The organism is Rhabdochromatium marinum, assembly GCF_016583795.1.
GTDB lineage: Bacteria > Pseudomonadota > Gammaproteobacteria > Chromatiales > Chromatiaceae > Rhabdochromatium > Rhabdochromatium marinum.
Window position 1 is genome coordinate 55,578 of the sequence record NZ_NRRS01000011.1, and the last position, 57,671, is coordinate 113,248.

General features: G+C 58.3%; 38 protein-coding genes and 1 pseudogene (2 of these 39 cut by a window edge). 16 read left to right on the forward strand and 23 right to left on the reverse strand.

Annotated features, from left to right (window positions below; all coding sequences use genetic code 11):
* Positions 1-209, reverse strand: partial view of a ShlB/FhaC/HecB family hemolysin secretion/activation protein gene (locus CKO36_RS05220; RefSeq protein WP_200281503.1) — the 5' end (the start) only. Its footprint begins 1,399 nt before the window's first position; 209 of the gene's 1,608 nt are visible here — the first part of the coding sequence; it begins with the start codon at positions 207-209; its stop codon lies off the left edge, out of view.
* A 97-nt stretch (positions 210-306) separates the two neighbouring features.
* Entirely contained in the window at positions 307-2,370 is a 2,064-nt protein-coding gene (locus CKO36_RS05225; protein WP_200281506.1) for a tetratricopeptide repeat protein, read from the reverse strand.
* A 449-nt stretch (positions 2,371-2,819) separates the two neighbouring features.
* On the opposite strand from CKO36_RS05225, the gene CKO36_RS05230 reads away from it, so the two are divergent.
* Positions 2,820-4,823, forward strand: a complete 2,004-nt coding sequence (locus tag CKO36_RS05230) for a TonB-dependent receptor plug domain-containing protein (RefSeq protein ID WP_200281509.1) — start codon at positions 2,820-2,822, stop codon at positions 4,821-4,823.
* Positions 4,824-4,872: 49 nt separating this feature from the next.
* Here the strand turns inward: CKO36_RS05230 and CKO36_RS05235 are convergent, their stop codons facing one another.
* The gene (locus tag CKO36_RS05235; protein WP_200281511.1) at positions 4,873-5,361 is read right to left on the reverse strand and encodes a hypothetical protein; all 489 of its coding nucleotides are present in this window, start codon (positions 5,359-5,361) and stop codon (positions 4,873-4,875) included.
* A gap of 201 nt (positions 5,362-5,562) precedes the next feature.
* Here CKO36_RS05235 and CKO36_RS05240 point away from each other — a divergent pair, with 201 nt between their 5' ends.
* From CKO36_RS05240 to CKO36_RS19570, 8 genes and pseudogenes are all read left to right on the forward strand, one after another.
* Positions 5,563-6,504 carry a sirohydrochlorin chelatase gene (locus tag CKO36_RS05240; RefSeq protein ID WP_242469400.1) on the forward strand — a complete coding sequence of 314 codons (942 nt, stop codon included), beginning with the start codon at positions 5,563-5,565 and terminating at the stop codon, positions 6,502-6,504.
* A gap of 39 nt (positions 6,505-6,543) precedes the next feature.
* A complete protein-coding gene (locus CKO36_RS05245; protein WP_200281514.1) occupies positions 6,544-7,974 on the forward strand; it encodes an FMN-binding protein in 1,431 nt (476 codons plus the stop codon).
* Positions 7,975-8,144: 170 nt separating this feature from the next.
* On the forward strand, positions 8,145-10,181 hold the full coding sequence (locus CKO36_RS05250) for a TonB-dependent hemoglobin/transferrin/lactoferrin family receptor (protein ID WP_200281516.1): 2,037 nt from the start codon (positions 8,145-8,147) through the stop codon (positions 10,179-10,181).
* A gap of 43 nt (positions 10,182-10,224) precedes the next feature.
* A complete protein-coding gene (locus tag CKO36_RS05255; protein WP_200281518.1) occupies positions 10,225-11,127 on the forward strand; it encodes an ABC transporter ATP-binding protein in 903 nt (300 codons plus the stop codon).
* A complete protein-coding gene (locus CKO36_RS05260; protein ID WP_200281520.1) occupies positions 11,124-14,420 on the forward strand; it encodes an ABC transporter permease in 3,297 nt (1,098 codons plus the stop codon). Before CKO36_RS05255 ends, CKO36_RS05260 begins: the two co-directional genes overlap by 4 nt.
* Positions 14,417-15,418 carry a helix-turn-helix transcriptional regulator gene (locus CKO36_RS05265; RefSeq protein WP_242469401.1) on the forward strand — a complete coding sequence of 334 codons (1,002 nt, stop codon included), beginning with the start codon at positions 14,417-14,419 and terminating at the stop codon, positions 15,416-15,418. Before CKO36_RS05260 ends, CKO36_RS05265 begins: the two co-directional genes overlap by 4 nt.
* A gap of 177 nt (positions 15,419-15,595) precedes the next feature.
* Complete coding sequence (locus tag CKO36_RS05270) at positions 15,596-16,405, forward strand: class I SAM-dependent methyltransferase (RefSeq protein ID WP_200281522.1); 810 nt, start codon at positions 15,596-15,598, stop codon at positions 16,403-16,405.
* A gap of 138 nt (positions 16,406-16,543) precedes the next feature.
* A pseudogene (locus CKO36_RS19570) lies at positions 16,544-16,758 on the forward strand (IS91 family transposase); the annotation flags it as partial.
* A gap of 5 nt (positions 16,759-16,763) precedes the next feature.
* Here CKO36_RS19570 and CKO36_RS05275 read toward each other — a convergent pair.
* Positions 16,764-17,228, reverse strand: coding sequence for a RidA family protein (locus CKO36_RS05275; RefSeq protein WP_200281524.1), 465 nt, complete (start codon positions 17,226-17,228; stop codon positions 16,764-16,766).
* A gap of 362 nt (positions 17,229-17,590) precedes the next feature.
* Between CKO36_RS05275 and CKO36_RS05280 the strand changes: the two genes are divergently transcribed.
* A complete protein-coding gene (locus CKO36_RS05280; RefSeq protein WP_200281527.1) occupies positions 17,591-18,832 on the forward strand; it encodes an ISAzo13 family transposase in 1,242 nt (413 codons plus the stop codon).
* Here CKO36_RS05280 and CKO36_RS05285 read toward each other — a convergent pair.
* The 9 genes from CKO36_RS05285 to CKO36_RS05325 form a co-directional block, all read right to left on the reverse strand.
* Positions 18,790-19,476: a hypothetical protein gene (locus tag CKO36_RS05285; protein WP_200281529.1), complete on the reverse strand. Its 687-nt coding sequence runs from the start codon at positions 19,474-19,476 to the stop codon at positions 18,790-18,792. The two genes, CKO36_RS05280 and CKO36_RS05285, sit on opposite strands and share 43 nt — an antisense overlap.
* Positions 19,477-19,506: 30 nt before the next feature.
* Positions 19,507-20,673, reverse strand: a complete 1,167-nt coding sequence (locus CKO36_RS05290) for a DUF1501 domain-containing protein (protein ID WP_200281532.1) — start codon at positions 20,671-20,673, stop codon at positions 19,507-19,509.
* Between the two features lie 28 nt (positions 20,674-20,701).
* Positions 20,702-22,150 (reverse strand): DUF1800 domain-containing protein, encoded by a 1,449-nt coding sequence (locus tag CKO36_RS05295; RefSeq protein WP_200281535.1) that lies wholly within the window; start codon positions 22,148-22,150, stop codon positions 20,702-20,704.
* Positions 22,147-22,698, reverse strand: coding sequence for a DUF4214 domain-containing protein (locus CKO36_RS05300; protein WP_200281538.1), 552 nt, complete (start codon positions 22,696-22,698; stop codon positions 22,147-22,149). The genes CKO36_RS05295 and CKO36_RS05300 overlap by 4 nt, the downstream gene beginning before the upstream one ends.
* A 28-nt stretch (positions 22,699-22,726) precedes the next feature.
* A complete protein-coding gene (locus CKO36_RS05305) occupies positions 22,727-23,809 on the reverse strand; it encodes a hypothetical protein (protein ID WP_200281541.1) in 1,083 nt (360 codons plus the stop codon).
* A 64-nt stretch (positions 23,810-23,873) separates the two neighbouring features.
* Positions 23,874-28,952: a DUF6473 family protein gene (locus tag CKO36_RS05310; protein WP_200281544.1), complete on the reverse strand. Its 5,079-nt coding sequence runs from the start codon at positions 28,950-28,952 to the stop codon at positions 23,874-23,876.
* Between the two features lie 30 nt (positions 28,953-28,982).
* Positions 28,983-32,180, reverse strand: coding sequence for a glycosyltransferase (locus CKO36_RS20240; RefSeq protein ID WP_200281547.1), 3,198 nt, complete (start codon positions 32,178-32,180; stop codon positions 28,983-28,985).
* Positions 32,181-32,445: 265 nt separating this feature from the next.
* On the reverse strand, positions 32,446-33,705 hold the full coding sequence (locus CKO36_RS05320) for a glycosyltransferase family 4 protein (RefSeq protein WP_200281550.1): 1,260 nt from the start codon (positions 33,703-33,705) through the stop codon (positions 32,446-32,448).
* An 18-nt stretch (positions 33,706-33,723) separates the two neighbouring features.
* Positions 33,724-34,704 (reverse strand): calcium-binding protein, encoded by a 981-nt coding sequence (locus CKO36_RS05325; protein ID WP_200281553.1) that lies wholly within the window; start codon positions 34,702-34,704, stop codon positions 33,724-33,726.
* 125 nt (positions 34,705-34,829) lie between these two features.
* Here CKO36_RS05325 and CKO36_RS05330 point away from each other — a divergent pair, with 125 nt between their 5' ends.
* From CKO36_RS05330 to CKO36_RS05340, 3 genes are read left to right on the forward strand one after another with little or no spacing between them, the layout of a single operon-like run.
* Positions 34,830-36,185 carry a glycosyltransferase gene (locus CKO36_RS05330; protein ID WP_200281556.1) on the forward strand — a complete coding sequence of 452 codons (1,356 nt, stop codon included), beginning with the start codon at positions 34,830-34,832 and terminating at the stop codon, positions 36,183-36,185.
* Positions 36,178-37,935 (forward strand): type I secretion system permease/ATPase, encoded by a 1,758-nt coding sequence (locus CKO36_RS05335; protein ID WP_200281559.1) that lies wholly within the window; start codon positions 36,178-36,180, stop codon positions 37,933-37,935. The genes CKO36_RS05330 and CKO36_RS05335 overlap by 8 nt, the downstream gene beginning before the upstream one ends.
* Complete coding sequence (locus CKO36_RS05340) at positions 37,932-39,245, forward strand: HlyD family type I secretion periplasmic adaptor subunit (protein WP_200281560.1); 1,314 nt, start codon at positions 37,932-37,934, stop codon at positions 39,243-39,245. The genes CKO36_RS05335 and CKO36_RS05340 overlap by 4 nt, the downstream gene beginning before the upstream one ends.
* A gap of 16 nt (positions 39,246-39,261) precedes the next feature.
* On the opposite strand, the gene CKO36_RS05345 is transcribed toward CKO36_RS05340, so the two are convergent.
* From CKO36_RS05345 to CKO36_RS05370, 6 genes are all read right to left on the reverse strand, one after another.
* The gene (locus CKO36_RS05345) at positions 39,262-39,642 is read right to left on the reverse strand and encodes a hypothetical protein (RefSeq protein ID WP_200281561.1); all 381 of its coding nucleotides are present in this window, start codon (positions 39,640-39,642) and stop codon (positions 39,262-39,264) included.
* Positions 39,643-39,724: 82 nt separating this feature from the next.
* The gene (locus tag CKO36_RS05350) at positions 39,725-40,816 is read right to left on the reverse strand and encodes a polysaccharide pyruvyl transferase family protein (protein WP_200281562.1); all 1,092 of its coding nucleotides are present in this window, start codon (positions 40,814-40,816) and stop codon (positions 39,725-39,727) included.
* Between the two features lie 45 nt (positions 40,817-40,861).
* Entirely contained in the window at positions 40,862-43,348 is a 2,487-nt protein-coding gene (locus CKO36_RS05355; protein WP_200281563.1) for a glycosyltransferase family 2 protein, read from the reverse strand.
* 545 nt (positions 43,349-43,893) lie between these two features.
* Positions 43,894-45,294 (reverse strand): TRAP transporter large permease, encoded by a 1,401-nt coding sequence (locus tag CKO36_RS05360; protein ID WP_200281564.1) that lies wholly within the window; start codon positions 45,292-45,294, stop codon positions 43,894-43,896.
* Complete coding sequence (locus CKO36_RS05365) at positions 45,291-45,914, reverse strand: TRAP transporter small permease (RefSeq protein ID WP_200281565.1); 624 nt, start codon at positions 45,912-45,914, stop codon at positions 45,291-45,293. The genes CKO36_RS05360 and CKO36_RS05365 overlap by 4 nt, the downstream gene beginning before the upstream one ends.
* Positions 45,915-46,006: 92 nt before the next feature.
* On the reverse strand, positions 46,007-46,966 hold the full coding sequence (locus CKO36_RS05370; RefSeq protein WP_242469410.1) for a TRAP transporter substrate-binding protein: 960 nt from the start codon (positions 46,964-46,966) through the stop codon (positions 46,007-46,009).
* A 236-nt stretch (positions 46,967-47,202) separates the two neighbouring features.
* Between CKO36_RS05370 and CKO36_RS05375 the strand changes: the two genes are divergently transcribed.
* Positions 47,203-48,777: an AAA-like domain-containing protein gene (locus CKO36_RS05375; protein ID WP_200281568.1), complete on the forward strand. Its 1,575-nt coding sequence runs from the start codon at positions 47,203-47,205 to the stop codon at positions 48,775-48,777.
* A gap of 17 nt (positions 48,778-48,794) precedes the next feature.
* On the opposite strand, the gene CKO36_RS05380 is transcribed toward CKO36_RS05375, so the two are convergent.
* Positions 48,795-52,253, reverse strand: coding sequence for an acyl-[ACP]--phospholipid O-acyltransferase (locus tag CKO36_RS05380; RefSeq protein ID WP_200281571.1), 3,459 nt, complete (start codon positions 52,251-52,253; stop codon positions 48,795-48,797).
* Between the two features lie 569 nt (positions 52,254-52,822).
* On the opposite strand from CKO36_RS05380, the gene CKO36_RS05385 reads away from it, so the two are divergent.
* The gene (locus tag CKO36_RS05385) at positions 52,823-53,266 is read left to right on the forward strand and encodes a hypothetical protein (protein ID WP_242469402.1); all 444 of its coding nucleotides are present in this window, start codon (positions 52,823-52,825) and stop codon (positions 53,264-53,266) included.
* A 498-nt stretch (positions 53,267-53,764) separates the two neighbouring features.
* Here CKO36_RS05385 and CKO36_RS05390 read toward each other — a convergent pair whose 3' ends face one another.
* Both CKO36_RS05390 and CKO36_RS05395 read right to left on the reverse strand, forming a co-directional pair.
* Positions 53,765-54,556, reverse strand: a complete 792-nt coding sequence (locus CKO36_RS05390; RefSeq protein WP_200281573.1) for a secretin N-terminal domain-containing protein — start codon at positions 54,554-54,556, stop codon at positions 53,765-53,767.
* Positions 54,553-55,101: an NUDIX hydrolase gene (locus CKO36_RS05395; protein WP_200281576.1), complete on the reverse strand. Its 549-nt coding sequence runs from the start codon at positions 55,099-55,101 to the stop codon at positions 54,553-54,555. Before CKO36_RS05395 ends, CKO36_RS05390 begins: the two co-directional genes overlap by 4 nt.
* Positions 55,102-55,230: 129 nt before the next feature.
* On the opposite strand from CKO36_RS05395, the gene CKO36_RS05400 reads away from it, so the two are divergent.
* Positions 55,231-56,736 carry a DUF2867 domain-containing protein gene (locus tag CKO36_RS05400; RefSeq protein ID WP_420826315.1) on the forward strand — a complete coding sequence of 502 codons (1,506 nt, stop codon included), beginning with the start codon at positions 55,231-55,233 and terminating at the stop codon, positions 56,734-56,736.
* Between the two features lie 9 nt (positions 56,737-56,745).
* On the opposite strand, the gene CKO36_RS05405 is transcribed toward CKO36_RS05400, so the two are convergent.
* Positions 56,746-57,671: the 3' portion of a U32 family peptidase C-terminal domain-containing protein gene (locus CKO36_RS05405; protein ID WP_200281634.1), read on the reverse strand. It continues 289 nt past the right edge of the window; 926 of the gene's 1,215 nt are visible here — the last part of the coding sequence; the start codon falls outside the window, past its right edge — the gene reads right to left on this strand; the stop codon is at positions 56,746-56,748.

The window sequence follows — 57,671 nt, forward strand, 5'->3', positions numbered from 1 at the left end:
GTCCATTGGCCCAGAAAGGGCTCGATGAGCACATCAACGCCGTCCTCCGGCAGCGGATTGCCGCCGTCGAATTGGATGGCAGTGAGGACAAAGCCGGGTTCCCGAGGGGCGGGAGCAGCTGGATTTCCGACCGCGACGGCCAGCGCTGGTAGCAGCACTACAGCGGCCCCGGAGATACGGCCAAAGAGTCTCGAAACAGAGATGAACATGGGATTTTTCGCTCCTCAATCTTCCAGTGGCAACAACCGCTGAAGGCCGGCGCAGCAGATGGACAGGCCGTTTCTGTCCGGGCGTTGCGCGATCGGATCAATTCCCTCCTTCGGACGCCGCAGGGTCGTCCTGCGCGGGCGTTGCGGCTGAGACCGCCTCCACCCGCGCGCGGATGGCCAGCAATCCCGCGCGGTCAGATGCAGTGATGTACAGCCCGGCCCGATCGAGGGCATCGAAGAGCGCCAACATGGCGCCCCAATGCCGGACCAGCGCCGGCTCGTCGTCGCGAGCATCAGCAACCCGTCCGAGCTTGAAATGGGAGACGGCGAGATCGCGCTGCCAGCCGGCATGGCCGGGCTCGGCGGCGGCCAGGCGCTCGGCGATGGCCAGATCGCGCTCGAAGTCCTGCTGCGCCCCGTCGAGGTCGCCGCGCGTGACCTTGAGGTCGCCGAGCTTGTCCAGGCTCACCGACAGATCGCGCTGCCAGCCGGCATTGCCAGGCTCGGCGGCGGCCAGGCGCTCGCGGATGGCCAGCGAGCGCTCGAAGTCCTGCTGCGCCCCGTCGAGGTCGCCGCGCGTGACCTTGAGGTCACCGAGCTTGTCCAGGCTCACCGACAGCTCCCGCTGCCACTCGGCATGGCCGGGCTCGGCCGCAGCCAGGCGCTCAAGGATGGCCAGCGCGCGCTCGAAGTCCTGCTGCGCCCCGTCGAGGTCGCCGCGCGTGACCTTGAGCTCGCCGAGCTTGATCAGGCTCACCGACAGATCGCGCTGCCAGCCGGCATTGCCGGGCTCGGCGGCGGCCAGGCGTTCGCGGATGGCCAGCGCGCGCTCGAAGTCCTGCTGCGCCCCGTCGAGGTCGCCGCGCGTGACCTTGAGCTCACCGAGCTTGATCAGGCTCACCGACAGATCGCGCTGCCAGCCGGTATTGCCGGGCTCGGCGGCGGCCAGGCGCTCGGCGATGGCCAGCGAGCGCTCGAAGTCCTGCTGCGCCCCGTCGAGGTCGCCGCGCGTGACCTTGAGGTCGCCGAGCTTGTTCAGGCTCACCGACAGATCGCGCTGCCAGCCGGCATTGCCAGGCTCGGCGGCGGCCAGGCGCTCGGCGATGGCCAGCGAGCGCTCGAAGTCCTGCTGCGCCCCGTCGAGGTCGCCGCGCGTGACCTTGAGGTCGCCGGTGCGATTGAGACAGAGCCCGAGGTTGCGTTGCCAGCGCGGCTCGTCGGGCTCAAGCGCGATCAACGCATCCACGCGCCGCCGGGCCAAGGCGAAATCCCGCTCGGCGGGATCGAGCGTGCCGCGGATCACGGCGAGGTCGCCCTGATCAATCAGAAACCAGCGGTGGGCGTCCAGTGCCTCGGGCCAGTCCGGCGCGAGCGCGACGACTTCGGCGTAGAGCGCGCGGGCCGGCTGCGCCTCGGCCTCGGCGGCATAGAGTCCGGCACTGGCGAGCAGCGGCTCCAGCTCTTCGCGGTCGCGGGTGCGGTTGGCCGCTCGCCGCTTGCGGATGCGCGCGACGATGCCGCCGCGCTTGGTCTCGATATAGTCCAGGGCCGCGCCCGGGCCTTGCTCTTGCAGGATGCGGGCAAGGGACTTGGCGATGCTCTCGGCCTCGGGGCCGGTGGCAATGCGCTGGAATTCCTCGGCCAGGTCGTCGATGCGCGCAAGCTGGGCATCGCGCTGGGCTTTCGCGGCCTCGAGCCGGCGCTCGCGCACCTGCCAGTCGCCCGTGACCGCCTCGGCGGCGGCCTTCTGGGCGTCGTAGGTGTCATCGACCGATGCCAACAACTGGGCGCGAATCTGGGACGTGTCGATGGCACCGTCGTCGAGCTTGATCTCGACATAGGCGACGATGGTAAGCACGCTGGCGACCAGGGCGATGAGGTAGACCAGTCTGGCCCAGCCCGAGCTCAGCCGTGCGCCCCAAGCGGATCGATCGACCGGCGGGTCGGGGTCGGGTGCCGGTACCGGTGTCGATGCGTTGCTGTCGGCTGGCAACTGCGCAGCCGGCACCGGAGGCTCGGCGGGGGCCTCCGGCGCCGGAGGTTCGGGCTCAATAGGCTGCGGTTGCGCCGGGTTGTCGTTGCCGCCGTCGGGCACCGCCGGCTGTGCGAATGCCGGTTTTCGGTCGAGGTCTTCTGGATGTGCTGCATGCGAATCGGTCATCTCGGATTCCTCGTCGAGCAGAAAAACGAAGGTGTTCCTTGCTGATTCCGCCAGCAGACTCTACGTTGCTTCGGGGCACAAGAAAACCCGATGAAGAAATCATCGCAAAGTTGTTGCCGCGAATCCATCTTTTCTTGCGACGGTGGGGTGTTGCCGCACGAGTTTGGCGCGTGGCAAACGGTCTATGCACGAGCGTCAGGATGCGCTTTGAATTGACAATCCTCATTTATATATAAGAATCATTCGCGTTAGCTTTAGCATCTGGATGTGATCATATAGGATGTCGCTTGATGCTTTCCGTTTACCAATTTGTTTCGCGAATGAATCCAGAATTGACCCCGAGACACCGAGTCGAACGGCACCAACTGACAAACCGAGATACCAGGCATCGGTCAAATTCATCGGCGGACATGCTGGCGGCGGTCGCGTCCCTCGCGGCGACCCTCTTGATGACAGCGGGGGCGGCGGCAGTCGCCGACACCCATGTCGCAGGATCCGATCCAACCCAGTTACCTGGCGTCGGTTCGCTGGGTAGCGCGGAAGCGGAAGTAGTTCTTGCACCGATCAGTGTCACTGCCACCCGTGTCGAAACTGAATTGGAGCGCATCCCTGGCGCGGTGCAGGTGATGGGTCGCGACATCATTGAGCGCACGGACGCTCAGCGCCTCGGGGACTTGCTGGAGCTGGCGCAGGGCGTCAATCTGAGCAAACGCGGAACCCGCGATACTGTGTCCATTCGCGGCTTCAGCAATGAGCAGTCGCTGATCCTCATTGATGGACGGCGGCTTGCCGATGAGCCATCGCAGAAGTTCGCGCTGGATCGAGTGACCCTGGCGAATGTGGAACGGGTTGAAATTCTACGCGGTCCCGGTAGTACCCTTTACGGCGCCGATGCCCTAGGCGGTGTGATCAACATCGTCACCCGCCGTCCAGAGCGTAACCAGCTTGAGGTGCGCACCCGGTGCGATCGCATTGAACTCGACGGCAGTCATGGATGCGAAGGAGATGTCTACGGCGCCTGGGCGGTAAACGATCAACTCGCGCTGTCGCTGTCGGGAACCCTCATCGATCAGCCGACGGTGGAGCTGGACTCCGGAGCCTCGGCCAGGGACGCCGAGCGCTTTCAGGACGGCAGACTGAGCCTCGACTGGTCGATCACCGATGACTGGCGTGTGCTGGCCTCAGTTTCGCAGTTCGATGCCGACAGCTATTTCTATGCCCTTGGCGGCGGTTCGGGTCAGGGCTCGGGTCAGGGCTCGGGCGGGCAAGGAAGTGGGTCGTCGGCGCGTCAGCGCTGGGACGACAACAACCGTCGCCGCGACTTCGCGCTTGACCTGCGTTACCAGGGCGCGGCGGATGACGGTCGCATCCAGCTCTATAACTCGCGTCTCGACAAGGACCGCAGCATGCGGATGGAAAATGCCGCCACGCTCAAGAATTTCGACCAGGTCCGGGTGGAGAAGACCGCCATCGACGCACACTACGGCTGGGCACCGCTGGCGCGACACTGGCTCATCCTCGGCGGCGAATACCGAGTGGAAGACTTCAAGGGAACCACGTTTCGCACCGAGGACGAGGTCGGTATCGCTCGTCGTGGCGGCCTGAGCAAGCCGGTGTCCAAGGCGTCCATCGACTACTGGGCGTTGTTCATGCAGGATCAATGGCAGCTGTCGCCGCGACTCGACCTCACCCTGGGGGCGCGTTACGACGCCTCGGATCAATTCGATAGCCGCGTGACCGCAAACATCGGCGGGGTCTATCAGCTGTTGCAAGAGGACGAGCGCTCCCTGCGGGTCAAGGCACGCTTCGCCCAAGGATATCGAGTGCCGACGATGCGCGATCTGTATGTGGATGTCGATAGCGCCAGCGTCAGCCGCCGCGGCAATCCTGATCTGCGGCCCGAGCATTCCAACAGCTTCGATCTCGCAATCGAAGGCCGCTATCGGGAATTTTCGGCACGCCTTGGCGGCTTCTACAACAAGGTTCAGGACTTGATCGACGAGGAGAGCATTGGCAAGCGCCCCGACGGTAAACCGATCTTTCGCTATGAGAACATCGGTGAGGCCACCCTGCAAGGCATTGAGGCCAGCTTCGACTGGGCCGCCTTGGCCGATCTGAGCCTGGGACTGGAGTACATGTACCTGGATGCCCGCGACGACACCACCGACGAGCGCCTTGAGGATCGGCCCCTCCATCGGTTCGTGACGACCTTGGATTACACCTTCATGCCTTGGGGGCTGGATGTAGCGCTTTGGGGTGACTACAACCTCGACGTCATTGACAGCGCTTCGGGAGAGCAAAAGAACTATGGCCTGTGGAATCTCAGCCTGTCGCAACCCCTGACCCGTCAGCTCGACCTTCGCGCCGGCATCGAAAACCTGTTCGACGAGCGTGATGACGATTTGTTATTGGTCGGGCGGAGCTATTACCTAGGGCTGAACCTGTCCTTCTAGGCGGCCATGCCGGGCGCCGGTCGCGCGCGCCCGTGCTAACCCCTTAATCCTATGGCCGTGAACGGGCGCCGAAGCCGCCGTCTTCGACCAGACGCTGGAATTGGTCCGACGTCAAAATGGCTCGGAAAACCCGCAGTGCGGCGATATGCAAATCGGTGATCTGGCGCTTGATCCGCGAGAGCTCGTCCAGTTGCGCGCTCAAAGCCTCGGCGGTTGCATTCTTCTCGAGGACGGCATAGCGAATCTGGCGCTCCAGTTGCCAAGCTTCTCGTTTGCGCTGATGCATCTGCGGGGGATAGACCGCAATGATCTCTTTTTGTAGACGATCATACTGTTCTGGCAATAATTGATAGCGTTCGGGATGCTGTTTGATCAGCCGCATCGGATGGGGCAAGGCCACCAGCTCGTCAACACGAAAACGCGCATTTCCGGGCTCAGAAGCCACACTGGACGGCGGCGCGTTCTGAGCTGCCGCGAGTTGCGCGCCACACATCAGCAAGACAAGTAGGACGAAAAACACTGGAATGCGAAATATCATGCGAAGGATTCCCCTGCTACGAAACAAAAGTGAAGACATCGGTAACCAGAATATTGCGGATACGAATATATCGCAATCGCATTAGATAGATTCATGGTGAAGCCGTTGACAGCGGCGGTCGTCTCGGAGACAATAATGAGATTCTCTCTCATTTAGTTTTGCATTAGCGCTCGCGCTTATGACCGGCTTAGGAGTCTCCGCATGTTTCATAACCTGATGATTCGGCTCATTGTCTTGCTGTCGCTTAGCACACTGGCGATTGTGCCGATGGGCTGCTCCCAAGACGCGGCCAGCGCCCCGAACCGCGCATCGCGGGATGCGGAAGCGACCGGCCGGACAGGCGTGCTGCTGATCAGTCACGGCTCGCATTCCAAGCGCTGGCGGCAAATGCTGCTCGACGTCGAGCAGGCGGTACGCGAACCTCTGTTGGAGATGCCCGGCGTGGAAGGCGTGCGCACCGCTTTCATGGAATACAACGAGCCGTCCATCGCCACCCAGCTCAAGGCCTTTGATCGCGAGGGCTACGAGAACGTCATCCTGGTGCCGATCTTCCTGACGGTCAGTTCCCACTCGCTTAACGATATTCCGACCATCGTCGGTATGCAGTCCAATCCGGACACCGTCAAACGCCTGGCTGAGGAAGAAATCGAGGTCTATCGACCCAAGGCGCGCGTCACCCTGGTGCCGACGCTGGATTTCACCACCCTACTTAAGGACAACGTAGCGGCCCGCGCCGAACAGCTGGTCGAACAACCCGAGGACACCGGCGTGGTGCTGGTGGCCTACGGCGATGCACGCTACAACCAGCAGTGGGAGGAGTTGATGAGCGAGCTCGGGCGCGCGCTCAAGATCAAGGTCGGCATCGATACCGTCGCCTACGCTTGGTGTGGCCATTTGGTCGATTACGCGCCCGAGCCGACGCTGCGCGCCATTGAGCAGGTGTTCGAGTTGGAGCCTAAGGTCGCCGTGTTGCCATTGCTGGTGGCCTATGACCCCATGTTCCAAGACGACATTATCGGCGCGGCCGTGGAGCAGAGCCCGCGCTCCGAGGACATCCTCTATCGGCACGACGCCATTCTGCCGGACGAGAATCTGCATCGCTGGATTCTCGATATTGTCCAGCAAACACTCGCAAAGTCCTAAACGAGCGCGTTTCAGCGCCACATCCGAATGACAACGGCGATGATCGGCAGGCCTCGGGCGGTTTGGTTATGGCGGCGCTGGCTCGCCACTGTAGTCCTTGCTGCCGCACTCATTGGTTTCGGGTTGCAGGCCACCGAACGCCGTGAGGATCCGCGGCCACGCATACATCTGGCCGATCCCGCGCATCAAGCGCCCTGTCTGCTCGACGCACGCGAGGGTTCTGGGTGCGATACCGGCTTCATCGCCGCGCATGGCATGACCGAGGATCCGACCTGGCGTGGCGATGGCTATGGGCTGCTGGGGCAGTCGCTGCCAGCACCGGCCCCCTTCGGGTTGGCGGTGGATGCGCGCAATGATCCGGTGCTCTCAGACGCTGCGGGTGCGGCATTGCTGGCCCGAGCCCACGCACACGAACCCGATGCGTATCGCTTGGAGCTGCGCCCGGGCGCACAGCTCATCGTTGTCGAACGCCGCGATCTGCAGGGGCGCTATCGCGGCCTGTATCTGGACAATGTCGCGCTCGAGAGCAGCGTCCGGGGGTTCGCCGGCCCAATCAAGCTCGGCGTGTATCTTGATGAGCAGGGCCGTATCCGCAGGCTGGTGCATCTGGATTCCCGTGAGACGCCGAGCTATCTGCGCCAGGTCGAGGCGGCCGGCTTTTATGCGCATTTCAGCGGATTGCCGGTCGACCGGGCCGAGCATCGGGTCGACGCGGTTAGCGGCGCGACCCTGACCTCCCGCGCCCTGGCCGCAGGGCTGACCGAGTTGGTTGCCGCCGCCGAGGAACCGCTCGGCGACTATCTGGCGGCGCCGCCCCGCAGCTTCGCGGTCGTGGCGCGGCTGTCGCGCGATTGGATCGGCCATGCGCTGCTGTTGCTTGGGCTCTTTGTGCTGGCGTGGCAACGACGCTGGCCACTCAGTGGCGCTGACTGGCGGCTGCACGGGCTACTGGCGATCGGTGTTCTCGGGCTGATGCTCAACGACGCATTCACCTATATCACGCTGATGCAGCCCTTTTTTGGCGTCACCCTGTCGGCCTTCGCCACTCTCTACCTGGTTCTGGTGCTGCTGGGCGCGATCTGGGATGACAACACCTATTGTCAGCACATCTGTCCGTTCGGGCAGGCACAACGGTTGGTCGCGCGCTGGGATCGCGGCTCACGCCTGAGCCGCTGGCCGCTGTCGCACCGGCGCATGCGCCAGCTGCGCCAACTGCTGACTCTGGTCTTGATAGTCGGGATTCTTGCCGGTTTCGAGCGCTGGCGTGGATTCGAGTTGTTTCCCGATCTGTTTGGCTTCGACAGCGGGTCGTTGTGGTTTCTGCTGGCGCTCTTTTTGATTCTGCGAGTGAGCGCCTGGATTCCCATGCTGTGGTGTCGCCTGCTTTGCCCGACCGGCGAGGTGCTGGATACGCTTGCGCGCCTGATGCGACCGCACAGCGTGCGCATTAAGACGTGTAACGAACAGTAAAAGAGGTGCCTTGGTTTCTTCTCGTTGTGGTATTGGCCCAATGCAACCGCCGGCGTCTCCGAGCTGGCTGGTTGCTTGGGTATTTTTTGGGAGATGCAGCCATGTTCCGTGTTGATCCACTCTTGAATTTTGACCCATTGCGCATGTTTGGCCAAATCCGGCGGCATAGGATGCCGCGCTGGTTGTTCAACCTCGGTATTAGTGTCTGGTTAAGCGTGCTGCTCGGCCCGGCACGGGCCGAGACCGATTCCCCAGCCATCTTGCCAACCCTCACCGTCACCGCCACCAAGAGCGAGCGCGCCGTCGAATCCCTGCCGGAATCGGTCAGTGTCGTGACGCGCGCGCAGTTCGAGCGGTTTCAGCCCAGCGATCTGGGTGGGGTACTCGAAGGTCTGCCCAATGTCGCAGTCGGTGGCGGGCCGCGTGGCATCGGTCAGCAGATTACGGTGCGTGGTCTGAGCGATGAGCGGCTATTGTTGTTGCTTGATGGCGCTCGTCAGGATTTCGGTCGTGCCCATAATGCGCCCCTGTTCATCGATCCGGAGCTGCTGCGCCAAGTCGATGTGGTACGTGGCCCGGCCTCGGCGCTGTGGGGCAGCGGTGCGCTTGGCGGCGTAATCGCATTGGAAACCTTGGATGGCACCGAGTTGCTGGCACCTGGCCAGTCGCTGGGCGCGCGCGTCAAGACCGGCTACCAAGATGGCAACGGCCAATGGCTTGGCAGTGCGACCGTCTATGGCGTCAATGATCATGGACTAGACGCCCTACTGAGCCTGACTGGCCGCGAAGCCTCCAACATGCGCCTCGGCGATGGCTCGGATTTGGCGCATTCGGGATTCCGCGAGCTGTCCGGGCTGGGCAAGGTCAACTGGAGCCCAGATGGACGCAACCGTTTTGGCGTCAGTGTCCTCGCCGGAGACATCGACGGCGAGGTGCCGTCGAATCCGCAGACCGAGGCCACAGAGGATAATCTGGTCGATCGCACCACCCGCCAGTCGCATGTCGCGCTGCGCTACACACGCGAGGAGCCGCTCCATACCTGGCTACAGCCGTCGCTGCTGCTGTATCGCAATCACACCGATATCGACGAGCGCCGGCTGTTTGACAGGCGCCACGACCAGACCGACTTCGAGACCCTGGGGCTCGATCTGCGCAATCGCGCGGTGCTGGGCGGCGATGGTCCCTGGTCACAAGTCTTGACCATGGGGCTGGATGCCTACCGTAACCGCGCCGAGGCGGAGCGTGACGGTAAGGCGCGCGACAGCTACCCGGATGGCCGCACCGAGGTGGTGGGCTTCTATCTACAGGATGAAATCCGGCTTGGCGAGCGCTGGACCTTGATCCCGGGATTGCGCTGGGACAACTATCGCAGCGAAACCGATGCTGCGGACATCGCCGATAACGAAGACAGCGCACTGTCGATGAAATTCAGCGTCCATTTCGCGCTGACCGATTGGCTGTCCCTACAAGCGCTTTACAACGAGGCCTTCCGCGCGCCCTCGATCAGCGAACTGTTCGTCTCGGGGGTGCATTTCACCTGCGGGCCAGGCTGTGAAAATCTGTTCATTCCCAACCCGAGCCTCAAACCCGAAAAAGCCTACAACAAGGAACTGGGCCTGCGGCTGCACCGCGACGGCTTGCTGACACCGGGGGATCGTGGCGATCTGCGCGTGGCGATGTTTCGCAACGATGTCGATGACTTCATCGACCAGATCGTTGACTTCAGCATGCACCCGGTGCCGGGCAATCTGGGGCGTGGCGGCGTGACCGGCTTTGTCAATGTCGGCTCAGCCCAGTTGGAGGGCTTTGAAGTCGAAGCGCGTTACCAGGCGCCGCGCTGGTTCGCGACTGCGAGCTATGGTCAAACTCGTGGTGAGGATCGCCACACCGGCGAACCTTTGTCAGCCATCGAGCCGGATCAGTGGACGCTGCAGGCTGGGATGCAGATGCCGCAGCGGGACATCGATTTCGGCGCGCGTGCGCGGCTGGTAGCGGCGCAGAATCGGGTGCCGGCAAGCGGCACCCCCTCGGATGCTTACCAGCTTTACGATCTGTGGTTGAGCTGGAACCCGGCGTCAAGACAGGGACAGGGTCCCAGTCTGAATCTGGCCGTAGACAACCTCCTCGACGAAGACTATCAGCCGTATCTTTCTGCGCTGCAAGGCCCTGGGCGCAATATCAAATTGATGTTGGCGTATCGTTTCTGACCTCATCATCCCCAACCCCAAGAGACTCCAAGAGAACCACCCGATGACCGATTCTGCCGGCCTTTTCATCCGTGGCCTGACCAAGACCTATGCCAATGGCATCCGCGCGCTGAGCGATGTCGATCTGGATGTTCCGCCGGGCCTCTACGGTCTGCTGGGTCCGAATGGCGCCGGTAAGAGCACCTTGATGCGCACTCTGGCGACGCTGCAAGCACCCGATTGCGGTGAGATTCGCCTCGACGGCCTGGATGTGCGTGCGGAGCCGGACCACCTGCGCCGCCGACTTGGCTATTTGCCACAGCAGATCGGTGCCTATCCGGGTGTCTCTGGTTATGACTTACTAACCCGCTTCTCTTGGCTCAAGGGGCGGACCGATGCGCGCACGCGCCGCGCCGAGATCGCGGCCTTGCTTGAGCGGGTAAATCTGACCGAGGCGGCAAGGCGCCCGGTCGCGACTTATTCGGGTGGCATGTTGCGCCGTTTCGGCATCGCCATGGCGCTGATTGGCGCGCCAAGGCTACTGATTGTTGATGAACCTACCGCCGGACTCGATCCGGCTGAGCGCAACCGGTTTCACCGGGTGCTGTCCGAGGTTGCATCCGAGGCTGTTGTGTTGCTCTCAACCCACATCGTCGAGGATGTCGAGAACCTCTGTGCGCGGTTGGCGATTCTTGCCGCTGGGCGAATTGTCGTCGAGGGTACGCCACGTGAGTTGACCGCTCGGCTTGAGGGGCAGCTCTGGGCGCAGGTCGTGCCGCGTGGCGAGGCGCTGTCGGAGGCCGCAAGTGCTTCCACGGTGCATCTTGCGGCTGTGCCAAATGGCACACTCGCGGTCGCGCAGGCTCCTGAGGCACCGAGCGGAGATTTTGTCGCCCATCGCCCGCGGCTTGAGGATGTCTATCATGTCGCACTCGCCGAGGCCGGTGTCTCAGAGGCTGCGGCATGAGCGCGTTGCGTCATGAGGCTCTCGACGAGCTGCGTGCAGGTTTGCGCAGCGGGGTGGTGGGGCTGATTTATGTTGTCCTGGTCGGCTATTTGCTGATGGTGTTGACCAGCTCCGACTACTTGCGCGACATGGGGGCCGTGGATATTCCACGTAACGCGCCAAGTTTGGTCTACCTGATGACTTCGGGTGACGCTTTTTTTCTGTTCTTCGCCTGGGCTTGGGTCTTTGCGCAACCGATTGTACGCGACCATTCGGCGCGGCTCAGTGAGGTGGTGTTTGCGGCACCAATCTCCTTGTCGGGTTGGTTGACAGCGCGCTTTCTTGGCGCCCTGGGCGTCGCCCTGTTGCTTGGCAGCTCGCAGATCGTCGGTTTTCTCGTCGCTCCGGTACTCGAATGGCTCGGCGCGGTGCCGCCAGGCTCGATGGGACCAACCCCCTGGGGTCCCCTGTTATGGGCCTGGCTGGTCTTCACATTGCCCTTAGCCGTGGGTGCCGGGGCGCTTTACACCATCGCGGCAATCCGCACGCGCGGTCTGGTCGGTCCCTTCACGGTGGCGGCCGGTCTGATGACCTTTTGGATGGTTGGGATGATCGTGCTCAAGGGCGCCGAGGTCAGCCCCTGGCTCGCGACCCTGGTCGATCCTTCCGGCTTTGCCGAAGCCGAGCATCAGGTCGAACATTGGACCCCGCAGGAGAAGTCTACCGCCCTGTTGGCGCCGACGCCGCGTTTGATTCTCAGCCGACTGCTGTGGTGTCTGGTGCCGCTCGCGCTGCTCTGGCTGACCTTCAGACGCACGACCCGTGAGGCACTGGTCGTCGAGCCAGCGGCGCGTGATCCAGGTTCGCGGACTGCACGACCAAGCCGAACGGCTGCACGCTGGGTGGCGGAGCCAGTAACCGCGCCGTCCTGGTGGAGCGCGTTGCGCGATGAAGCACTCTGGCAACTGCGCCAAGTGCTGCTGCGGCCTCGTCTCTGGGCCGCACTGGCCTTCCTGACTGTGCTCGCCATGGTCGGAGCCTTCTACCATGTTGTCCAGCATGCCGAGGGCCCCTTGGTGCCGCGTCCAGAGCGGGTCGCCCCCATGCTGACCGAGATGTTCTTTCTGATCATCACCTTTGCCGTCGCCGGTCTGGTTGGTATCACGGCGCGGCGTGATCACCAAATTGGCCTTGGCGAGATGTTCGACGCCACACCGGCACCCGCCTTCGTGCGGCTGCTCGGACGGCTCGTCGCGGTGTTCGCGCTGACCTTAATCCTGGCGCTGTTGCCAGGTATCGGTGCTCTGTTGACGACGGCGCTGATCGCTCCCGCGAGCCTAAATCTGACAATCCCGCTCGGTTATCAGCTGCTGGTGCTGGCGCCAGCCCTGTTGGAACTCGCAGCCGTCACCGTCCTGCTCCATGCGTTGATCCGCGCGCCTGGACCGGCCTATGCGGCCTCGGTGCTCGCCGCCTTTGTCATGGTCGTCAATTACGAGACTAACCTAATCAGCTATCCACCGTTGCAGATCGGGATACCGGTACACATCACATTGTCTGGTCTGACCGGCTTCAGTCCCTGGCTGGAGCAGGTTGTTCTCAGTGGCGCGTTTAAGGGGGCACTGGTCATATTGCTGCTGGCTCTGGCCGCGGCTGTCACTCCGCGTGGCACTGAGACCGGCTGGTCGATGACTTGGCCGCTGTTTCGTCAACGGATCCGGGGAACAGCGGGCGTGGTCGCCGGGGGCGCGATGCTGGTGCTGCTGCTCTTGAGCGTGGTACTCCACCAAGGCTATCGGGTCAAGGGCAGCTTGGAACCACTTGCTGTGTCGCTGGCCAAGGACGCACGCTGGGAGCAGCACTGGCTGGCGGCGCCAGCCCCCTTCTCAGTGACAGGCGGCAACCTGGTGCTGCGCCTTGATCTAGGCGCCCGCTCGCTTGAGGGCCATTGGACGATCACGGGTGTGCAAGCTGATGGCGGTCTTCTGCATGCTGAACTGCCCAACGGCTTCTCGCTGCACTCGGCTCGAGTGCAGGGTCAACCCACACCAGCCATCGTCGAAGATGATCACCTCGCATTGCAACTTGGCGCTTGCCCCACCAATGGCTGCACAGTCGAGTTGGCCTGGAGCCAAGTTCAATCGGGCTGGAACGCCGAGGCACGTCCGGCTTGGTTGCTCCATGACAGTTACTGGCTGCATGCCAGCGAGGTTCTGCCACAGCTTGGCCTGGACCCGAAGCGAGTCTTGCGTGTCCCCGCCGACCGCGCCGAACAGGGGCTTCGGCCCAGAATCGCACTCCCCGAGGATCGCGCGGCAGTATCCATCGACGCCGCCGCGCCGGCAGGACGCTGGCACTGGCGCGTCGAACTCGTCGATGCCGGAGAGGAGCGTGGGTCTGGCGGTTTGATCGAAGGGCCGTTCGATTTCGCCGCTGCCTGGCAACTGGACGCACAGCGTTCTGTTCATGGCGAGACTGTCTTCATCCATGACGCAACTCGCACCATAACGGCGGCTCAAATCGCCGCAGACTTGGTCGCGATGCGTGCCTGTATTGCGCGCCGCCTTGGTGCGGCTCCGGCGGTTAGCGAGGTATTCCAGTGGCCGCGCGGACTTGAAGAATCAACGCTCGCCGGTGATCGCTTGCTGTTGGCCGAAGACCCGCACTGGGATGTGACCGATACCGGTGTTGGTCGCTGGCTGCGCCGCGCCACGATCGCCAGCGCACTCGCGCGACGGCAAGTGCGCGATGCTACCGATTTGCACCAGGGTTCGGGGTCGCTATGGTTCAGTCACAGCATTCCCGGCGCGCTCGGTCTATTGTGCGTCGCCGATAGCGATGGCATTGATGCGTTCGCCGCAGTCATGGAGCGTGAAGCCGATACGGTCACCCAGGCGCTCGCCGCCAGCGCGGTTCCAGTGGGTGCACTCCTGAGCGCCCGCACAGACGATTGGGCTGGCGACTATGCACCACTGGCCGCCTTGGACTGGACCGCGCGCCAAACGCCCGCTTCATTCACCGCCCTGTTTGCCGAAATCCGCAACAGCCAGAAGCTAGCCGTTACCCTCGCAACCTGGGTCGGCGAACCGACCGGGACGCTCATCCTGGGCACGCCGAACGCCTCTGATCTGCACGTCACTGGTCTGCCTGAGTCGGTGTTTGGCACGCGCTGGCATTGGCACAACGGTGGTTGGCGCATGAGTAACCAGGCGGTGGAACCTTGGCGCTATCAGCAACAAGCGCCCTGGTTGTATCTCGACGCCTGGCCAGGTTATGAGCGTTCGCCACAGGACAACAGGGGTTCTGGCAATTGAGCAAGCACCAGTTTGGAGCGATGCTGGATGAGTGTCGGACGGTCTTTTTGCAAGAGGCTGCGTTTCAAGCCGAAGACCCCCCAGGTCTTTTGACTCCGGGACAACGTCACGAACGCATCAGAGTGGTTGGCGGTGGATACATGGAGCATATTCTTTTCGCCAACGGCCTGTTGGTCGGGCGTTGCGATTACCGGCTCGAACACGAACACCAAGCAACTTTTCGCCATTGGGACACCTTTTTCGGTGCTGGTCTGCTCGTCGAGGGTGAATTCAATCTGGACATTCCAGATTTGCGTTTCCGCGAACGCATCCAAGCGGATCAGATCTGGGTGCGATCGGGACACATAGACCCCATACATTACACACAATCAGCCCGGCATGCCATGCGTGGCATCTCGATTGATGTCAGCGAGTCGTTGCTCGAACATTGGCGCGCGGAAGCGCCGCGAGCATTGAGCCAGTACACGCGTAAAATTTTAGCCCAGCCAGGGCCAACCTTGAAACCCTTCCACAGCACAAATCGAGATTTGCGTGCACTCGCTTTGCGCTTTCTTACCCTGGATAGTTCGACGCTTTGCGGACGTCTTCAATGTGAATCCCTGGCACTCGATTGGCTCGCCCGCTTGTTAGGCGCCGAAGGCGAGATCCGCTTGACCCGAGCGGAGAGCCGCGAACGACGTCTGCGCATCGCACTGGATGATGCACGCGCCATTTTGGACAGTGAACGTACGGCTCCGCCAACCATCGCCGACCTGGCTCGCCGAGTGGGTCTCAATGAATGCTATCTGAAAACCGGATTTCGACAGCAGTTTGGGCAAACAATTGGCACGTATGTGCGCCTCCGCCGCATGGAACACGCCCGCGAATTGCTTGAACGCGAGGGCTATGGCGTCCAAGAAGCCGCACTGGCTGTTGGTTTCTCCAATTTTGGTTGGTTTGCCTCCACGTTCAAAACACATTTCGGCTGTCTGCCATCGACACTCGTTCGCGGTCGCTGATAGCGCCTCGCATCGTCCGGTTCGCCGCCGGCGCGCTTTTCTCCCGATTCGAACAATTGTTTTCCCATTTCGAGGAAGCTTTTTGGTCAATTAATGCGAATAATTGGTAACTACATTTAATTCCGGCTGATCGCTCCAGCCGGATCGAACCACTGTTCAGCGAACGGGAGTGAGGCAATGACCGAATTGACGGGCGTTCCAGAAACCATGCTCTGGACGCTGCACAACCGCGCAAGCGAAGCCTTGCGTCCCGATGGCTTCATCCGCGACGACGAGGCCGCGCGGATCTACCAGCTGATCGACTACGACTATCAGCGCCACTTTGGCCGCCCGGATGGTTCACATGCCACTCGCTCGGCCATGTTCGATGAAGTCGTTTCTTCGTGGATGGATGCGCATCCTGGGGGTACGGTTGTCGAACTTGGCTGCGGACTGGAGACCCAATTCCAACGAATCGATGACGGTCAGGTGCAATGGTTGTGCGTTGACGTTCCCGAAGCTATCGCAGTACGCGATTGTTTTTTAAAACCGACTGACCGTTGTCGCTTCATCGGTAAGGATGCGCGCGACCTGTCCTGGATCGACGAGGTCGAGACGCCTGAGGCGGTCTTCGTCACGGCTCAGGGCCTCCTGATGTACTTCGAGGAAGCCGAGGTTCGTCGGCTTTTGACCACGATTCTGGAACGATTTCCGGGCGTCGAACTGATGTTCGACGTCATCCCGCGTTGGTTCTCGCGCAAGTCGATGGCCGGACTCTGGAAAACCAAGCTCTATCGTGTACCACCCATGCCCTGGGGCGTCAACCCCGACGAGATCGATTCCTTGCTGCGTGCTTGGAGCACCCGGGTCGCGACCGTGCAATGCCAGCCCTACCGTCGGCTGCGTGGATTTCCTTGGTCGTTACTGGTACGCATGGCCAGGGTTCCGGCGTTACGCAAGGGAATGCCCAGTATCGTGCAGGTGGTTGGCACCCGAGATGGCGGTTGACAGCTCGGCTGTAATGAGGCGCCCCTCAAGCACCTTCGGCTCAAGGGTGCCGCTCGCTGCAGCATCGACGCCGCTCGATCGGGGTGAGACGAGCTGCCCAGCCAGCGCAACGCACTACAGGCTGAAGACCTGCCAGACCTGGCCAAACAGGTGCCAGCCGCCTATTTCCTCGTCACCTTCACCGCCCCCGAGGCGCTGCGCGCCTTGGTCTGGACCCATCAACAGGTGCTCTACGATCAGCTGATCCGTGCCAGCGCACCAAGGGCGGCAAGCGCCGGTATCTGTTCAACCATGCGGCGCTGGCCAAGGTCTTTCGCGCCAAGCTGCTCGCGGCCATCAGCACGGCGGGACTAGACAGTTATGCATTAATGGAACTCAAAGCAGTGACTTCTATTTCTAACTTCATTTTTTCATCCAGCAAGCCAGCAATTATTAAGGTTGCCGCAGGCTTCGCTGCGCCAAGGTATTTCCTAAATACCGGCCAACACGGTTCAAAATCTTCTCGCCTTGGGAAAATGTAGCGCACTCTTACGACTCGTTCTAAACTGCTTCCGCATTCTTCAAGAGCGACACGGATGTTTTTGAAGCACTGTTCTGCTTGTTCGATAGCGCTTGCAGCGATGTGCATGGATTTGTAATCGTAACCTGTCGTGCCAGAAACGAATACGTACCTACCATCATCTACTACTCTGGAATATCCAATCTTCTCTTCGAAGTCAGATCCACTACAAACTCTTTTCGGATTCACATTAACTCCGCATCTGATGCATAACACCGCAATCACGCGCTCGTCGCGTGCATTGCTTTGTGGTACGCCCGGCATGGGCATGAACTGATGGGGTGAAAGTCCCCTGTAGGAGGATCACCGCCTGATCTCTGATCAGGTGAGAACTACTTAGCGAAGGGCAAGGGCCGAGCTGCGAGCCTACGAACAGAAACGTCATCGAAGGCCGAGCTAGCCACAGATAGCGAAGCTCGGTGATCCGACGTGGGTACGGTAAATGGCGAGGTTGTGCAGAGAACGTTCATGTCGCAAATCCTAAGGAGATCTGTCTCGCGAGCGGTCCGTGTGTCTATGGGAGTCGAATTGAGGCCCCGTCCGAAAGGGCTGGAATCGCCATCGAACCCTAAGGGCCTGTCACAAAATAAGTGTCTCACTTTGAGGGCTGCTGCTATGCTTATGGCATGGTCAATGGCGACACACTAAAACGGCGGTTTGAGCTTCTTGAACCGGTTCTTGATGAACGGTTGCGTCGGTTATTCGCGGCTGCGGAGGCTGAAGCCATTGGGCGTAGAGGTAGCGTTTTGGTGTCTGAAGCCACGGGTGTATCCCGTCGAGCGATCCGCGTGGGACAACAAGAACTGCTTAATCGCGAGCGCAGCGATCCCACGGGCGCAGAACGCGAACCTCGGCGTATCCGCAAGCCAGGTGGAGGTCGCAAGAAAGCCACCACCAAAGATGCCACCTTGCGCAAGGACCTGAACGCGTTGGTTGATCCTCTCACCTGTGGAGACCCGGAATCCCCCTTGCGTTGGACCTGCAAGAGCGTGCGCACACTGACGGCGGAACTGAAAGCGAAGGGCCATCAAACAAGCCATCGCATGGTCGCCGAGTTGCTCCATGAGATGGGCTACAGCCTGCAGGCCAACCGCAAGACGCGTGAAGGGGCGGCGCACCCTGATCGCGACGCCCAATTTCACTACATCAACACACAGATGCAAGCGGCGCTGACCGCTAGCGAACCGGCCATTTCCGTCGATACCAAAAAGAAAGAACTGATCGGTGATTTCCGCAATGGTGGCCAGGAGTGGCGTCCGCAAGGCCAGCCAGAAGACGTTCGCGTGCATGATTTCAAGATCCCCGAACTTGGGCGGGTGGCCCCCTATGGGGTCTATGACATTGGCGAGAATACCGGCTGGGTCGCCGTGGGCACCGATCATGACACCGCTGAATTCGCCGTGGCAACCATCCGAAGCTGGTGGCTGAGCATGGGACGTAACGGCTATCCTCAAGCCACCAAACTTCTGATCACAGCCGATGGCGGTGGCAGCAATGGATCGCGATTGCGCCTGTGGAAAACCCAGCTCCAGCGTTTGGCCGACGAGATTGGCTTACCAATAACCGTCTGCCATTTTCCACCAGGAACCAGCAAATGGAACAAAATCGAGCATCGCTTGTTCTCGTTTATCACCCAAAACTGGCGAGGCAAACCGCTTGTCAGTCATGAGGTCATCTTCAATCTCATCGCAGCCACGACGACGAACACAGGATTACGCGTTCATGCAGAATTAGATTCCACTCCCTATCCTCTCGGCCAAAAAGTCACTGCCGCTGAGTTGGCTGCCGTCAACATCAAGCGACACGACTTCCATGGCGACTGGAATTACACTATTTCACCAGCACAAAATGGAACACTTATTTTGTGACAATCCCTTACGTGCGTTGGTTCAGTCGACCGGACGCTGGGCGCAATTCTGGGACAAGATCGATCAGTTCGGTGCTCAGCCTTGCTAAGGACATTATTGAAAGGTAGCACCCTCTCAACCAGTTGCTCGATCACCGCCAGCGTATTGGCACGCAGAATGGCCAAGCCTTGTTCCAAGGCGTGCCGATGCTGTTGGGCGTGATGACGCAGACAGTCCAGACCGGCGAGTTGCGTGGCCTGGAACAAGGGGTTAAAGACGGTGGCAAGCACCGGGATTTCAGGATCCAACGCCCGGCGTACAGCCCGTGCCGCGCGCAAGATCCGGCCACTAAAACCGTCCCAGGGGTGCAAATGTTGCAAGCGTAGCCAATCTTCCGGGGTCTTGATGACGGTGGCGGTGATTTCGCGCCGCCCGATGCTGTCGCCAGCCCAGCGATCCATCAGCCCGTGGTCACGGGATTGCCAAGTCGAGGCCGGGGTGATCTTGACCAGATCGAAGTCAAAACGCGCTTGATACGCCAGGGTGGTCTCGGCGAGCGAGTCGTCGTCCTGATCCAGGATCGGATGATGCCGCCAGGCGGCGACTGGGGCGGTTGACAGGGATTCGCCCGCCAGGGCAGCGGTTAGGAGTTCGCGATAACGCATGGGTGCCTGTCGAAGTTGATCGCTATCCAGTTAGATGAGATTCAAAGAACCAAACCGCCCGCCAAGTACCGAGCGGCTGTCCATTCCCCACCATTGTTCCAGAACCGTGGCATAAAGGCAGCGGAAATCGACCGTGAAACCGGGATTGCCGTTGCTGTCCAGATGAGCCAGCGACACCGGCTTGCCATGCAACCCACCCTTGACACGTCCACCCAGGGCGAATTGGACGCTCGCTGTGCCATGATCGGTGCCGCCATTGGCATTTTGCTGGGGGCGGCGTCCGAAATCGGAGTAGGTCAGGATCAAGGTGTCGTTCCAGACCTGGAGTTCCTGCAAACCGGCTCGCAGGCTCAGCAGCCCCGTCGCCAACTGCTCGAACAGGCGCGCCTGGGTTGGCGCCTGGCGACTATGGGTGTCGAATCCGCGCAGGCTCAGATGGACGACACGCAGGCCGGTGCTATGGCGATTGGCGATGACTTCGCAGGCTGAGCGCATGGCGCGACCGAAGCGGTGATCGGGAAAGGGCGTCTGCAGCGCCGGTCGGTGTCGCATTTGGTTGGCCGCATGGCGAATGCGATTTTCCACTTCGACGACATGGCGCAGCGCAGGTGGCATCGGCTGGGTCGATGGTGGCACCCCCAAGCGCTGGGCTTGACGCTGGAATTGCCCGAGATCGGTCAGGGTAATCACTCGCGCCTGCCCGCCCGCCAGGGTGCCGGACTCTTCCTCGCCGAGGATGATGCCGTCAATGCCCGCACGGTCGTTCCCTGGCTTAGCGGCAAGAGCCCGATCCAGCCAGCCTGTCGTCAAGACCTCATCACTGCGCGAGGCGGTCTCCCAGATGTCCATCGAACGAAAGTGCGACAGATTGGGATCGGGATAGCCAAGTCCACGTATGATCGCCAACTCGCGCGCCTCCCAGATTGTCCGCAAGGGCGCCAGTTGCGGATGCAGCCCTTCGTGTTCGCTGAGTTTCACGATCTGATCGGTGGCGATGGCCAAATCCGGGCGCAACGTTCGATAATGCGGATCGGCGAAGGGAATCAGGGTATTGAGTCCGTCGTTGCCGCCGGCGAGCGCGATCAGGATCAGCAGGCGCGCATTTTGGGACGAGGCCGCCGCATGATTCCAGACAGGCGGTAAACCAATCAGGGTACTAAGCGCCAGACTGGTGTGCAAAAAGGTGCGGCGGTTCATGGATAGATCCTTCGCGCTGATATCACGCTTATTTCAATTGATGGACTGGATCCAATAACAGACCCTGTACGAACTGAAGCGGAGAGAGACTGGTCGACGGTTGGCGCAGTGGCGACAGAGGAAGCAGCAGACGCCTGGCCGACGAGTGCCAATCGCCCTGGCTGTCGATCTGACCATCGAATTGTTTGATCCAGGCGCGGATGTCGAAATCCAGGGGGCGCTCGACTTCGCTCATCCCGCCACCACCCTGGCGCGCGAGCTGGATCGCCTCCGGGTTTGGCCGCTGCGCTCTCGACCATTCACGCACGATACGATTGCGCAGCAACAGAGTTCGAGTGTCAAGCCAGCTTTCGCCACCGGGCCACCCGGCAACGGTGGGTGGGGAAAAAAGATTCTGGCCGAGTTGAGCAGAAAGTTGCGCGACCCGCGCCGGCTTGATGGGCGTGATGGCGAGTTGGCGCTGGAGGCCAATGAGAAATTCGACCGGGGACTTAATCAGGGTGCCCCGGTTGTCGGGCGCCCAGAAGGCCGCAGAATGCAGCAGATCGCTCAACAGTGGTTGAATCGCATAGTGATTCTGTCGAAAACGATCAGCAATTCTTTGGATCTCGGTGGCGTCCGGCTGCGGTGATATGAATTCACGCCACAGCTTGCGGGTGATGTGCTGGGCGGTTTCCGGTCGTGCCAGCAACAGGTCGAGCACCTGATTGCCATCGAATCGACCGGTGCGACCGAACAGCGTCTTAACGCCCCGATCATGCCAGGCAAATCGAACACGAAAGGCGCCCAATGCGCGATCAACACTCCAGCCGGTGAAAGCACGGGCGGCAGCCTTGATATCTGCTTCGCGATACTTTCCCTCGCTCAGGGTGAAAAGCTCCATGACCTCGCGAGCAAAATTTTCGTTCGGCTGTGCCTGACGACTCAGGGCGCCATCCAGATAGATCAGCATCGCCGGATCCTTGGCGATCTCGTGCAGCAGGACATCGAAGCGCCCCAGGGCATGCGCGCGCAGCAAGGCATTCTGGCGGTACATCAGCACGGGAGAACGCACCTTGTTGAACGCGGAGGTGAAATGTCCGTGCCAGAAAAGCGTCATGCGCTCGGTCAGCGGCGAAGGCGTCACACGCATCTCGCTCAGCCACCAGCGGCGCAGTTCCGCTTGCCACTCACGACGGATCAGGTGGCGCTGGCGCCGCTCATTCTCGGTCGAATTCTGCTTGGACAGCGGTGTTAAATAGACGGCGCCCCAAGCCGGAGGCGCTGTGCTCGACTGTACCCTGGTATCGGCAAGCAGATGCTCTATCGCCTCGCTTCGTGACAGGGAGGCGAAGTGCTGGATCTCCGACCAGGTGGGACCAAAGCCAGTTCGGGCCAGCAGATGACGAGCGTCGTCCTGCCCCATGCCGGCGGCGGCGAGGGGATCCTGTCTCTGGATCAACAGACATAAAAAGAGCAGGACTGGGATTGCTTTCATCGGATGGTGTCGCCAAGACGACGGAGGAACATGGTTGCCTGCGGCGACAACATCTGGCCTGATTCCAGTATAGGATCGATTTGCTTACTGCTGACTAGCATCGTCCGATAGCCTTTGGCTTCTTCCGATTGATAGATGCCTTTGGCAACATGAGCGCGCTTAACGCCATGTTGCAGACGTGCAAGGTGGTGTTTTTTTCCACTCTTGTCTGCTGCGCGCCCCAAAAACCGCTGATAAATACCCTCAACAAAGTCTGCATTCGGCAAGACCAGCAGGTCGTCGATGGCGCTGCTATCGAATTCCGCACGAGTGTCCGTCTCGGCGACCGACGGGGTTGGCTGGCTGGTCGGAGCGCGGCGCGACGCTGCCACAGCATCGTTGTATTCGCGCATCTTCCTCAGGAGTTCCGGTACGGACATGTTGTCCGTAAAGCGATCCAGCCAATCAGCCAATTCCTGCGCGTTCGGCGCGCGACAGAAGACATGACGAAAAGCCAGCGTAGCGACCTGGGTGCGATGACGCTGGCGTAGCTCCTCAATGTTTGGCATTTCAGGCTTGATCACCTTTCCCGGCTTTTTAATCTTTCGATTGACGACGCATGCCTGGCTTTTTCAGATCACCAGTACCAGCCATCAGAGGCAGCAGAGCCTCAAAAATATCCGATACCAGACCTTCGACTTCGGTCAGCGAAAACACTTTCTCTTCAGTTGTTGTTTTCTTTGGCTCTTTAAATCCGATTTCACCGTCAAAATAATCTTTGAAAAAATTCGTGTTTAATTCGATGAATCGACGGTATACTTCAGTTTGTTTCGATGTAATGTTTGTCCCAAAATTCAGGGAATGTAACGACAAGACTGCATTCTTTAACTTTTTATTCAGCGATCCGGTCTTGCTTTTGGGGTCATGAGAATAAGGAACTAGCGTATTGATCTTTATGAAAGCGGCGGTTTGTAGCCTTGATAGACGTTGATTTTTTTGGGTTATAGAAAAATCCAATTTCGATCTGTCGATAGGAATGCCGAGGATGTTTAAAAAATCAAGCCTGATGTCCTTTTCGGGAAAATATTCTCTATCATAAATCCGAAACTTGCAGTTTTCCTTGCCAAAGGCTGCTGCCCAATCGTCGGCAATCGCCTTGTAGTTGTAAGTGTAGTCTTGCATGGTGGCTTCTTTATCGAGAAATTTTTCAAGAGATATCTTTAAACCACGCCCCTTCATTTTTTGTGAGTGTCCTGAGATAGCTCTGTCTGATTGTTCGCGAAAATAACCAACGATAGTGATTTGATCAAATCGCTGCATCAAAAAGTTCTTTATCTCTGCGATTTCATCACTATTTTTAATTCGAAGGGATAATCCTTCGGAGGTGATAATAAAGGTATCATGCTTGATTGATGCCTGCTTGATATCATCAGACAGCCGCTCTTCAAAATCCTTGAAAAACGCTTGTTTCTCTTTCGGGTTGGTAATGTTATTGGTTGCCGCCCATCGATCTTTTTTAAATCGTTGAAAATATAACGTAAATAATCGATTGTTTGGCTTGCCAAGTATGTCGCTTAGAAACACGCTTTGATCGCTTAATTGCGATTGATTGGCATAAAAGAAATTCTGCAGTGCTGTTGTTCCGGTTTTTGTTGTTCCAATATGGAGAATACAATTCACTACGGCTTACCTCAATTTTTCAGCGTTAAACAAGCAAACTTTTAAAGTGGTATTGACACAATGGTTAAATCCTGAGCAAAAGACGGCATGTTTCCGCAAGACGAACTGTTACCTCGGTATGCATTTCGGGTGAGGGATAATATTCGTTCTTATCTGTATTGTTTTTACGTTTCGAGAACACATGTACCGGGCGTCCGTCGAAGCGGCTGATCAGCGGCTGCGGTATTCCTGGATGACCGACATACTCAACATAGCCGTTGGCCAGGAGACAAAGCTTCTCTACCATGTCGCGGTTAACAAAATGAGGATACCTGAAATTTGGGGTTGCTTCGTAGCGCAAGGTTTGAATGCAAAACCCTGAACCGGTATCCGGAGTGCGTGTCGAAAACCAAAGAAGAACCTTTGGAACCTGTATAGCTGTTAGCAGCTCAGTCATCTCCTCCATCCAGTTTGCACGGATTTCGCGTTGCAACTGGTCAATGATTTCGGGTGCTTCGTTTTCCAAAAATTCCTTGTAAACTTTATCCGCAAATCGTGGCGATTTTGAGTATCCTGGGCGCTTGTCCTGCAAAATCGCATTTTTGATGGAAATGGGTTTAAAAAATGAGGTTTCGACCCCACGAGCACTCGGGATCTGCACGACCACGAGAGCCGCCTTGTTGATGTGTTCTAGAATCCCCGGGCATTCCAGGAAATATCGTGGCTTGCCGCCGCCATGACCCAAATTCAGCGTTTCGAGACCGAGTGTCTTGCCAAGTTGCTCCGAATAGGGCTGCGCTACGAATCGTCCCAGCGTCTGTGCGCCACCAATGCAGGCAAGATATCCGCCTTGGGCAAGATTGGACGGTGCAGGTCCCCGGTAGTACACCTCGCCATTCGGGTGAGGAATTGCATCGCTTCCGGGGAGCAACTGGTAATCGTAATCGATAATTTCTTTATCCTCGTCCTGGTATTTATATCTCTGAGGTTCTGGGCGTTGTTTCCTCTGAGTCCGGGAGGGGGGTGAGGTTAGCGGTTGCTTTGTCGTCTGATTTTGATCACGCACTGGCACATCTGCCAGGTAACCCCAATATTCAGGATCCCATTCGTGTTTGCGAAGAAGATCCAGAAATTGTTGACCGAATTCATCAAATATGCGGTTTTTCCAGAATGGCGATAAACTAGCACGCGCCGGTGAATTTGTTTTCCCGCTTTTATCGAAGAGAAGCTCTAAATCTGCATACTCTTGAGAATTTTCATCCTTTGCGATGGCGAGCTTTTGAAGTTGCTCGAATGAATGGCTTGAAATACGCGCGTTTCTCCTTGTTGAGGATTCCATGATGGAGCGCATGCTGTCGGAATCAATCTGCATGGCTTCGGCAAGCCGGGTTGCAAACACCTCAGGTTCGCGGGCCAGAGCTTCGAATGGGAGAATGGTGATCTGCTCAGCACCCAGCAGACTGTAGGCCTCGGCAGTCTGCGAGACAGCGAGTCTTCCGAGCATTCCATGGGAGGGGCGATCCCATTCGATTTCAAGCCACTCCTCAATGGATAGGAATCGGGGCAAGGTATCGAAACGATCAGTTAAATGAGAGGGCATGGCTTGTTTTTTTGAGTTCAACCGTTCGAGAACCTGGAAGTAGGTGGATTCGATCATTGAGAACGGTGAGCGAATGACCATGATGATATGGAAAGGATGATGAAGATCCGCGAGTCGCTGCACGAATCGTTGAGTCTGCTTTAGGCCAAGACAGCTTAAGCCCTCACTTGACCAGAGGGGTATAAGTTCTTCGCCAGCGATTGGCAGAATCTGTTCGTGAAAGATCTTTCGCGCTCGATCAGGTTCGACTTGCTGCTCTTTTAATAGGTTCTGAAAAAAATCCTGAACCATTGGTTGTCGTATCTGTTGGGTAAGTCTAGTAAAAAACCCCATGAAAGCAATCTCGGGATGCTGCGGAAAAACCTCGAACTGAAGAGTTGATGTGGCCGTTTTTGGCAACCCGATGTGCAGAAAGAATGGTCGCTTGCTTGATATCAGCTTCTTTGTTGTTTTTTTGTTTATCGATATTCGGTTTGGTTTATTTTTAAACTCATGGATTAAGCCATCCACGAGTTTTTCAAAAAACACCATCACAGAATGATCAATCTCCTCTGTATCTTTAAATGATTGGTCATCAATATGAAACAATGTTTTTCGTGTTGGAAACCATTTTGTTCGAACTTTTTCGTTGGTTGCCAGAAATAAATTCTGAATGGTCTCTGCCGTTTCTTTCGAAGGCATTTGACCTTTTCCGGTATACATTTCGCTAATAATTCTTACTAGCGAGCTTCGGAAAGTATCACGCCCGACCCCTTCAATAAAAACAGGTAACTTATTGTTAATAATACGCAGTAAATGCTGACCCATTGGCTGAACGGATTGATTGAACATCTTTGGATGCTCGAATTCAGCAATATCAAGCCCGATCTCGCGGCAGAAATCTTTCACAACATCATTTTGGAACAGTTCGTTTTTATCGAAAATTTTAGCGATCACATGATCTTTTCCAAAAACCTCTGCCCAGCCACTTAAATAGGTATCGTAATTGTAATATGGGTTGTCTGGGAGGCATTGGAGCAAATGCTCATCAAGAGTTAAATTTGTACCGGATTTTAACTCTGTTGAATATCGAGAAATCGCCATTAAAATCTGAGGGCGAATATAGCTGTATATCGTTATTTTGTTAAAAAAAATAGACAATAAATTTTGTAATTTTTTCTTGCCCTCTGCGTTCGTGATTCTAGAGTGAAAGTGTTCGCTAGAAAATACTACTGTATGAATGTCTTGATCGATGGATGCAAGTTCCTTTGCAAAAGCATCCATGAATTGCTTTTCAAACGCTTGCTTTTTTTCTAAGGTGTCGATTAAATGGTTTCTGGTGTAATCGTCGAAAACTTGCTCGTCAAGGCAGAACGCGCTGAGCTTTCGATCATCAATGAGTCCGGTTGACTTCATGAAATAATAGCCTTGCGCGCGCAGTCCAATCCGATTGCTATGCAAAAATTTCTGTATCGAGGAGCTTCCGGTCTTCTCGGTGCCAATATGGACAATTGCGGTTAATTTGGATTCTTGGGTAGGTTTTGGAAGTAGAGTTTGTGCTGTCATCAGTGATTCATCCACGCATGCATCTTCATGTACGTTGTGATTGTGATTGCAGAAAGGCCAGATACCCATATGGCTGCCTTGCCAAGATCGGCAATGTGTGCCATTCAGAATAACATCGAGCAATTGGGCGGCACTTTGTTTCCAGGTGAGCCAAGGCAGGCCGGTGGAAGGACGATGGGTACCGGAACGCCATGCCTCGAACCAGGTGACAATGGCGGTGGCCAGGGTTTCGGGCTTGTGATCGTCAGGGAAATAGGTGGCATGGTCGCCAGCGACTTCGCGAAAAACACCCAGATCTCTTACCAGTAGCGGCAATCCGTGACGGGCCGCTTCGATGAGCGGCAGGCCAAAGCCCTCGCCTTCGCTGGCCATCAGGCAAAGGGTGGCGACTGCATAGACTCTGTCCAGGTACTCGTCACTAATCCCCGGTAGCCATAACAACCGCCGCTTGCGCTCGGGATGTCGATCCAGACGTTCGGTCAGCCCGTCGACTTTCCAGCCTGGCTTGCCGACAACGACCAGATTGAAGTCAAGACCTTGGCGCCAGAGGATCTCGCAGGCCGATAAAGCTTGAGCATGCCCCTTGCGCGGTTCGAGGGTACCGACCATCAGCACACTGGGCCGCGTGGTCAGTTGCGCGAGCACCAGAGCTGTTTCGGGCGTCAGACCTTTGGTTGGCTTACTGTTCTCCGTATCGGCACCGTGATGAAACCAACCAATGTGCAAAGGAAGCGCGCGCTCGGGTTTGTGTGTATTCAGCCAGGCAACATATTCATCCGCAGTCGATTTGGAAACGGTAATCACTTGATCCGCTGTGCTGCTTGCAGATAACCAGCGCGCATGTTGGGTCGATGCACCGTCGGGAAAGGCGTGCGGCAATGAGACCGGCAGCAAATCATGCAGCACGAAACAGATCCGAACGCCCCGACGTCGCCATTCCAACCAGACAGGCTGTTGTAACAGCATCAGTTCGGGGCACCAATCCAAGCCAACAAAGTAATCCCCTGGCCATGCCTCGACATAAGGAGCTTTTTTCCCATCACTGGGGTGACCCAGAAAAGCAGTGGTCCAGTGATGCGCATAACGATAGCCTGGCTTTCTTTTTGTGGCATACACTGGCTCGACTTGAAAACCCTCTGGCGGTTGCTGAAGCCAAGCAGACAAAATGGCACGGGCAACCCGTTGTATCCCTGTTCGCTCATCATGCTGAACAAGCTGGGAAACATCGATGAGAAGCTGAGGTTGTCGCGGTTGCGGGGGATGATTGCGCGCCAGGCAGACGGCCAGGGCTGGCCAGAGATCCTTGGGTGTGTGGACGAGTGCCTGAGTTGCGCTCCGGATTGCCTGTGCGGCGGAGCATCCCGTGTTGGTGGACTGGATGCGTGATGCGGGATTTGAGCGTTTCGTCAGGAAGTGCCAAACGTGATGCGCCCTGGCTTCCCAACGGGAGTGCCCCTCGGCGGCAATCGTCACTGTATCAACGTGAGAGCCGCCCAAGTGCCGAAGCGCATTTCTGGCACCTGCCTCCGTATAGACCAGGAGAAGATCGGCGCGACGCAGGTGATCGATTTGTGTCAGACCATGCCGGTGACGCATTTGTGAAATTGCGTCATGCAGGATGACGGCCGTTGGCAGTTTTACGGATCGACCGATTGATACGACGGCATCATGATTGATGCCGTCGCACCAAGAGCTGAGCAGTATCCAGTCAGGTTCCAGGGAAGCAAGAAAGTATTCGCGCAGGATTTCGGCAGTCTGACGATGCTCGATAGACTTCGGATCGCTCGCCGCGACAAGCGGTGGACATGACCAGACGCGAATGGAATTCGCTGGCAACAGGTCAATAAAGGCGGCGCGTATCGGCTCAATGGTATCGGCAAAGTTGGCGTTAAGTGCAATCAGGACGTCATGGTGTTCTCGTGTTCGAACCAATTCCTGCGCAAGGGCTATCGCATTCTGGCCGATGTCGCGCTGCCGACTTGCGCTTTGAGCGCCTTGAAGATCGATGACCAGGCGCATTTAGCCAATCTCGGAAGTGATGGACATGTTTTACCCGAGACGCCCATGCGGCGCGTGAATGCGCTGGATGTCAGCGACTAGCCGCCGCCAGTCGCTTAAGGGGCGGGAGATGCGAGTACCGTCGCGCTCCAGCAAATCGAGAATCGCGGGTAGGCGCGCGATCAGAGCGGTGATGAGCGCTTGATCGGCATCGGCAAACTCTTGCCAGATGTTGATGTCCATAGCGTTGGGTTCAAAGCGCAGTTCATGATTGGCACCAAAGGCGTTGTGGGTTTCGGCAAACCAGGAGATCAGCGGATTGTGATGTTCCATGGCGGGAAATTCGAGCTTGGGATGGGTGCCGAAGTGCCCGGGGGCAAGGTTGGCGCAGGACAGGCGCAGCTCCCAGCGTGGCCAGCGGTGCTCGTTGAAAGCCACCGGTTTCATGGCAAGCCACAGGTGTTCATAGTCCGGGTTGACCTGCTCGCGCTCGAGGCTGACGTGGTTGAAGCGCAACACGCTGGCAGCAGGAGCTAGCGCTTGTTGGGTTTGGCGCAGCGCAGTGCGCCAGCAGTGGCGGTCAATGTACTCAGGTAAAGCACAGGCACTCGGATTGTCCAGGACGTCGGCGAATAGAATCAGCAGCAGGCGCAGACATTCCCAGTCGCACAGTGGCCAGTCGCAAAGGCTGGGATCGGCCGCCGGCCAGTGGCAATCATCGAGTGGGTGATGGCGGGCTGGGTCAGCGGCGTTGGGTGCGAAGGTGACGTGGAGTTGAGAACCCTCTAGCCAGGTCCAGACATCAATTCGTGGGAAGGTCTGGCCGGCGGCACGAAGGTCTTGGATCTGCCAGTTCAGCGCGGTGGGTTTACTCTTCCCTGCCCTTTCTGGTTCACCCGCGTGGGTCACAGCGAGATGGCCAACATCGTAAAGATTGGGATAGCGGAGCTGGAGCCGGTGCCAGCGGGCTTCAGCCTCCTCGCGTTGTTGTTCGGCTTCCTGGTGTTCGAGGAAAGATTGTTCGAGTTCTTGCTGTAGCTGGCGCAGTTCCAGTAGCAGGAGTTCGTTCGTTTTCTGGCGTTCTTGATGTCGTGCTTCGATTTGGGCGATGCGCCTTGTGCATTCGGCCTTTTCTTTGACGCACGCTTCCCGCTGTCTTCTTTCCGCATCTCGTGCATGACGTTCTGCATCGAGATCCGCGCTTAGCGTTGTCATGCGGGCCTGATTTTTACAATCTTTTGCACAGCGATCGAATCCGCAGCTTTCCGTGTTACTCTCCTGAGTCGCGGTGACTTCCTGCAAGAGACTGGAGACCTCGGGATAATCAACCTGTTTGGCTAAGATCAGGCGGTAGCGGGCACCGACGGCGACTGGACTGAATGTTTCTTGGATCAGTCGCTGTCCGGCTTTAGCCAATGCCTGCCGGGGTGCTTGATCGGCCATGAGGCGTTGCATCCACCAAGCTGCATGATCCACATCCGGCTCGGCCCATTGCTGGCCCGCGCCAAAGGGGTAGTCATCCACGCCCAAGGTAACGAAGCGATGATCAACCAGTGCGGCAGTTGTCGGTAAGGTGAAGTCCATATTGCCGGAGTAGCCGGTGGCGATGACCGGCTTGCCGAGCAGCATGGCCTCGGCCAAACCGCGACCGAAGCCTTCGCTGCGATGCAGCGAGAGATAACAGTCGCAGGCGCGGTAGAGGTCGAGCAGGATCGGACGGGCAAGTGTTTGAGGAAGTACACGAATGCGTGGATCGGCTTTCTCCTCGGCAAGCAATTGCTGCCACAGCGGATGCTCCGCCTTGGCGCGCATGGCCTTGATCACCAATCCAGCCGGTTCGTCGCCGCGCGGAAAGGCGCGGCGAAAGGCAGCGATACAGGCCTGGGGGTTTTTGCGCGCGAAACTCGAGAGCGCATCGAATGCGAAGATGAACAGAAAGCTCTCTGGCGGCAGGCCAAAGTCCTGACGGGTCTGGTGGGCAGTGGGTGTGACATCGACGGCCATCGGCAGGTGATGCACGGGTTTGGGGCAGGAGGCTGCGTAGGCATGATAGGCGAAGCGGCTGGAGGCCCAAACTTCGTCGATCAACTCATAGGCGTGGTGCCAATCTAATGGCCATTCGGGCAATTCCCAGGGCCAGTAACCGATGCTACGGCGTCCATCGAACAGGCGCGAACCTTCAATTGCGGCAACGCGGGCAGTCTCAATGCCAGTGGTGCAAAAGAGATTGATGGCGTATGGCAACTGGTCGCTGACCAAGGCCAGTGCACTATCGTCGTTTTGGCAGACCTCGGCACCGGGTGCAATGTTATAAATGCAACAGGGGATACCGGCGGCCTGGCAGGCGATCGCGGCCATGCGCACGTCTTCGCCAATGCCGAACTGGCCATGGGCGGAGCCGATCAAATTCACGCCGAAAGGCAGTTTTTTGGGTGCACGATGGATGACCGGTGGCGTTGGGTCGTGACGTTGCTCCGACCAGATGGTCAGTTGTGTTAGGCGACGCAGTACGGGATAGGCCTGTTGCCCCTCGAAACTGCTAGCCCAGTGGTGAAAGGTTGGTGCGGCAGGGTCAGGAAAGCGAGCGCGCAAGTTAGAATCAGCTTTGTGAAGGAGCTTCAGGATGCGCGGGACGGAGGCCTGCTCGGGATCAGGCGCCATGAGTATGCGCATCTGGGTTTCGTCGATGGTGTCGGCAAGCGGGTATTCGATCAAGCCAAAGGTGAAGAACCAGCCGAGCAGGGCATTAGCGCCGGCTGTCGTGCTGGGATCGAAGGCCTGTTGCAGATCAGGGCGTTGCTGCCAGATCAATTTCATCAGGCGGGTCAGCGGCAGGAAGCTGTCGACCTGTTCTGGTATCAGTTCCAGCAGGGGCGAGTCGAACGGGCCAGAGTGTTCAGCCAGGCTGCGGTATTCCGTCGGGCCGCTGATCAGGCACCAGAAGGCGAAGTACTCTGGATCCTGGTCGACTTGTGCGCGCAAATCGGGCCGGGTGAGCCAGATGGTACGCAACAGATGGTTGCGAATCAGACGTGGCGGAGCGATCGTTGGATTGTTTACTGCAGGATTCGCCTCCTCAACGGTCAGTACGGCGATTCCCAGTGGCTGCGATTCAACAAAAAAACCGACAGTGATTATTTCACCAAATTCAACAACATCGATTTCTTGGCTAAAACCCACTTGTAACTGGCTGGTTTCCAGCGCTTCCGTGCTGTTGTTGGAGAACTTTTTTGCAAAATGTTCCCACACGTCTTTTCGTACTTTTGTGAACTCCAAATTAAGCGTTTTATTGTTAGTCCTGATCCACCATTTTTCCAAGGGCATCCAGGGTTGTTGCACCGCCCACCCGGAGATGCAAATCCTGGCGCCGCAAACAATGTCGCTCGCTTTTGGCGACTCAAGATGCCAGCGCACCGCTTTTGTTCTAAGGAGCTGTGTTTCTCTGATTTCTGATATTCGAACGACACTTGTTGCCTGTTTTTGGCTCATCAAGCTTCAATTCCGTGAGTCCGCTCTACCGAGCAACATTGCCTTCGATCAAAGAGCGATAAAGCGCCAGATGCTCAGCGAGACAATCAGTCAAGGCGGTAGGCGGGCGCAGAGTGCCGTGGAGACCTTCCCATAATTCCGCATCCGTGGCGGCGCGCGCCATGACTTGCGCGAGACTGAAGGAATCATTGGTACGAAAATGCAGTCCATCGCGGCCATCCACCACTTTTTCCCGCAGGCCGCCGATATCGCTGCACAAGATGGGCTTGCGGGCGGCCAGGGCTTCTTCAACCACTAGGGGGGCGTTTTCCCACCAGGTCGATGGAATGATGATCCAGTCGTAGCTGGCCATCAGTGTCTGGGTTTCACTTGGGGGATAAGCTCCAAACCAATGCGCGTAAGCCTTGGCCGTGGTGAACGCGGCTTGCAGTTGTGTCTGACGCTCGGCAGCTTGCAGGTTAAGGGTGCCATGGATGCCAAGCTCGAATTCAACCCCCTGTTCATTTAAGGCTTGACCCGCCTGCAACAGCAGCTCGACACCTTTGAAAGGTGTCAGTTGACCGAAAAAACCAAACCGCCGATGCTGAGCATGCGTCATTGCCTGATCGGCAAAGAACGGCCGATTCGCCTCCTGAATGGCGATGCCGTTGGCGATATGCGTCAGCTTCTCTGGCGGCAATCCCCAGGCGCGAAAGCGTTCGCGCAGGAATTGGCTGGGACAGACCAGACGGTCAAGAGACGCAAAAAAACGCTTAAACCACTGCTCACGAAGAAAAAACTGGTCGAACGACCGATCAGGCCGGCAACGCGCGCATTGATGCAGAGACGCCTGATCACAGAGATTGCCATCGGCGCGTACCATTTGCCCATTGAGTGGGCAGATAGCCCAATACTCGTGGAGCGTCAGCACCGTTTTGCAGGAGGGGCACCGATTGCGCGCCATCCGGAAGGCCTCGATTCCGACCATGACAAAATGATGGAAGTGGATCAGGTCTGGGTCGATGCGCTCGAACAACCGGCCGAGCGTTTCGAGGACGCGAGGGTCGCCGCGCCCGGTGAAAAAATCGAAGGCACCGCCGCGCAGTGCCAGATCATTGGGATCCTGCGGATCTAACGCGAGAGTGTCCCAAGTGGCGGTGTCCGGCAACAGCTCCGGATAGACGACACCGATGTAGAAAACATCCTGCCCAGCCTGGCGGAGGGCCTGGTACAGCGAGTAGGCGACCAGCTCGCCACCGCCGGGATGGAAGGCCGGATGTCCGTGCGCAACAAACAGCAAACGCATGGAAGGTTGCTGCCGAGGCTAAACGACGGTGAAAAACAAATCATCATCCGCATCGTCGCCCTGATCAGGCGGCTCGGATTGCTGATCTGCAACGCCGTTTTGATTCTGCTGCAACCCAACCAGGCCTTGGGTTTCCTCGTTCGTGACGTTGAGCTGGTTGGCATCGACGCCTGTCAGAAACACGCTACCCTGGCTGCCATCCGGGCCAATGAAGGTAATCAGCGCACCCTGGCTGCCGTCTTCTGTCTGGTGATTTTCAATGGTGTAATCCTGACTGTCAAAGACACCGTCGTTATTGAAGTCCCCCAGAATCAGGGTATCGTCGTCGCCATCGGCGCCGAAATCCGTGATGGTGTCCTGACCATAATCATAAGGGGTCGGATCGGGAGCGTCCGGATCTTCTTCAGTCTCTTCGGGTGGTAGTTCTTGCGGGTAAAGAAAGGTATCGGCCCCTTGACCGCCGGTGAGCTGGTCGTTGCCGGCGCCGCCAATCAGGGCATCGTCGCCCTCGCCGCCATCCAGGGCGTCATCGCCGGCGCCACCGCCGAGCTCGTCTTGACCCTGACCGCCATTAATGGCGTTATTGCCAAGGTTACCGAAAATCATATTGTCTTCATCCGACCCTTCAACATTGACGTCCTGAGTGCCGCCGAGGATCCAATTCGGAGTCCCTTCATCTATTACCAGTGGGATCTCTGGATCCGGCGGATTCTCTGGATCCACCGGGATTTCATCGGTGTTGATGACCGTGAACTGTTGGCCGTCATCCGTTGTCATGACATACTCGCCCGGCTGACCGGTGGCCTGCATGGTGGAACCATCCACACCTTCGTCATTTTGCAGGTAAAGAAACTGCTGGAAGTCAAGGAATTGATCTTCAGACGCGCTGTCCAGTTCCGGATCATCTGGATTGTCGGGATTCTCAGGAATGGGTGCGATGATATCGCCAACCGTGTTGTCGCTGCCGCCGATGCCCTGGTTTGGATTGACTGTTGACATGGATGAACTCCGGGCATCAAGCAGGATGCCATTTCAAAGTGTGTCTATTAGTGGTTTTTATGACAGCTGTTGGCTTTCGCCAATGAATAGCCAATGAATGCTTCGCCTATGAAAACAGACTTAATATGAACATTGCGCTTATTCATCACCGATTTCCTGGGCAATTTGTTTATTTGGCACGAAAAGTATCTGGGAACAGCAAATATCAGCTCATCGCCATTACCAGTCAAAACCACAGTAACCAAGGAGCTTCGCGAAGCCAAGAGTCACAAAGACACCTGAACGTCACTGATCCGATGATTTTGCCGCCTCCAACAGGCGGAGGGAAGGGGCACAACCTCTGCTTATTATATCAAAGCCACTGCCCAACGGCTCATCAATCTTCCGATCCCGCCATCGCTCGATATGCGGCGGAAGTTCATAACGGGCGCGAAGTTGCGCGCCGATTGCAAGCGCTGAAGCAGCGCGGATTGATACCAGATATCGCGGTGGCCCATCTTGGCTGGGGCGAAGCGCTCTATGTCAAAGATGTCTTTCCTGACTGCCCCTTGTTGGGCTACTGTGAATATTACTACCAAGCCCAAGGCGCAGATTTTGGGTTTGATCGGGAATTTTCAACACGCAATGGACCGGAAGATGAATGGCGAGTACGGAGCCAAAATGCGTCCCTGCTCTTGAGTCTGTCAGCGATGGATTATGGGATCAGTCCGACCCCTTGGCAGCGGTCGTTGTTTCCACCCGAATATCAAGGAAAGATTGAGGTTTTGCATGAGGGAGTTGATACAGATCGCATTGTGCCCTGCCCTTCGGCGAGCTTTGAACTGCCTGATGGACGAATTCTGCATAAAGACCAAGAAATCGTGACCTATTCAACACGCAACTTGGAGCCTTATCGTGGTTTTCATCAATTTCTGCGTGCGGCAGCGGAGCTGTGCCGGCGACGACCGGATTGTCTGATCTTGATCGCTGGTGGTGATGGCGTCAGCTACAGTCCGCGTCTGCCACGTGGTCAGACTTATCGTGAGCGGTTATTGCGTGATGTTGAGATCGATCAGAATCGCGTACTTTTTTTGGGGACTTTGCCTTTTGCGCGCTACGTACAGCTGCTTCAGGTATCGGCGGTGCATGTTTATCTCACCGTTCCGTTCGTGCTGTCGTGGTCATTATTGGACGCAATGGCGGCAGAGGCTATTGTGATTGCATCCAACACCGCCCCGGTGCGCGATCTGATTGTCGATGGCTACAATGGCTTGTTGGTTGATTTTTTCTCTCCCCGGAAGATCGCGGATCGGATTGGAACCGTGCTTGATCATCCCGAGCGTTTTATTCCGCTGGGCCGGGCCGCGCGCCAGCATGTCATCGAACACTATCAAGCGCGCACCAGCGTGGCACGCTATGAGCGCATCATGCAGGATCTGGTTCAAAGTCGTCGAATCGCGCGCCCTGAATACTCTGATTTTTCGATGACAAGCCATGGATGAATTATTGCGTCGGTTCCGGTTGTCGGTGGTGATCGTCGGTTTCTTCAGTTTTGTGATCAATCTGCTGATGCTGTCGCCCGCTTTGTTTATGCTGCAACTGTTTAACCGGGTGTTGCACAGCCGCAGCAATGAAACCCTGCTGATGCTGGTGTTGATCACTTTGTTTGCCCTGCTGATCGCCGGCTGGCTGGATGGGATTCGCGCGCAGTTGTTGAACCGTTTGGGGAGTTTCGCCTGGCGTCAGTTACGCATTCCCGCGCTGGAGGCGCTATGGCAATGGTCGCATCAAGGGCAAAATAACGATGACAATCTGGACGATGTAAAAACACTGGCGGCCTTTTTGAGTCAACCCGTCAAAGTTTTTTTCGACTTGCCGTGGTTCCCGGTCTTTTTATTGATCCTCTATCTTTTCCACCCCTTGCTGGCGATGGTGACCGTTTTCGGTGCGGTGGTGATGATTGGTTTGGCAATCACCGAGGAGATCATCGAGCAGCGTGCGCTGACCAGGGTGCATGAGGCCATGACAAAAACCCAGCGTTTTCAGCGCGAAGCGCTGGCGCATCAGGAATCGGTCATGGGCTTGGGTATGCGTGATCAGGTCGCACGTCGGTGGCTGCGATACCACGAACGCGCTCTGCGCATCCAGGAAAGCTCGACGGATGCAACCAGCCGGATCAATGGCCTCGCCCACATCACCCGGGGATTGATTCGCATGATCGGGCTGACCACCGCTGCCTGGCTGATTATTAACACCCCGGATATGTCAGCGGGCATTATGATCGCCACCGGCATCCTGATGGGCCAGGCGCTGGCTCCAATCAGCGGAGTGATTGGCGCCTGGAAAGGCTTTGTGAAAGCACGGCAGGCCTATAGCCGGCTGCGGGCGATGACGGACGCACATGATCGTCAGCAGGAGAGTCGCAACAGTCGGCTGAATTTGCCTCGTCCGCAAGGGATTCTGGCGGTTGAGCAGGCGCATTTGGTCATTGGAGGGCGCCTGATTTTGTCGAACCTGGCCTTTCAGTTGAACGCAGGGGAGAGCCTCGGCGTGGTGGGGCTGAACGCGGCCGGTAAGACTTCCCTGGCCCGGCTCTTGGTGGGTCTGTATCCGCCCACCAGCGGTCGAGTGACGCTGGATGGGGCGGATATTCATCCCTGGATGCAGGCCGGTTTAGGCACCAGCCTTGGGTATCTGCCGCAACAGGTCGATTTGTTTTCCGGAACCATCGCCGAAAACATCGCCCGTCTGGATGAGGTTGCCGAGCGCGAAGAGGACATTATTCGCGCCGCGCAGCTGGCTGGAATCCACGATGCCATTCTGCGCTTGCCCGATGGCTATGATACTGAGATCGGTGCCGGAGGCGGCACCCTCTCCGGTGGCCAGCGGCAGCTGCTGGCACTAGCGCGAGCGCTCTATCGCGATCCGGTATTCGTGGTCCTCGACGAGCCCAATGCCAGCCTGGATGGGCAGGCCGAGTTACGGCTCCTGGGAACGCTTCGGGAACTCAAAGCGCTGGGTACCACCACCGTCATTATCAGCCATAAGCTGTCTGTGCTCAGGGGAGTTGATAAGCTGCTGGTGCTCAACCAAGGGCGCCAGGTGCATTATGGACTGCGAGCCAAGATTCTTGACATCCTCGCCAAAGACCCGGCGCTGCCAATACCCAGTGCCGCCTCAAGCAAGCGCCCCAAGCTGCCACATCAGGAAGATGCACCCGATACCACAAGCGATGAGCGCTCATCCGCATGACCGATTCCAATAACGAACATCATCATAACCGGGATTTCCACCGTGTCGCGCGACGTGGGCTGCTGGTCTGCATTGTTTTTGTCGGCGGTTTCTTCACCTGGTCGGCGTTGGCCCCCCTGGGCAGTGCGGTGGTGGCACCCGGCATCGTCAAAATCTGGACGCATCGCAAGACCATCCAGCATCTCGACGGCGGGATCGTACAGGCGATTTATGTCGCGGATGGCAGCCTGGTTCAAGAAGGCGATCCCTTGATTTTGCTCGAAGACACGACCACCAGTGCGGCATTGAATATCCTGACCGATCAGCAAAATGCATTGACCATTCAGGAGCAGCGTCTACTCGCCGAGCAAAGTCTGAGCAAGGCGTTCAAGCTTCCCGAACCCCTGCAATCATCACCGGATCCCAAAATCAAGGCGCTCTATGCCAGTGAGCTGTCGCTGTTTGAAGCCCGGCGCAACAATCTCAACGATCAGATCGATCTCTTGCGCGACGGCATCATTCAGGCTCAGGCCGCAGTCACCAGCGCGAGCGCGGAAATTCGCGCCATTGAAGAAGGACTCGAATATACCAGCGAGTTGGTGGATACCACAGAAACAATGGCGGAAAAGGGCTTTGTCGAGCGCGCCATGCTGTTGGAAAAGCGCGAGGCCCTGGCGGAAAAGAAAGAGCGCCTGCATGCCCAAACGGCCAGGCTAGCCGAGTTGCGCAAGCAAATCGTCGATCAGAAGCTGCGCATCATCGCGCTGCGCAATGCCTACATGGAGGAAGCCGAGGAGGCGCGCAAACAAACGCGCGAACAACTGGTGGAAATTGAAGAGCGCTTGCGACCCGCACGCATCGCGCAGGAACGCACGCTGCTGACCGCGCCGATCACCGGTCAGGTGATGGAGTTGAAAGTCACCACCATTGGCGGGGTGATTCGCCCGGGCGAACCCTTGCTGGATATCGTCCCGCAGGACAACGAGCTGATTGTGGAAGTCAAGGTGTCAAATCAGGATATCGACAACGTCTATGTTGGGCAGCCGGCCGATGTGCAGCTCAATGCATTCAATCGGCGCACTACGCCGTTGGTGGATGGTCAAGTGATCTATGTGGCTGGCGATGCGGTGGAAGAGGCAGGCCGACCGGGCGTCCTATATTTTATGAGCCACATCAGCCTGGATCAGGAGCAACTGACGCGACTGGCCGACATCGCACTGACGCCTGGGATGCCGGTCACCGCGTTTATCAAAACTCAGACACGCACCTTACTCGATTATCTGACCTCACCGCTGACCGACCACTGGCGGCGTGCGCTGCGCGAGGATTGACGCAGGCCAATTTCAATCACTCCTCAGGCTTGGCGGGCAGCAATTGCTGCTTACGCGCCATGCGGCGGAAATTCTGACTCGCCGCCAACACATCCGCAACGATGGTCTTGGCCAGTTCCGGTTCCATCTCCGGCAGGTGCGCGGCGGCAGTGTTCAGGGTGTCAGCGAGCATGAGCGCGGTCAGCTCGGCTTTCTTGTAATCAAGTGCCCGGCGCTGCTCCAGCCAGGCGGTCACTTCGGCTTTTTCCTCGTCACTGAGGTTTGCGGTAGCTTTCTCGTTCAACTGGCCTGTTGACAGATTGGCAGCGCCGACCAGTGTCGATTTGGTACGCCCGGCCTCATCGTCATACACCGGCTTGATGAGCTGTACATGATTGCCGCGGATACGAAAATGCATGGGTCTCCCCCCGTTGATGGAACATGCGTATGATCATCATACGGGGTTTTTGACCGAATGCAAGCTCTCTCGCTCCTTAGGCTCAGCCAGCCGGATCCGGTTGAAGAAACGGCTGCGTTTCGATGCCATTGCGCCACAGAAAATCCCAGTAGTTCTGTGCCAGATTTTGGCGTCTCTGATCAAAGGCAAGCGGGTCGAAGCGAAACAGGCGCGGCAAATCTTCCAGCGTGACACCGTCGATCACCTCGGCAATGGTCACATGCGGAACACACATGGTTTCGCAGAGTTCGAGCGTTCTTGAATCATGGGCGATACAGAGCGCCGGCACGCCGGCCTGCAAGGCCAGCACAATGCCATGCACGCGCGTGCCAACGACAAAGTCAAATTCACCCAGCGCATCCATCCACTCGGGAATGCTGCCAAACACGCGTGCATGAAGCCGACTCCATGTAGCCAGATCATCCCGACTCATGGCCGGATCAATGGCCGCTCGAATGCTGGACAGGGACGCATCGGACAGGGATTGGGTCTCGTCCCAAGCAAGTTTCAACAATTCGAGCGGATGCTGAACAATGTAGGCACCACGCTGTTGGGTCACCAGCGCCGCGAGCGATCTTTCCAGTCGGTTCCACGGTTCCCAGGGATTGCCCGCCGCCACGGCCAAACGGCGTATCGGCCCGAAACGGCGACCAATACGTTGTCCCAACGCGGGATCCGGATTGATGAACAGACTGGGACAGCCCAGTACCTGGGTCTGCGCGCCCAGACCATAATGATCCAAAACCCGTTGCGTAAAGGCTCCGCGCACACTAATGTTGGGCGCCTTTGAGGGGGCCTGAGCGATAATTGCGCGCACCCAGCGTAGCGAACCCTCCGGGAGGTCAGGCATCACCGCCGTATTGGAAGACTGGGCGCCCAACCCGATGGCGACCATTGGGCGGTCAATGCGCTCGAAGCTTTGTGCCAGTGCACCGAGATCCACATGACCGCCGAGCTGATTGGCGCATGGCAACACGGCGCAACCTGGCTGGGTATTGATGAGTTCGGGATCGGTTCCCCAGTTGAGACAGGTCAAACTACCGCCCAACTGTTGGTCAATAGCGTAGTGGAAGGCCAGATTGCCGGTGTTGTGACCGACCGCGCGCGCGAGTTCCTCGGCGGATAAGTGGTGCATATCGGAGACTTGCGACGCCAAGCCCAAGATAAACACGGGCGCCAATCAGACCCTGCTCAGCCGCTGGCTGATCGCTGGGGAGGCGGTACGCTCGGCCAATTGTTGGATGCTCGCTCCCCAGCGCCGCGTCTGCACCCAAGCGTTATAACGCGACAGGTTGGTTCGCCAACCAAGGTCGCCCGCATAGGGAAAGGACAGTCGCTCCAGGTGATACAGCTCAACCCGTGGCGTATACCAGATGGAATAACCGGCTGCCCGTAGTTTCAGACACAGATCGGAATCCTCAAAATCGCCGAGAATATAGTCCTCGGATAGACCTCCCACTTCAACATAGACTGAGCGCTTCAGCAGCATGCAGGCGCCGGTCACCGCATCGACCGGTTGGGGGGCTGAATCGCCCGCCTGATGATTGGGCAGCCCTTTGTCCGGATGGGTGTTGAACCAAAACCCGGGCAGGCTAGGTTCCTGGAAGAAGGTCATGCCGGCGTGCTGAATCAGTCCATCGGCAAACAACAGCTTGGGACCCAACGCACCGGGCGACTCCAGAGTTGCGAACATCTCAACCAGGCGACTCAGCCAGCCGGGTTGACGCGGAAAGACATCGGAATTGAGCAACAGCAGATAATCGCCCTGTGCCTGGCGAGCGCCCAGATTGGTCGCCCCGGCATAGCCAAGATTGGCACCAGAGATCACGGTCTTGAAGGGGACGCCAAAGAGTGGTGCATCTCGGCGACACAGGGCAACGAACTCATTGAGCCGCCCCGGGTCATCAAGCACATAAATCAGTTCGCAGCGGTGAAAATCCACATCATCGGCAAATTGCGCCAATTGATAGCTCAGTAAATCGACCCGACCATAGATGGGCACGATCAGCGACACTAGCGGCTCCTCGGGAAGGACACCAAAGGTTTCGATACGTGCTGTGATTTTCGGTCGCTTGCGCTCAGACCACAGCCCGGCAATGGTGGGACCAACCGTCCGGTCGTAAAAATCGAACAACTGCGGCGCCCAGGTCGGGAAACTGCCCAGTAATTCGCGAATCGCCGGCAGCGGCTGTTCGGCATTGACCGGTTGAACCGACAGCACTTGACGTCGGACACGACCATCGCGCATGCGCACGCGCAGGTATAGCGGCGTGTCGCCCTCCAGCGGCAGGGGCAATGCCACCCGCAGATTAAAGCCAATCAACTCATTCGCCGGGCTGAGTCCCTGCTGGCGCAGATAGCGACACACATCGGACCGGGCCATGTTGGGAATCTGTCTGGTCAAATCGACAAAAGCGCCAAAGGCGGTAAACAAGTGAATAGCGTCAATCTGGCACTGGCTGTCGGCAAGCCAGCCACGCAGATGCAGCCCATGATTGGACAGTGCCAACAGGGCGTCACAGTGCAGAATCACCTGTTCCCGGGTGCGCGAGCTAGGATTGATGGTCAGACTGTTCCGTGGATTGCGCAACCAGCCGCTCAGGGCATTCAACAACGGTTGTAACCCCTGTCGCTGGGCTTTTCGGTTCAGCTGTGGTCCGAAGCCCTCCAATAGCCGAAACGCCTGGCTTTGGTCGAGCATGTCGTGGCTGGCGGTCAAATCGATCACCGGATAGAGCGTGACCAGGGCGATCATGCCATCATCCAGCTCGGCAGATAAAAAGCCTTTTTCCAACATCGCCAGGGGTTGATCCGTCAGGACGAAGCATTCCAGCCCTGGTTGATCTTCCACCGGCAGACCAGCCCAGCGACATTGACGAACAAGCGGCGGATGAGGGCTGCGTATCAGCTGATTGGTCAAGTCTGTGCGCCCGGAGGGCAGATGCAGCACCAAACGGCGCAAACGACCCGGCGCAGCGACCAGATAGCCGCTGAAGAACAGCCCAAGTCCAGGCAAACTGCCACAATGTTCGATATCCAGAATAAAGGCTTGCTCGGGTCTAGCACCGCTGCGACGTACCCGACGTTTCAGTTGAATATGCGGAACGCTTGATGACAAAATTTGGCGCGAAATTTGTCTCAAGCTACTTGGTTTGGTCGAAACAGGATTTTTTTTCTCCGTCATGACAGCTGACGGCTTTTGATCAAGAGGCTGGAGCTGGGACTGAAACTTAGGCTCAGTCTGGGGTAAACCTGGCTCTAGAAGCGGTGCGAGCAGCGTATTGATAACCGAATCATCCAGAGCGGGAAAAGTCCGCGACAATCCCTTGCCTAATCCTTTGCGCAAACGGCGCAATTGCTCCGATGTAAACTCGCTAAAATCGACGTCTTTCCAGGCTGACAAACGGGCTTTACCGAGGCTGGCCAGCTTGGTGCCATTGGAGCCAAGCAATTTGATCGCAACCTTGTGCATCAGCAACGCCTCGCCGACCTGAGCGATGTAGATTACACGTCGCTGATCGGAATCTAAAGGTAAGCCCAGATAGGGCTTTGGAATGTCATGGACTTTATTCAGGATCAGACGAAAATCGCGGGGTGGAGCTTCTTGATTCCAGCTGAGGATCAACAGGGAGGCATGACGAAACGCCGCCAGGGTATGAATAGTCATAGGTTTTTATATCCCTCAATGAGGTCACCATCATCGCCACGCTTACCATGCGACTTCAACTCCCACCGCGCATTTGACGACTGCCAAGCGAACCGCCGCGCCGATCCGTGCCAACTCGCAGGCACGGGGATAAAGTGCTGATGTCCACACCAATGCCAACATGGGAAAGACATCGCCAGATCGCGCTCTGGGGGGTAATCGCTATCCGCGAAACTTTGAGCTAATAGTCAGATTTGAAAATTGATGCAGGCCAGTACTGGCGCGAACATATTGCCCGGATATCAAAACAGAAGGCCATAGTATTGGCTCGGAGGCTATCGGGCAACTCGACGCTGCGGTTTTTGTAGTCATGATGACTGGGCAACACATCGGCTGGCGTAGTGCCCTTACCCACCCAGAGCGCGGCGGTGGTCAGAGGATGGGAAGCCTCGAGCTCATTAGACCACGACTCCTCGCGAATGCGCCTCCATAGCTCAGCAAAGGCGTGCTGAAAAAGGCGTAAGGCACGGATCGCTGATGCGGAAGAGCCAAGTTTAGACAGCCACTCAACGATACCCCTGCAACTGATCAAGATACTCCGGCAGGAACAATGAAATCTGCGGGATGTAGGTGATCAGCATCAAAAAGCCGAGCAGTAACAGCATCCAGGGCAGCACGGCACGAATCACCCAACCAATGGACTCACCGGTGATGCCGGCAGTGACAAAGAGATTCAATCCCACCGGTGGCGTCAGCATGCCGATTTCCATGTTCACCACCATGATGATACCGAGATGAATCGGATCAATACCGAGCTGTGTGGCAATAGGGAACAAAATGGGCGCCATAATCAGCAAAATCGCCGATGGCTCCATGAAATTCCCGGCAATCAGCAGCAGAATATTCACCACAATCAGAAATACCCAAGGCGCCAGCCCCCAGGCCACAATGGTCTCGGCAATCTCATGGGGAATGCGCTCAGTGGTCAGCACATGGGCGAACAGCATCGCATTGGCGATGATGAACAGCAGCATCAGACTCACCCGGGCGCCATCCATGACCACCTTGCGCACTTCCGGATGCCGCAAGCTGCGTGGCAAGGCCAGCACCACCTGATAGCTGTTGCGCCACAGCATGGCGCCCGCGCCCTCCCCCGGCTGCCGCCAGGGAATGCCTTTCAGGGGGCCCATGTCGCGATAGCCAATCACCGCTACCAGATAGGCATAGACCGCCGATACCGCTGCGGCCTCGGTTGGGCTGGCGATGCCGCCATAGATGGATCCCAGCACAATGATGATCAGCAGTAAGCCACCGGAGGCGCTGAAACCGGCGGACAATGCCTCGCGCAACCCCGGCCAGGGCTGAGCAGGCATTTGCTTGATGCGCGCGACAATGTAGATGGCAATCATCAGGATCAGGCCCATCATGATCCCCGGAATAAATCCCGCCATGAACATACGCGCCGCCGACACCTCGGTGGCTGCCGCATAAACCAGCATCACAATGGAGGGTGGTATCAGAATTCCCAGGGTGCCGGCATTGGTAATGACTCCGGCGGCAAAGGTCTTGGGATAGCCTGATTTGACCATGCCAGCGATCACAATAGATCCGATCGCCGCCACGGTCGCCGGCGATGAGCCGGACACGGCGGCGAAGAGCATGCAGGCCAGCACCGAGGCCATCGCCAGACCGCCGCGAATATGACCCACCGCCGCCACCGCAAAGCGAATCATCCGCTTGGCCACGCCCCCGGTGGAGAGAAACTGCGATGACAGAATAAAGAAGGGAATCGCCAGTAACGTGTAATGCGCCGACAGGGTTTCAAACAGCTTGAGCGCAATGGAAGCGAGCGAATCGCTGGAAAACAACAGAATGGTGACAATGCTGGAGAAGCCCAGCGCCAGCGCGATCGGCATGCCGATCAGCAGGCAGGCAAACAACAGCACAAACAGCACAGTGGTCGTCATGCGCGCGCTCCTCCCTGACTGCTCAGTCCAGCTCGCGCCGGCGGCGTTGAATCCGGCCCCGGTTTCGACGCTGGCTCTGGCTCTGGTTCATTCAGTTCCGCCATCAGATGCAGACTCTCTTCTGCCTCATCGTGAAAGCCGAAGCCGCGCGCCTGCCCTCGCACCAGTCGCCACAGCAGGATGAGCAGGCGCAAGGACAACAGCCCGAGTCCAATAATCAAAATGCTGTCTGCCAGCCAGATGGGCAGCGGAATGTCTTTAAGCTCAATGCCAATTTTGTGCATCTTGCTCAGATACACCCAGCCGCCGTCAATAAAGAGTCCGCAATAGATCAGCGCCAAGATCACTGCCACAATGCTCAAAAGACGTTGCGCCAGCGGTGGCAGCAGGCGCACAAAGGCATCGACACCGATATGGGCACCGACCTTAAGCCCGTAAGAGACCCCGAACAGTACAAACCAGGCTGACAGGTACAGGGTGGCCTCCTGCCCCCAAGTCAGGCCAGTATTAAACACAAAACGCAGGATAACCTCAAAGAACACCAGCAGCGTCATACTGACCAGCAGCAGAGCAATGATCGTCTCTTCGAGTTGATTCAGGATGCGGATCATACTGGGCATCGGCTCACCTCTGCGGATTTATTTGGGCAATTTATTGCGGCCATTGGGACCACGCATGGGTGACCCAAATGGCCCCGCCGTTGATTCAACCCTCAGTCAGTCTGATTCGCCGCATAAGCCGCTTCAATCAGCTCAACGCCGATGTCTTCCTGGAACTCGTCCCAGACCGGTTTCATCACCTCAACCCACTGGGCGCGTTCTTCCGGCGTCAGCTCAATGATCTCACAGCGGCCCGACTCGGCGATTTTCTGCTTATCCTCGATCGCCTTGTCGCGCGCAATCTGATTGCCATACGCCAGCGCCTCATCCAGTGCCGCCTTGACCGGCTCGCGCACGTCATCAGGCAAACCGCTCCAGAATTCATCGGAAGTCACCACCATGTAGTCCAGCAACCCGTGATTGGACTCGGTGATATAGGGTTGCACTTCAAAGAACTTCTTGGAGTAAATATTCGACCAGGTATTCTCCTGCCCATCAATGGCCTTGGTCTGCAACAGGGTAAAGACCTCCGAAAAAGGTTTTTTGACCGGCGTTGCATCCACAGCCTTGAACTGTGCTTCCAACACATCGGAAGCCATGATGCGGAATTTCAGCCCATCGGCATCCGCAGGCACCCGCAGCGGCGTGCTGGCCGAGAGTTGCTTCATGCCGTTATGCAGATAGCCCAGACCAATCAGCCCCTTGTCCTGCATGCTCAACAGCATCGTCTGGCCCTCATCGCTTTGCTGAAAGCGATCCACCGCGTCCAGATCCTCGAACAAAAACGGCAGATCATAGAGTGCCAACACATCGGTATAGCGGCTGAACTTCGACAGCGCCGGAGCAGCCATCTGCACATCACCAAGCAGCATAGCTTCCAGCACCTTGTCATCACCAAAGAGCTGGGAATTCGGATAGACCTCGACCACCACCTGATCGCCCAGCTTCTCCGCCACCAGCGCTTTGAACTTCTCGGCCATCTTGCCCTTGGGGGTATTCTCCGCCACCACATGGGCGAACTTGATCACAATGGGATCCTCAGCGGCCAGCGCCAACGTGCCAAAGACCGTCATCACGGTGCCGAGAATCAAAGCCGCAACAGGCTTGGAATGAATGTTCTTTATCATGCTTTCTGACCTCAATGCTGCTTAGGAAATGCGCAAATCGCGTCCAGCTTATCGCTGCATCTGAATTGCAGCGAACGGGCATTCTGCCCGAAATCGAACGGGCTTGCCCATCTGCGCGCCTGAGCGAAACACCCAGTCGCACATGCTATGCTTCCTCGACCCAGTCATCCGGAAACCGACGCATGCGTTTCTTCAACACCGAGGGGCCAGTACGGCCTGACGATCACTACAGCGTGCCCCCGCTGTCACGCTGGGATCTCGATGAGGTGCTCACCCTCATCGAGCAAAAGAAATATTTCCTGCTGCACGCCCCGCGCCAAACCGGCAAGACCAGCTGTCTGCTGGCGCTGATGGATCATCTGAATCGGGAGGGGCGCTATCGGACGGTCTATGTCAATCTGGAAACCGCGCAGACCGCGCGCGAGGACGTTGCACTGGGAATGCGTGCGATCTGCGGCGCCATTGAAGCTGCCGCCCAGCTCTATCTGCACGATGAGCGACTGGCCGTCTGGACCGAAGCCGCCTGGAGCCGTCGTGGACCCAATGGGGTGCTCACAGGCCTGCTTGAGCACTGGAGCCAGCACAGTTCGCAGCCGCTGGTGGTGCTGCTTGATGAAGTGGATGCGCTGGTCGGTGACACTCTGATTTCGCTGCTGCGCCAGCTGCGCGCTGGCTACCCTCAGCGTCCAATGGCCTTTCCGCACACAATGATCCTCTGTGGCGTGCGTGACCTGCGTGACTACCGGATTCATGCTAGCGGCGAGGCCAGCCCCATCACCGGCGGCAGCGCTTTCAATATTAAGGCCAAATCGCTGCGCTTAGGGGACTTCTCACCAGCCGAGACGCGCACGCTGCTGCTGGAGCACACCACCGCAACCGGGCAGATGTTTACCCCCGACGCACTCAATCGTGTGTGGGAACTAACACAAGGTCAACCCTGGCTGGTCAATGCGCTGGCTTATCGTGCCTGTTTTGAGCTGCGCGCCGGCCGTGATCGCACCCAGGCCATCACCACCGAGCTAATCAACCAGGCCAAGGAAAAGATGATCATTGAGCGTGTCACCCACCTTGACCAGCTGGCCGACAAGCTACGCGAGGAACGGGTGCGACGAGTAATCGAGCCCATGCTGGCCGGAACCCTGATGGAACAGGTGCCCGAGGATGATCGTCAATATTTGCTCGATCTGGGACTCCTGCGCGAGACCCAGGGCGGAGGTTTGATCGTCGCCAATCCCATCTACCGCGAGGTGCTACCACGCGCCCTGGCCAGCGGCCCCCAGGCCACCCTGCCCCAGCTCCAGCCCAGTTGGCTGACGCCTGAGGGGCAACTCGATCCCGCGCGCCTGCTCGAGGCCTTCCTGGGTTTCTGGCGCCAGCACGGCGAGCCGCTGTTCAAAAGTGCGCCCTATCACGAAATCGCCCCACATCTGGTGCTGATGGCTTTTTTGCAACGGGTGGTCAATGGCGGCGGGACGCTGGAGCGCGAATATGCCATCGGCGCGGGACGCATGGATCTGTGTCTACGTTATGGCACGCTCACGCTGGGGATAGAACTGAAGGTGTGGCGTGACACCAAGCCTGATCCACTCACCGAGGGATTGCATCAGCTCGACGGCTATCTGGCCGGTTTGGCTCTGGAGACTGGCTGGCTGGTGATCTTTGATCGTCGCTCCGGGCAGCCGCCGCTGGCCGAACGGACCACCAGCACCCTGACCACCAGCCCCCAGGGACGGCACATTCTAGTGGTGCGTGCCTGAAGCCTTGGCCTCGCCCTTTACTCCGCCACTGCCAACGCCCTGACCGCGCCAAAATCGGTCTTGCCACTGCCGAGCTTGGGGATGGCCGCGACCCGGCGAATCTCCGCCGGAATGCTGAGCGGATTGACTCCGGCCGCCAGGAGGGCGGAACGTAGGTGCTCGGTGTCGATGTCATCGGCGACCAGCAACACAATGCGCTCGCCCTTGCGCGCATCGGGCAGATTCACCGCCGCCAGTTCCAGCTCGGGCCGTTCGAGTACGCGCCGCACCTGATCTTCCACCGCGCTCAGGCTGATCATCTCGCCGCCGAGCTTCGCAAAGCGCGAGTAGCGATCGACAATGGTCAAAAAGCCATCGACATCAAGATGGCCCTTATCGCCAGTTTTGTACCAGCGCACGCCATCAAGCTCGACCACAGCAGCGGCGGTTTTTTCCGGGTCACCCAGATAGCCTTTCATCACCTGCACCCCACCGATCAGAATCAGCCCATCCTCATCCGGCGCCAGCGGCTGCAAACTGTCCGGATCCACCACCCGGAAACTGGTACCGGGCAGTGGCAGGCCGACGGTGCCGGGTCGCGAGCCGGACTGAAGCTTCCAGCTCATTGGGTCGAGCGCATCCGGCACATTCACACTGGCCACTGGCGTGGTCTCGGTGGCGCCATAGCCTTCATAGATCGGCTTGTGGAATTTTAGCTCGAAAGCCTCGCGCACATCCGGACTCAGGCGTTCAGCACCGGCGACCACTACCCGCAGCGATTGCAGCATCAGCGGATGAATCCGTCGGTTGCGGGTGTAGAGCCGCAGGAAGGTCGAGGTGCTGCACAACACGGTGACGCGATAGCGCGCGATGGCCTTGGCGCCGCCGACCGCATCGGTCGGATCCGGATGACAGACCATGGGGATCCCTTCCAGCAAGGGCATGAAGGTGGTCGCCGTCAGCCCGAACGCATGAAACAGCGGCAGATTCGACAGCACGATGTCCTCGCGCTCGGTGTTCAGCACATCGGCAATCTGGCGCACATTGGCCAGGATGTTGCGATGCGTTAGCTCCACGCCCTTGGGTCGTCCCTCGCTACCGCTGGAGAACAGAACCGCAGCGGTGTCATCGGCCTGGCCAACCCGACCGAACAGCGCCAGCAGCGCCGACGCCGGCAGCAGGCTGCTCAGCAGCAGCATCCACAGCGCTTGCGGCTTGCTGATCGCCGCACGCAGCTCTTCCATGGCATGCAAACGCACCTCCGGCAAGGTGGCGCGCAGGTCGATACCACGCTGTTCGAGCTTGCGCAGAAACCGCTCCGAGGTGAGCAGATCGCGCACCCCGGCCTGTTCAACACCGGCACGCAGCGCCTCCTGGCTGGCCGTGTAATTGAGATTCACCACTGTTTTGCCGGCCACTAAGGCGGCCAGATTGGCGATAGCCCCGGCACTGGTCGCCGGCAGTACAATGCCAATGGCCGATGTCTGGCCCATGCCCATGCCCATGCGCTTGATGCGCCCAGCAAACAGCAGCACCGCTGTGATCAAACGCCGATTCGACAGGCGCGTGCCACTGGAGTCCATCACCGCTGTTGCCCCCGGATCGCGGCGGGCTGCATGCAGCCAAGCCACCGGGAGTGGCGGCAGGGTAGCAACATAACGGCGCCAGGAAGTGACCGACAGCTCGAACACCGCCTGCTTGACCTGCTCGGCTGTGGCGGTCAGCGGCAGCGGGGTGCCAAAGGCGACCACGATCTCGCGTAGCCGCCCTTCACGGCGATCGGTCTTGAGTTTGGCGCTGGCATAGGAAAAGCGGCTGCCCCACAGGCCGCGCTGATAAAAGGGCACAATGACGCCCGGCCCGGCCGCCTGGGCCGCGCGCTCGAAGCCGCGCTTAAACTCATTGAGCTGGCCGGTCTTGCTCAGGGTTCCCTCGGGAAACAGACACACCACCTCGCCCGCATCCAGACGCTCGGTCACGGCAGCAATCGCCTGGCGACTGCCCGCGCGCGAAATGGGCACCACTCCAAAGAAATCCAAAAACCAACGCAAATACCAGCGTTCATAGATGTCGCGCTCCATCACAAAGCGCACCGGTCGCGGACTGGCCATCTGCACCATGGCCCAGTCGATCCAGCTGACATGATTGCCCAACAGTAGCACCCCGCCCTGAGCCGGCAGATGGGTCAGGCCCATCACGTTCAGCCGGTAGCGGGTCGCCATAACCCGCGCAATCACAAAGCGCACCAGGGATTGGGGCAGCTGATACAGGGTGTAGATGGCCCCGACCGTGGCCACCAAGGCCAAAAACACCAGCAGCGTCAGACTGCCGAGCTGAAGATAGGCCGCCACGACCGTAAGGCCGAGAAAGCCCAGCATCAGCAGGTTCTGGATGAAATTATTCGCCGCCAGCACCCGTCCCAGTCCCGACTCGCCGGCATTGAACTGGATCAGCGCATTCAGCGGCACCAGAAACAGGCCGCCGAGAAAGCCCAGCGCGAAAAAGTTCAGCGCAAACGCCCAGGCAGCAGTCAGCCCCGGCAGCACAAAGAGCGACAACGCAATGCCAATGGCGCCGACCGGAATCAGCGCCGTCTCGATATGCTGGCGCGACACTCGACCGGCCAGATAGGAGCCCAGAATAATGCCCAGCCCCGAGCAGGCCAGCAGTCCCTGGATGACGACCGTGTTGGTCTCAGCCAATGTCTCCTTGGCAAAGGCGGGAAAGACCGCCAGCACCACCTGGGAAATCGACCAGAACACCGCCAAGCCGACAATGGACAGCCAGATGACCTGATTATTCCAGGCGGCCGCCAAATTCTGGCGCAGATAGCGCCCGCTGACATAGGCCCCCCAGTCGAAACGCAGCGCGCTTCCGCTGCTCGTCTGCGGCAGCCGATAGGCCATGAACAATTCCGCCAGCGCACAGCCCACCAGCACCCAGCCCAGCGGCGCGATCAGCCGCATCAGCGCATCCGGATTGGCATAGGTTTGCCCAGCCAGGCGCCCCTCAAACAGCATCGAAAAGACAAAAATGCCAGCCAAAATAGCCGTAGTGGTGGTGGCCTGCACCCAGCCATTGGCCGCCGCCAATGCTTCCTTGCCGACCAGTTCCTTGATATAGCCATATTTGGCCGGCGAGTAGAACGCACTCTGCATCGCCAGCAGAAAGGTCATCGCAAAGGCGGCGGTAAACCAGCCCAGCGCGTAAAACGCCGTGATTGCCAGGGTGCAGCCGACCGCGACCCACGCACTTACCCGCATGACCCGCCGCTTGGAAAAGCGATCAGCGAGAAACCCTGAGGGCGTAAACAGCAGCACAAAGGGCAGCAAAATCAGCCCATTGACAATGGCTGTCAGCAGAATCTGCACATCGCCATCATAGGTCTTAAACAGGGTGTTCTGAATGATGATCTTATGCCCGAGATCAACAAAGGCATTCAGAAAGATCATCAATACATAAGCAAGAAAACCCGTAATGCGGAATAGCTGACCCATGGCGAGACTCCCAGGCTGGCGCGGAGAAGGAGAAACAGGTGCGGATTGAGCCCTTGCGGCTGCGAGACATCATGACAGCTTGGCTGCGAGGGCGAAACCTGAACGCATGGTCTCTGCGCCCGGAGATGCACCCAAAGATGCACCCAGCAATGCACCAAATGAGTGAGATACTGGCAATCACCCAGTCCGCGCCGACAGCCGCAAACACCAAGTTATCAACGACCCGCCCTGTCGAGCCAAACGGATCCGAACGTGCAGCCCGTACAATCCCTTCAGATCATCAGCCATATAAAAAACAACAACTTAAGCACTTGTAACACTTCTGACCAAAACACCAGTCAGCGAGCCTGAACAAAGGGTTAGACCTTCTGCACCCATTTTGCTCACAGACTTATCCACAGCAACAGTGGATATCCCCAGGCTCGCCCCCATCTGCACAACGCAAACCGCTCCCGACAACAGGTTCTCGTGCGAGCCGGGCGCCAACTTCGGTATAGTCTTCATGCAGCTCCGGCTGCGCCATTCATCTTCCATCCACCTCCAGCGATCACCCAGGAGCGCGATTCGCAATGCCGCAGACTCCGCGATCATTTCCCCGGCTGCCCCGTCGGCTGCAACTACCAGCAACAGTCCTGCTTTGCGCGGTGTTGCAGGCCCCTGCCACACTCGCCGAGCCATTCGACACCGCCACCCAGGCCATGCTGGTCAACGCCGTCGAAGCCGCCTTTGAACTCGATCTGTTCAACAACCGCTGCCGCAGCGATGTCTCAGGCCGGCGCAGCGAAAATCTCAACAAAGAACTGGTCAGCCGCTATCGCATAACCGTCCTTGATGTACAGGATGATTATTTTCCCGAAGGCTATTATCGCGACGCTCAGTCGCGCATGGAGGCGGACTTTCTCGATCAACTGCGCAACATCGGTGGCTGTGAAGGCGCCAAACAGGCCAAACTGCGCGACACGTTAAGAGCGCGTTACGAAACAGCCATGGAAGCAGTTGCACGCCAGCACTGAACCCATCGACCATCAAAGACAGCCGCGTTTTTCAGCGCCAATTCCCCTTGAGCGTCAACAGAAGCACACGATAAGATCGGCTTTCGGCTACGCAACGGTGCATCACCGACTCTAGAACCCTTGGGGTCACAGGGTTTCCATATTCAAAAAGTCATCAAAAGCACTTAAAGCGCGCATTTGTAGGCATTTTCCCTACAAAATCTTGCCTGCTTGCGCCAAGTTGCTTGATACATAGGGTCGGTGCTTGGTGTCATTGCTTCCCAGAGCGGGAATAAATCAAAATCGAAAGGCAATCGCAAAGGAAAAAAGACGCCGCCGCCAATAAACGGGCATAGATTTTCAAAGGATTTTCAAAGTTCGACAAGGAAGTCAGCTTAATCGGTTAATACCTTGAAAATTTCCACTTCCTGTTTTTATGAGTCTTCTTCCTGGCGCTGCAACTGGTCCTGTTCCAACGATCATCCGGGCTTGCATACAATTCACACGCCAGTTTCTGGATCAGTCCAGCGCACGCACCCGCAACTGCAAACGCCGCTCGCTGGCATCCTCGGTTGACCAGTGCCTCACTCCCGCTTCCTCCAACCGCTGCTCACCGCCCACCTCCAGCCAGGTGCCAATCCAGCCGCGCACGACAGTCTGTGCCGAGGCACCACGCATGTTGCCATTGGGCAGAGGGCGCTCATTTTGCTGATACAGCTCCACAGTGACTTCCTCGCCATGGATACGCGGTACCGCATAGAAACCAGTCTCACTTGACTGATAACCGTGCTCAACCACCGCGCCGCGCCCTGGCCACGGGCCGGCAAGATTCGCCACCGGACGCCATTGCCCCGTGCGAATCAGCGCCGGATGCCCGTCAAGCGTTTGCACCCGCTGCACCAAATCATCATCCCGTCGGGTACGATACTCGCGACTTGACGTGCCAAAATGCCGGCCGGAGCCATGGCCAATGGAGCGATCCGCCAGGCGCACCTCGATCATCAGACGCCGGGGCGGGCGATCGAGACGCTCCAGCGCCTCGCTCACAGTCGCAATCTCCTCCGGCGTGCCATGCACAATAAGTTGATCACGATGGGCCACAACGCTGCCCCCTCCCACCATCGGCCGCACCACATCGACCAAATCCTCTGCCGGCTGGGAATAGACCGGCAGATAAACAAAGTCACGCGCATCCTCTGCACCGGCGGGTCCGGCAACCAGCAAGAGCCACAGACAGCATCCCAGCAAACCGGCGGTTGTGGTTACGGCTCCGGACCAGCCTCCAAACAACACTCGACGACTCATGCTCATTTGGCTGCACCGGTAGCGGCGAGGATATGCGCGGCGCGCAACAGACCAATCAGCGTCTTGGCATCGCTGATCTCCCCGGAATAACAGCGCGCCAATGCCGTTTCCAACGCCATCCAATGCACTTCGATCAGCTCACCATGCTCGTGCGCCTGCGCGCGGTCGCTGAGCTGGCGTCCCAAAAACAGATGAATGACTTCCGTCAGCACCCCGGGTGAGCTGTGCAAAAATCCGAGCGGGGTCCAGTGTGCAGCCGCCACTCCAGCCTCCTCAATCAGCTCGCGCTCGGCGGTGCTCTGTGGTGTTTCCCCAGGATCGAGCTTGCCGGCGGGCAATTCCCACAGCCAACCCCCGGCGGCATGGCGATATTGCCGCAACAGGCAGACACGGCCCTGCGCATCAAAGGCTACCACGGCCGCCCCACCTGGATGCTTGACCACATCCAGTTCCACCAGCGCCTGATTGGGCAAGCGCACGCGTTCCTGAAACACATCGACCACTCGCCCCCGATAGCGCGGAATGGATTCCATCGGTTGTTCCTCTGTCATCAGGTGTCTCCTGTTGGTCAACAATGGCCATGCGCCAGGATAAACCCTAACACAGCTCAGGCCGGGACTATCCAGGCGCCGCAACTCATGGCAAGGTAAGGGGCGTGCCCTCTCGCCGGAGACAAAACCATGACCGCGCCCCATCCTTCACAGTCACCCGCCCAAGCAACTGCACCGGACGGAACCTCTCCAATGGATCCCGGCCTGTGTCTGGTGTTTGGCGCCAGCGGCTATATTGGCAGCCATCTGGTGCCAAAACTGCTCGCCGAAGGTATCCGCGTACGCGCCACCTCGCGCAACCAGGCCAGCCTGGAAGCACACGGCTGGTCAGCCGCCGAGCTGGCCAGTGCCGATGCGCTGCAACCTGACACCCTGCTTCCAGCCCTGCAAGGCGTGCGTGTGGCCTATTATCTGGTGCACTCCATGGGCGCCGGCAAAGCCTTCGGGCAGCTGGATCTGGAAGCGGCCGGACACTTTGCCGCCGCAGCCGCCAAAGCCGGCGTGGAGCGAATCATTTACCTGGGTGGTCTGGTGCCAGAAGACGCCAGCAGCGAGCACATTGTCTCGCGACGCGACACCGGCGATGCCTTGCGACGCGGCTCGGTGCCAGTGACCGAACTACGCGCCGGCATTATCGTTGGCCCCGGCTCAGCCGCCTTCGAGGTGATGCGCGATCTGGTCTATCACCTGCCGGTGATGATCACCCCGCGCTGGGTGCGGGCCAAGTCACCACCGATTGCACTGGATAACCTGCTGACCTATCTGGTCGAACTGGCGCGCCAGCCCGACACCGGCGGCCAGATCTTCGACGCCGCCGGCGCCGAAACCCTGACCTATCAGCAGATGATGGGGATCTTGGCAGAGGCCGGTGGGCGCCGCCCGCCGCTGATCATCCCGGTGCCAGTGCTCTCGCCTAAGTTATCCTCTTACTGGCTGCGACTGATCACCTCGGTGCCGACCAATATCGCGCGCGCCCTGATCGAAGGGCTGAAGCACGACTTTACCGCCGATGACGCCGCATTGCGCCGTCTGATCCCGCAGCGCCTGCTCGGATTTCGCGAAGCGGTCACCACTGCCTTTGCCGCCGAGCGCGAACACCGTATCACCACCCGTTGGGTTGAAGGAGCCTTTGCCGTGCGCAACCATCGCATCGACTATGCCTACTATGCCAAACGCGCTGGCGGCAGTGCCGAAACCAGTGCCCCACCCGCCGCCGTCTGGGAGATTGTCACCGCTATTGGCGGTGCAACCGGCTATTACTACCTCAATCCCCTGTGGCAACTGCGCGAACGGCTCGACTGGCTCGCCGGCGGCCCCGGCCATCGCGGTGGCCGCCGCCACCCCACCGAGTTGCGCGTTGGTGATCGTATCGATTCCTGGAAGGTGCTCGGCATGGAACCGGAGCGCCGACTCAGCCTGGCCTTTGGTATGAAAGCCCCCGGCGCCGGCCTGTTGGAATTCGACCTTGAACCGCTTGCCAATGGCGGCACCCGGCTGAGCCTCACCGCCTATTGGCATCCCGCCGGTGTCTGGGGCCTGCTGTACTGGTACGGCTTTGAGCCGGCTCACAAGGTCATCTTCGCTGGCACCGCCCGTGAGATCTGCGCCCGCGCCGAACAGGCTCAGAAGCCCTAAGCGAGCGACTCAGAGCTGGCGTGTCAGCAGCGCAAAGGGACTGAGCGCCGGGCTGTCCTGGCACTGGGGCACTCCCAAGCGCACCCTCCAGCCGGAGCCGGGCGCAACGTCCAGCGGTTGGCCATGCCGATCGCTCAGGTGTTCGCAGATAAACGCCTGATTGCCGGTAGGCGTCAGCAGTTCCAGCCGATCCCCGCGCGCAAAGCGATTTTTCACCTCCACTTCAACCACGGAAGCCGCCGCATCGACGCCCACCACGTCGCCCACAAAGATCGCCTGACGATTGCGCGACACGCCATCCTGGTAGTTTTGCAGGTCCTCCGGAGCATGGCGCTGGTAGAAACCCGAGGTATAACCGCGATTCGCCAGTCCTTGCAATTCATCAAGCCAGCGCGGCTCAAAGGGCTGACCAGCCACCGCATGATCAATCGCCTGGCGATACACCTGGGTAGCGCGTGCACTATAGTAGTGGGACTTGGTACGTCCTTCAATTTTCAGGCAATCAATGCCCATGGCCACTAGTTCCGCCACATGCTCAACAGCGCGCAAATCCTTGGCATTGAGAATGTAGGTGCCCTGTTCGTCTTCAAAGATTGGCAGCCACTCCCCGGGGCGCTGCGCCTCTTCAAGCACCACCGAGCCCAATCGGTATTCCCAGCGACAGGCATTAGTGCAACTGCCCTGATTGGCATCGCGGTGATTGAAATAGCCCGACAGCAGGCAGCGCCCGGAGTAGGCAATGCACAGCGCGCCATGCACAAAGACTTCCAGCTCAATGTCCGGGCATTGCTCACGAATCGCGGCAATTTCCGCCAGCGCCAGCTCGCGCGACAGAATCACCCGCGTCAGTCCCTGGCGCTGCCAGAAGCGCACCGCAGCGGCATTGGTGGTATTGGCCTGCACCGACAAATGAATCGGCAGCGCTGGCCAGTGTG

Excerpts from the sequence above, each read along its gene's own strand:
- CKO36_RS05225 (WP_200281506.1), bottom strand. The coding sequence starts at position 2,370 with ATGACCGATTCGCATGCAGCACATCCAGAAGACCTCGACCGAAAACCG.
- CKO36_RS05230 (WP_200281509.1), top strand. The coding sequence starts at position 2,820 with ATGACAGCGGGGGCGGCGGCAGTCGCCGACACCCATGTCGCAGGATCC.
- CKO36_RS05235 (WP_200281511.1), bottom strand. The coding sequence starts at position 5,361 with ATGATATTTCGCATTCCAGTGTTTTTCGTCCTACTTGTCTTGCTGATG.
- CKO36_RS05240 (WP_242469400.1), top strand. The coding sequence starts at position 5,563 with ATGTTTCATAACCTGATGATTCGGCTCATTGTCTTGCTGTCGCTTAGC.
- CKO36_RS05245 (WP_200281514.1), top strand. The coding sequence starts at position 6,544 with ATGATCGGCAGGCCTCGGGCGGTTTGGTTATGGCGGCGCTGGCTCGCC.
- CKO36_RS05250 (WP_200281516.1), top strand. The coding sequence starts at position 8,145 with ATGCCGCGCTGGTTGTTCAACCTCGGTATTAGTGTCTGGTTAAGCGTG.
- CKO36_RS05255 (WP_200281518.1), top strand. The coding sequence starts at position 10,225 with ATGACCGATTCTGCCGGCCTTTTCATCCGTGGCCTGACCAAGACCTAT.
- CKO36_RS05260 (WP_200281520.1), top strand. The coding sequence starts at position 11,124 with ATGAGCGCGTTGCGTCATGAGGCTCTCGACGAGCTGCGTGCAGGTTTG.
- CKO36_RS05270 (WP_200281522.1), top strand. The coding sequence starts at position 15,596 with ATGACCGAATTGACGGGCGTTCCAGAAACCATGCTCTGGACGCTGCAC.
- CKO36_RS05275 (WP_200281524.1), bottom strand. The coding sequence starts at position 17,228 with ATGCCGGGCGTACCACAAAGCAATGCACGCGACGAGCGCGTGATTGCG.
- CKO36_RS05280 (WP_200281527.1), top strand. The coding sequence starts at position 17,591 with ATGGTCAATGGCGACACACTAAAACGGCGGTTTGAGCTTCTTGAACCG.
- CKO36_RS05285 (WP_200281529.1), bottom strand. The coding sequence starts at position 19,476 with ATGCGTTATCGCGAACTCCTAACCGCTGCCCTGGCGGGCGAATCCCTG.
- CKO36_RS05290 (WP_200281532.1), bottom strand. The coding sequence starts at position 20,673 with ATGAACCGCCGCACCTTTTTGCACACCAGTCTGGCGCTTAGTACCCTG.
- CKO36_RS05295 (WP_200281535.1), bottom strand. The coding sequence starts at position 22,150 with ATGAAAGCAATCCCAGTCCTGCTCTTTTTATGTCTGTTGATCCAGAGA.
- CKO36_RS05300 (WP_200281538.1), bottom strand. The coding sequence starts at position 22,698 with ATGCCAAACATTGAGGAGCTACGCCAGCGTCATCGCACCCAGGTCGCT.
- CKO36_RS05310 (WP_200281544.1), bottom strand. The coding sequence starts at position 28,952 with ATGCGCCTGGTCATCGATCTTCAAGGCGCTCAAAGCGCAAGTCGGCAG.
- CKO36_RS05320 (WP_200281550.1), bottom strand. The coding sequence starts at position 33,705 with ATGCGTTTGCTGTTTGTTGCGCACGGACATCCGGCCTTCCATCCCGGC.
- CKO36_RS05325 (WP_200281553.1), bottom strand. The coding sequence starts at position 34,704 with ATGTCAACAGTCAATCCAAACCAGGGCATCGGCGGCAGCGACAACACG.
- CKO36_RS05330 (WP_200281556.1), top strand. The coding sequence starts at position 34,830 with ATGAACATTGCGCTTATTCATCACCGATTTCCTGGGCAATTTGTTTAT.
- CKO36_RS05335 (WP_200281559.1), top strand. The coding sequence starts at position 36,178 with ATGGATGAATTATTGCGTCGGTTCCGGTTGTCGGTGGTGATCGTCGGT.
- CKO36_RS05340 (WP_200281560.1), top strand. The coding sequence starts at position 37,932 with ATGACCGATTCCAATAACGAACATCATCATAACCGGGATTTCCACCGT.
- CKO36_RS05345 (WP_200281561.1), bottom strand. The coding sequence starts at position 39,642 with ATGCATTTTCGTATCCGCGGCAATCATGTACAGCTCATCAAGCCGGTG.
- CKO36_RS05350 (WP_200281562.1), bottom strand. The coding sequence starts at position 40,816 with ATGCACCACTTATCCGCCGAGGAACTCGCGCGCGCGGTCGGTCACAAC.
- CKO36_RS05355 (WP_200281563.1), bottom strand. The coding sequence starts at position 43,348 with ATGACTATTCATACCCTGGCGGCGTTTCGTCATGCCTCCCTGTTGATC.
- CKO36_RS05360 (WP_200281564.1), bottom strand. The coding sequence starts at position 45,294 with ATGACGACCACTGTGCTGTTTGTGCTGTTGTTTGCCTGCCTGCTGATC.
- CKO36_RS05365 (WP_200281565.1), bottom strand. The coding sequence starts at position 45,914 with ATGCCCAGTATGATCCGCATCCTGAATCAACTCGAAGAGACGATCATT.
- CKO36_RS05370 (WP_242469410.1), bottom strand. The coding sequence starts at position 46,966 with ATGACGGTCTTTGGCACGTTGGCGCTGGCCGCTGAGGATCCCATTGTG.
- CKO36_RS05375 (WP_200281568.1), top strand. The coding sequence starts at position 47,203 with ATGCGTTTCTTCAACACCGAGGGGCCAGTACGGCCTGACGATCACTAC.
- CKO36_RS05380 (WP_200281571.1), bottom strand. The coding sequence starts at position 52,253 with ATGGGTCAGCTATTCCGCATTACGGGTTTTCTTGCTTATGTATTGATG.
- CKO36_RS05385 (WP_242469402.1), top strand. The coding sequence starts at position 52,823 with ATGCCGCAGACTCCGCGATCATTTCCCCGGCTGCCCCGTCGGCTGCAA.
- CKO36_RS05390 (WP_200281573.1), bottom strand. The coding sequence starts at position 54,556 with ATGAGCATGAGTCGTCGAGTGTTGTTTGGAGGCTGGTCCGGAGCCGTA.
- CKO36_RS05395 (WP_200281576.1), bottom strand. The coding sequence starts at position 55,101 with ATGACAGAGGAACAACCGATGGAATCCATTCCGCGCTATCGGGGGCGA.
- CKO36_RS05400 (WP_420826315.1), top strand. The coding sequence starts at position 55,231 with ATGACCGCGCCCCATCCTTCACAGTCACCCGCCCAAGCAACTGCACCG.